This window comes from Xanthomarina sp. GH4-25 (genome assembly GCF_045363175.1).
GTDB lineage: Bacteria > Bacteroidota > Bacteroidia > Flavobacteriales > Flavobacteriaceae > Xanthomarina.
In genome coordinates this window covers 216,807-274,477 of record NZ_JBJFLO010000006.1, presented here as the reverse complement: position 1 = coordinate 274,477, position 57,671 = coordinate 216,807, and the positions used below count along the sequence as shown (strand labels likewise).

At 33.4% G+C, this 57,671-nt stretch carries 60 protein-coding genes (1 of these 60 only partly in view); 21 read left to right on the top strand and 39 right to left on the bottom strand.

Annotation, left to right across the window (positions count from 1 at the left end; genetic code table 11):
• The 23 genes from rpmD to rpsL form a co-directional block, all read right to left on the bottom strand.
• Positions 1-40, bottom strand: partial view of a 50S ribosomal protein L30 gene (rpmD, locus tag ACI5KZ_RS10970; RefSeq protein WP_109308679.1) — the 5' portion only. It extends 140 nt beyond the left edge of the window; the window shows 40 of its 180 coding nt (coding positions 1-40); its start codon is at positions 38-40; the stop codon falls past the left edge of the window.
• A gap of 12 nt (positions 41-52) precedes the next feature.
• Positions 53-577 (bottom strand): 30S ribosomal protein S5, encoded by a 525-nt coding sequence (gene rpsE / locus ACI5KZ_RS10965; RefSeq protein ID WP_109308678.1) that lies wholly within the window; start codon positions 575-577, stop codon positions 53-55.
• A gap of 6 nt (positions 578-583) precedes the next feature.
• On the bottom strand, positions 584-940 hold the full coding sequence (gene rplR / locus ACI5KZ_RS10960; RefSeq protein WP_109308677.1) for a 50S ribosomal protein L18: 357 nt from the start codon (positions 938-940) through the stop codon (positions 584-586).
• Between the two features lie 10 nt (positions 941-950).
• Positions 951-1,493: a 50S ribosomal protein L6 gene (rplF, locus tag ACI5KZ_RS10955; protein ID WP_109308676.1), complete on the bottom strand. Its 543-nt coding sequence runs from the start codon at positions 1,491-1,493 to the stop codon at positions 951-953.
• Between the two features lie 17 nt (positions 1,494-1,510).
• Positions 1,511-1,909 carry a 30S ribosomal protein S8 gene (gene rpsH / locus ACI5KZ_RS10950; RefSeq protein WP_109308675.1) on the bottom strand — a complete coding sequence of 133 codons (399 nt, stop codon included), beginning with the start codon at positions 1,907-1,909 and terminating at the stop codon, positions 1,511-1,513.
• Positions 1,910-1,979: 70 nt separating this feature from the next.
• Complete coding sequence (gene rpsN, locus ACI5KZ_RS10945; protein WP_034043320.1) at positions 1,980-2,249, bottom strand: 30S ribosomal protein S14; 270 nt, start codon at positions 2,247-2,249, stop codon at positions 1,980-1,982.
• Positions 2,250-2,252: 3 nt separating this feature from the next.
• Positions 2,253-2,804 (bottom strand): 50S ribosomal protein L5, encoded by a 552-nt coding sequence (gene rplE / locus ACI5KZ_RS10940; protein WP_109308674.1) that lies wholly within the window; start codon positions 2,802-2,804, stop codon positions 2,253-2,255.
• A gap of 2 nt (positions 2,805-2,806) precedes the next feature.
• Complete coding sequence (gene rplX, locus ACI5KZ_RS10935) at positions 2,807-3,118, bottom strand: 50S ribosomal protein L24 (protein ID WP_109308673.1); 312 nt, start codon at positions 3,116-3,118, stop codon at positions 2,807-2,809.
• Positions 3,119-3,129: 11 nt separating this feature from the next.
• Entirely contained in the window at positions 3,130-3,498 is a 369-nt protein-coding gene (gene rplN / locus ACI5KZ_RS10930; RefSeq protein ID WP_007650464.1) for a 50S ribosomal protein L14, read from the bottom strand.
• Between the two features lie 2 nt (positions 3,499-3,500).
• Positions 3,501-3,758, bottom strand: coding sequence for a 30S ribosomal protein S17 (gene rpsQ, locus ACI5KZ_RS10925; protein ID WP_040288031.1), 258 nt, complete (start codon positions 3,756-3,758; stop codon positions 3,501-3,503).
• Positions 3,759-3,771: 13 nt separating this feature from the next.
• Positions 3,772-3,963, bottom strand: coding sequence for a 50S ribosomal protein L29 (gene rpmC / locus ACI5KZ_RS10920; RefSeq protein WP_109308672.1), 192 nt, complete (start codon positions 3,961-3,963; stop codon positions 3,772-3,774).
• 13 nt (positions 3,964-3,976) lie between these two features.
• On the bottom strand, positions 3,977-4,396 hold the full coding sequence (rplP, locus tag ACI5KZ_RS10915; RefSeq protein WP_109308671.1) for a 50S ribosomal protein L16: 420 nt from the start codon (positions 4,394-4,396) through the stop codon (positions 3,977-3,979).
• Positions 4,397-4,416: 20 nt separating this feature from the next.
• Positions 4,417-5,139, bottom strand: a complete 723-nt coding sequence (gene rpsC, locus ACI5KZ_RS10910) for a 30S ribosomal protein S3 (protein WP_109308670.1) — start codon at positions 5,137-5,139, stop codon at positions 4,417-4,419.
• 9 nt (positions 5,140-5,148) lie between these two features.
• The gene (gene rplV, locus ACI5KZ_RS10905) at positions 5,149-5,556 is read right to left on the bottom strand and encodes a 50S ribosomal protein L22 (protein ID WP_109308669.1); all 408 of its coding nucleotides are present in this window, start codon (positions 5,554-5,556) and stop codon (positions 5,149-5,151) included.
• 6 nt (positions 5,557-5,562) lie between these two features.
• On the bottom strand, positions 5,563-5,841 hold the full coding sequence (rpsS, locus tag ACI5KZ_RS10900; protein ID WP_109308668.1) for a 30S ribosomal protein S19: 279 nt from the start codon (positions 5,839-5,841) through the stop codon (positions 5,563-5,565).
• 6 nt (positions 5,842-5,847) lie between these two features.
• Positions 5,848-6,672: a 50S ribosomal protein L2 gene (gene rplB / locus ACI5KZ_RS10895; RefSeq protein ID WP_109308667.1), complete on the bottom strand. Its 825-nt coding sequence runs from the start codon at positions 6,670-6,672 to the stop codon at positions 5,848-5,850.
• A gap of 10 nt (positions 6,673-6,682) precedes the next feature.
• Positions 6,683-6,973: a 50S ribosomal protein L23 gene (gene rplW / locus ACI5KZ_RS10890; RefSeq protein WP_040492195.1), complete on the bottom strand. Its 291-nt coding sequence runs from the start codon at positions 6,971-6,973 to the stop codon at positions 6,683-6,685.
• 7 nt (positions 6,974-6,980) lie between these two features.
• The gene (gene rplD, locus ACI5KZ_RS10885; RefSeq protein WP_109308666.1) at positions 6,981-7,610 is read right to left on the bottom strand and encodes a 50S ribosomal protein L4; all 630 of its coding nucleotides are present in this window, start codon (positions 7,608-7,610) and stop codon (positions 6,981-6,983) included.
• Entirely contained in the window at positions 7,610-8,227 is a 618-nt protein-coding gene (gene rplC / locus ACI5KZ_RS10880; protein WP_109308665.1) for a 50S ribosomal protein L3, read from the bottom strand. The genes rplD and rplC overlap by 1 nt, the downstream gene beginning before the upstream one ends.
• Before the next feature lie 124 nt (positions 8,228-8,351).
• Complete coding sequence (gene rpsJ, locus ACI5KZ_RS10875; RefSeq protein WP_010181931.1) at positions 8,352-8,657, bottom strand: 30S ribosomal protein S10; 306 nt, start codon at positions 8,655-8,657, stop codon at positions 8,352-8,354.
• 12 nt (positions 8,658-8,669) lie between these two features.
• Positions 8,670-10,796, bottom strand: coding sequence for an elongation factor G (gene fusA, locus ACI5KZ_RS10870; RefSeq protein WP_109308664.1), 2,127 nt, complete (start codon positions 10,794-10,796; stop codon positions 8,670-8,672).
• A gap of 6 nt (positions 10,797-10,802) precedes the next feature.
• Entirely contained in the window at positions 10,803-11,279 is a 477-nt protein-coding gene (gene rpsG, locus ACI5KZ_RS10865) for a 30S ribosomal protein S7 (protein WP_109308663.1), read from the bottom strand.
• A gap of 24 nt (positions 11,280-11,303) precedes the next feature.
• Positions 11,304-11,678 (bottom strand): 30S ribosomal protein S12, encoded by a 375-nt coding sequence (rpsL, locus tag ACI5KZ_RS10860; RefSeq protein WP_109308662.1) that lies wholly within the window; start codon positions 11,676-11,678, stop codon positions 11,304-11,306.
• A gap of 383 nt (positions 11,679-12,061) precedes the next feature.
• Here rpsL and ACI5KZ_RS10855 point away from each other — a divergent pair, with 383 nt between their 5' ends.
• The 6 genes from ACI5KZ_RS10855 to rlmB all read left to right on the top strand — a co-directional run bounded on the left by ACI5KZ_RS10855 (position 12,062) and on the right by rlmB (position 20,992).
• Positions 12,062-13,690: a POTRA domain-containing protein gene (locus ACI5KZ_RS10855; RefSeq protein ID WP_406847646.1), complete on the top strand. Its 1,629-nt coding sequence runs from the start codon at positions 12,062-12,064 to the stop codon at positions 13,688-13,690.
• Positions 13,691-13,810: 120 nt separating this feature from the next.
• The gene (locus tag ACI5KZ_RS10850; protein WP_406847645.1) at positions 13,811-16,993 is read left to right on the top strand and encodes a SusC/RagA family TonB-linked outer membrane protein; all 3,183 of its coding nucleotides are present in this window, start codon (positions 13,811-13,813) and stop codon (positions 16,991-16,993) included.
• A 12-nt stretch (positions 16,994-17,005) separates the two neighbouring features.
• Positions 17,006-18,421: a SusD/RagB family nutrient-binding outer membrane lipoprotein gene (locus ACI5KZ_RS10845; protein ID WP_109308660.1), complete on the top strand. Its 1,416-nt coding sequence runs from the start codon at positions 17,006-17,008 to the stop codon at positions 18,419-18,421.
• Between the two features lie 19 nt (positions 18,422-18,440).
• Positions 18,441-19,328 carry a hypothetical protein gene (locus tag ACI5KZ_RS10840; protein ID WP_406847644.1) on the top strand — a complete coding sequence of 296 codons (888 nt, stop codon included), beginning with the start codon at positions 18,441-18,443 and terminating at the stop codon, positions 19,326-19,328.
• A 28-nt stretch (positions 19,329-19,356) separates the two neighbouring features.
• Positions 19,357-20,190, top strand: coding sequence for a hypothetical protein (locus ACI5KZ_RS10835; RefSeq protein ID WP_406847643.1), 834 nt, complete (start codon positions 19,357-19,359; stop codon positions 20,188-20,190).
• Positions 20,191-20,257: 67 nt separating this feature from the next.
• Positions 20,258-20,992, top strand: coding sequence for a 23S rRNA (guanosine(2251)-2'-O)-methyltransferase RlmB (gene rlmB, locus ACI5KZ_RS10830; RefSeq protein WP_406847642.1), 735 nt, complete (start codon positions 20,258-20,260; stop codon positions 20,990-20,992).
• Between the two features lie 7 nt (positions 20,993-20,999).
• Here the strand turns inward: rlmB and ACI5KZ_RS10825 are convergent, their stop codons facing one another.
• The gene (locus ACI5KZ_RS10825) at positions 21,000-21,761 is read right to left on the bottom strand and encodes a rhomboid family intramembrane serine protease (RefSeq protein WP_406847641.1); all 762 of its coding nucleotides are present in this window, start codon (positions 21,759-21,761) and stop codon (positions 21,000-21,002) included.
• A gap of 136 nt (positions 21,762-21,897) precedes the next feature.
• Here ACI5KZ_RS10825 and ACI5KZ_RS10820 point away from each other — a divergent pair, with 136 nt between their 5' ends.
• Positions 21,898-23,175, top strand: coding sequence for a replication-associated recombination protein A (locus ACI5KZ_RS10820; protein WP_406847640.1), 1,278 nt, complete (start codon positions 21,898-21,900; stop codon positions 23,173-23,175).
• Here the strand turns inward: ACI5KZ_RS10820 and ACI5KZ_RS10815 are convergent.
• The 4 genes from ACI5KZ_RS10815 to radC are packed head-to-tail and all read right to left on the bottom strand — an operon-like array spanning position 23,172 to position 26,732.
• Positions 23,172-24,014, bottom strand: a complete 843-nt coding sequence (locus tag ACI5KZ_RS10815; protein ID WP_109308654.1) for a hypothetical protein — start codon at positions 24,012-24,014, stop codon at positions 23,172-23,174. The two genes, ACI5KZ_RS10820 and ACI5KZ_RS10815, sit on opposite strands and share 4 nt — an antisense overlap.
• A 38-nt stretch (positions 24,015-24,052) precedes the next feature.
• On the bottom strand, positions 24,053-24,742 hold the full coding sequence (locus ACI5KZ_RS10810) for a YjjG family noncanonical pyrimidine nucleotidase (protein WP_109308653.1): 690 nt from the start codon (positions 24,740-24,742) through the stop codon (positions 24,053-24,055).
• A complete protein-coding gene (locus ACI5KZ_RS10805; RefSeq protein WP_109308652.1) occupies positions 24,732-26,033 on the bottom strand; it encodes a polysaccharide deacetylase family protein in 1,302 nt (433 codons plus the stop codon). Before ACI5KZ_RS10805 ends, ACI5KZ_RS10810 begins: the two co-directional genes overlap by 11 nt.
• On the bottom strand, positions 26,034-26,732 hold the full coding sequence (gene radC, locus ACI5KZ_RS10800; protein ID WP_109308651.1) for a DNA repair protein RadC: 699 nt from the start codon (positions 26,730-26,732) through the stop codon (positions 26,034-26,036).
• A 49-nt stretch (positions 26,733-26,781) separates the two neighbouring features.
• On the opposite strand from radC, the gene ACI5KZ_RS10795 reads away from it, so the two are divergent.
• The 3 genes from ACI5KZ_RS10795 (at position 26,782) to ACI5KZ_RS10785 (ending at position 28,930) form a co-directional block, all read left to right on the top strand.
• Positions 26,782-27,234 carry a DUF1569 domain-containing protein gene (locus tag ACI5KZ_RS10795; protein ID WP_109308650.1) on the top strand — a complete coding sequence of 151 codons (453 nt, stop codon included), beginning with the start codon at positions 26,782-26,784 and terminating at the stop codon, positions 27,232-27,234.
• A complete protein-coding gene (locus ACI5KZ_RS10790) occupies positions 27,177-27,830 on the top strand; it encodes an FMN-binding negative transcriptional regulator (protein ID WP_406847639.1) in 654 nt (217 codons plus the stop codon). Before ACI5KZ_RS10795 ends, ACI5KZ_RS10790 begins: the two co-directional genes overlap by 58 nt.
• A 362-nt stretch (positions 27,831-28,192) precedes the next feature.
• Entirely contained in the window at positions 28,193-28,930 is a 738-nt protein-coding gene (locus ACI5KZ_RS10785) for a hypothetical protein (protein ID WP_406847638.1), read from the top strand.
• Positions 28,931-29,006: 76 nt separating this feature from the next.
• On the opposite strand, the gene murC is transcribed toward ACI5KZ_RS10785, so the two are convergent.
• Both murC and ACI5KZ_RS10775 read right to left on the bottom strand, forming a co-directional pair.
• A complete protein-coding gene (gene murC / locus ACI5KZ_RS10780; RefSeq protein ID WP_109308647.1) occupies positions 29,007-30,362 on the bottom strand; it encodes a UDP-N-acetylmuramate--L-alanine ligase in 1,356 nt (451 codons plus the stop codon).
• A gap of 105 nt (positions 30,363-30,467) precedes the next feature.
• A complete protein-coding gene (locus ACI5KZ_RS10775; RefSeq protein WP_406847637.1) occupies positions 30,468-31,421 on the bottom strand; it encodes a tetratricopeptide repeat protein in 954 nt (317 codons plus the stop codon).
• Between the two features lie 140 nt (positions 31,422-31,561).
• Between ACI5KZ_RS10775 and ACI5KZ_RS10770 the strand changes: the two genes are divergently transcribed.
• The 4 genes from ACI5KZ_RS10770 to ACI5KZ_RS10755 all read left to right on the top strand — a co-directional run bounded on the left by ACI5KZ_RS10770 (position 31,562) and on the right by ACI5KZ_RS10755 (position 40,303).
• Positions 31,562-37,864, top strand: coding sequence for an alpha-2-macroglobulin family protein (locus ACI5KZ_RS10770; protein ID WP_406847636.1), 6,303 nt, complete (start codon positions 31,562-31,564; stop codon positions 37,862-37,864).
• A gap of 92 nt (positions 37,865-37,956) precedes the next feature.
• The gene (locus ACI5KZ_RS10765) at positions 37,957-38,328 is read left to right on the top strand and encodes a DoxX family membrane protein (protein WP_109308645.1); all 372 of its coding nucleotides are present in this window, start codon (positions 37,957-37,959) and stop codon (positions 38,326-38,328) included.
• Between the two features lie 123 nt (positions 38,329-38,451).
• The gene (locus ACI5KZ_RS10760) at positions 38,452-38,907 is read left to right on the top strand and encodes a hypothetical protein (RefSeq protein ID WP_406847635.1); all 456 of its coding nucleotides are present in this window, start codon (positions 38,452-38,454) and stop codon (positions 38,905-38,907) included.
• Positions 38,908-38,911: 4 nt separating this feature from the next.
• Positions 38,912-40,303, top strand: coding sequence for a M64 family metallopeptidase (locus ACI5KZ_RS10755; protein WP_406847634.1), 1,392 nt, complete (start codon positions 38,912-38,914; stop codon positions 40,301-40,303).
• Between the two features lie 30 nt (positions 40,304-40,333).
• On the opposite strand, the gene ACI5KZ_RS10750 is transcribed toward ACI5KZ_RS10755, so the two are convergent.
• The 7 genes from ACI5KZ_RS10750 to ACI5KZ_RS10720 all read right to left on the bottom strand — a co-directional run bounded on the left by ACI5KZ_RS10750 (position 40,334) and on the right by ACI5KZ_RS10720 (position 47,036).
• A complete protein-coding gene (locus ACI5KZ_RS10750; protein ID WP_406847633.1) occupies positions 40,334-40,894 on the bottom strand; it encodes a DUF664 domain-containing protein in 561 nt (186 codons plus the stop codon).
• A 92-nt stretch (positions 40,895-40,986) separates the two neighbouring features.
• Positions 40,987-41,712 carry an SDR family oxidoreductase gene (locus ACI5KZ_RS10745; RefSeq protein WP_406847632.1) on the bottom strand — a complete coding sequence of 242 codons (726 nt, stop codon included), beginning with the start codon at positions 41,710-41,712 and terminating at the stop codon, positions 40,987-40,989.
• An 86-nt stretch (positions 41,713-41,798) separates the two neighbouring features.
• Positions 41,799-42,320 carry a DUF4136 domain-containing protein gene (locus ACI5KZ_RS10740; RefSeq protein WP_406847631.1) on the bottom strand — a complete coding sequence of 174 codons (522 nt, stop codon included), beginning with the start codon at positions 42,318-42,320 and terminating at the stop codon, positions 41,799-41,801.
• 43 nt (positions 42,321-42,363) lie between these two features.
• Positions 42,364-43,077, bottom strand: coding sequence for an ion transporter (locus tag ACI5KZ_RS10735; RefSeq protein ID WP_406847630.1), 714 nt, complete (start codon positions 43,075-43,077; stop codon positions 42,364-42,366).
• Positions 43,078-43,083: 6 nt separating this feature from the next.
• Positions 43,084-44,082: a GTPase ObgE gene (obgE, locus tag ACI5KZ_RS10730; protein WP_109308638.1), complete on the bottom strand. Its 999-nt coding sequence runs from the start codon at positions 44,080-44,082 to the stop codon at positions 43,084-43,086.
• A gap of 103 nt (positions 44,083-44,185) precedes the next feature.
• Positions 44,186-45,295, bottom strand: a complete 1,110-nt coding sequence (locus ACI5KZ_RS10725; RefSeq protein ID WP_109308637.1) for an adenylate kinase — start codon at positions 45,293-45,295, stop codon at positions 44,186-44,188.
• Positions 45,296-45,482: 187 nt separating this feature from the next.
• Positions 45,483-47,036 (bottom strand): choice-of-anchor J domain-containing protein, encoded by a 1,554-nt coding sequence (locus ACI5KZ_RS10720; RefSeq protein ID WP_406847629.1) that lies wholly within the window; start codon positions 47,034-47,036, stop codon positions 45,483-45,485.
• A 147-nt stretch (positions 47,037-47,183) separates the two neighbouring features.
• On the opposite strand from ACI5KZ_RS10720, the gene ACI5KZ_RS10715 reads away from it, so the two are divergent.
• The 5 genes from ACI5KZ_RS10715 (at position 47,184) to ACI5KZ_RS10695 (ending at position 51,919) form a co-directional block, all read left to right on the top strand.
• Positions 47,184-48,338 carry a 5-(carboxyamino)imidazole ribonucleotide synthase gene (locus ACI5KZ_RS10715; protein ID WP_406847628.1) on the top strand — a complete coding sequence of 385 codons (1,155 nt, stop codon included), beginning with the start codon at positions 47,184-47,186 and terminating at the stop codon, positions 48,336-48,338.
• Positions 48,339-48,340: 2 nt separating this feature from the next.
• On the top strand, positions 48,341-48,823 hold the full coding sequence (gene purE, locus ACI5KZ_RS10710; RefSeq protein WP_109308634.1) for a 5-(carboxyamino)imidazole ribonucleotide mutase: 483 nt from the start codon (positions 48,341-48,343) through the stop codon (positions 48,821-48,823).
• Positions 48,824-49,020: 197 nt separating this feature from the next.
• Entirely contained in the window at positions 49,021-51,057 is a 2,037-nt protein-coding gene (locus ACI5KZ_RS10705; protein WP_406847627.1) for a M3 family metallopeptidase, read from the top strand.
• 38 nt (positions 51,058-51,095) lie between these two features.
• Complete coding sequence (locus tag ACI5KZ_RS10700; protein WP_109308632.1) at positions 51,096-51,653, top strand: sigma-70 family RNA polymerase sigma factor; 558 nt, start codon at positions 51,096-51,098, stop codon at positions 51,651-51,653.
• A gap of 2 nt (positions 51,654-51,655) precedes the next feature.
• On the top strand, positions 51,656-51,919 hold the full coding sequence (locus tag ACI5KZ_RS10695; protein ID WP_109308631.1) for a hypothetical protein: 264 nt from the start codon (positions 51,656-51,658) through the stop codon (positions 51,917-51,919).
• On the opposite strand, the gene ACI5KZ_RS10690 is transcribed toward ACI5KZ_RS10695, so the two are convergent.
• Positions 51,899-52,732: a hypothetical protein gene (locus ACI5KZ_RS10690; RefSeq protein WP_406847626.1), complete on the bottom strand. Its 834-nt coding sequence runs from the start codon at positions 52,730-52,732 to the stop codon at positions 51,899-51,901. The genes ACI5KZ_RS10695 and ACI5KZ_RS10690 overlap by 21 nt on opposite strands.
• 185 nt (positions 52,733-52,917) lie before the next feature.
• Here ACI5KZ_RS10690 and gcvP point away from each other — a divergent pair, with 185 nt between their 5' ends.
• Both gcvP and ACI5KZ_RS10680 read left to right on the top strand, forming a co-directional pair.
• The gene (gcvP, locus tag ACI5KZ_RS10685) at positions 52,918-55,767 is read left to right on the top strand and encodes an aminomethyl-transferring glycine dehydrogenase (RefSeq protein ID WP_406847625.1); all 2,850 of its coding nucleotides are present in this window, start codon (positions 52,918-52,920) and stop codon (positions 55,765-55,767) included.
• 177 nt (positions 55,768-55,944) lie between these two features.
• The gene (locus ACI5KZ_RS10680; RefSeq protein ID WP_406847624.1) at positions 55,945-57,003 is read left to right on the top strand and encodes a 3-oxoacyl-ACP synthase III family protein; all 1,059 of its coding nucleotides are present in this window, start codon (positions 55,945-55,947) and stop codon (positions 57,001-57,003) included.
• A 1-nt stretch (position 57,004) separates the two neighbouring features.
• Here ACI5KZ_RS10680 and ACI5KZ_RS10675 read toward each other — a convergent pair.
• Positions 57,005-57,671: T9SS type B sorting domain-containing protein (locus ACI5KZ_RS10675; protein ID WP_406847623.1), on the bottom strand; the 667-nt coding region annotated here is incomplete at its 5' end.

Genomic DNA, 57,671 nt, shown 5'->3' with positions numbered 1-57,671 from the left:
TGATCGCACTCTTAACTTTTTTTACTTTTATCTTTGCCATCGTTTTCTGTTATTAACCTTTAAAAACTTTTTCTAGTGATATACCTCTATCACGAGCTATCGTTTTAGCATTTCTTAATTGTAATAATGCATCGAATGTAGCTTTAACAACATTATGAGGGTTTGAAGAACCTTGAGATTTAGATAATACATCGTGTACTCCAACTGCTTCAAGTACTGTTCTCACAGCACCTCCAGCAATAACTCCTGTTCCAGGTGCTGCAGGTATAATATTTACTCTTGCTCCACCATATTTACCTTTTTGTTCGTGTGGTAAAGTTCCTTTTACTAAAGGAATACGTACTAAATTTTTCTTAGCATCTTCTACTGCTTTTGCAATAGCACTAGCTACGTCTTTAGATTTCCCTAAACCGGAACCAACGACACCTGCTTCATCTCCAACAACAACAATTGCTGAAAATCCGAATGCTCTACCACCTTTAGTTACTTTTGTAACTCTTTGAACACCAACTAAACGATCTTTAAGATCTAATCCACTTGGTTTTACTAACTCTGCGCTTTTGTATTTCTGATACATAATTTCTTAGAATTTAAGTCCTGCTTCTCTAGCTCCTTCTGCTAATGATTTTACTCTACCATGGTATTGGTATCCACCTCTATCAAAAGAGATTGAATCTACACCAGCCTTAAGGGCTTTTTCAGCTACTGCTTTACCTACTAAACCAGCAATTTCTGATTTGGTACCTTTTGCAGAACTAATGTCTTTATCTCTAGATGATGCTGCACTGATAGTTTTACCAGATACGTCATCAATTACTTGAGCATAAATTTCTTTATTACTTCTAAAAACAGATAATCTTGGTCTAGCTTCAGTTCCTGAAACTATTTTACGAATTCTGCTTTTAATTCTTAATCGTTTTTCGTTCTTTGTTAATGCCATAACTTAATTATTAAGCTGATTTACCTGCTTTTCTTCTTAGTACTTCTCCTACAAACTTAACCCCTTTACCTTTGTAAGGCTCTGGTGGTCTAAATCCACGTATTTTTGCAGCTACTTGACCAACTAATTGTTTGTCTGAAGATGTTAATTTTACTATTGGATTTTTTCCTTTTTCAGAAATTGTTTCCACTTTAACTTCAGATGCAATATCTAAAACAATGTTATGTGAAAACCCTAAGGCTAAATCTAATTTTTGTCCTTGATTTGATGCTCTATAACCAACACCAACCAATTCTAATTCTTTTGTCCATCCTTTAGATACTCCATTAATCATATTATTAATTAGAGATCTGTAAAGTCCGTGTTTTCCTTTGTGTACTTTAGAATCTGAAGGGCGTTCTACTAACACATTTCCATCTTCAACTTTAATTGTAACATCAGAATATTCTTGAGATAATTCTCCTAAATTTCCTTTTACTGTTACAACATTATCGTTAATATCAACTGTAATTCCTGCTGGAATTGCTACTGGGTTATTACCTATTCTTGACATGTCTTATTCGCTTTTAATTAGTAAACGTAACAAAGTACTTCTCCACCTACGTTATTTCTTTGAGCTTGTTTGCCAGTCATTACGCCATGAGACGTTGAAACTATAGCAATACCAAGACCATTTAAAATTCTAGGTAATTCTTTAGAACTTGCATACTTACGTAAACCTGGTTTACTTATTCTTTGAATCTTTCTAATTACAGATTCTTTTGTTTCTTTGTTGTACTTAAGAGCAATTTTAATTGTTCCCTGTACAGCATTGTCTTCGAATTTGTAACTTAAAATATATCCTTGTTCGAATAATATTTTAGTAATTTCCTTTTTTAAATTAGAAGCAGGTATTTCTACTACTCTGTGGTTAGCACGCACAGCATTTCTAATTCTTGTTAAATAATCCGCTATTGGATCTGTATTCATAGTTATTAAATTTCGGAATCGGTTTTTAACTTTATTGTTAAACCTAAAACCAGTTTATAATTCTTTTATATTACCAGCTAGCTTTTCTAACTCCTGGTATTAAACCTTGATTGGCCATTTCTCTGAATGTAACACGAGAAATACCAAATGTTCTCATATAACCTTTAGGTCTTCCTGTTAGTTTGCAACGGTTGTGCATTCTTACAGGGGAAGCATTTTTAGGTAACTTTTGTAATGCTTCATAATCTCCAGCTTCTTTTAAAGCTTTACGTTTTTCAGCATATTTAGCTACTGTTTTTGCTCTTTTTACCTCACGGGCTTTCATTGATTCTTTAGCCATATCTTAATTCTTTTGAAAAGGTAATCCTAATTCTGTTAATAATGATTTTGCTTCTTTGTCTGTTGCAGCAGTAGTTACAAATGTAATATCCATTCCTGATATTTTATTCACCTTATCGATATCGATTTCTGGGAAAATAATTTGTTCAGTAATACCCAAGTTGTAATTTCCTCTACCATCAAATCCAGTCGCTTTTATTCCATTAAAATCTCTTACACGAGGTAAGGCTGAAGTAATTAAACGGTCTAAAAATTCGTACATTCTTTCACCACGTAAAGTTACTTTTGCACCAATTGGCATCCCTTTACGTAATTTGAATGATGCAACATCTTTTTTAGAGATAGTCGCAACGGTCTTTTGTCCAGTTATAGTTGTTAATTCATCAATAGCATGATCAATTAATTTTTTATCAGCAACAGCTGCTCCAACTCCTTTAGATAAGACTATCTTTTGAAGTTTTGGCACTTGCATGATGTTTTTATAACCAAATTCGTCTGTAAGAGCTGCAGTTATTCTGCTTTTGTACTCTTCTTTAAGTCTAGGTGTATATGCCATAACTATATTACTTCGTTTGATTTTTTTGAAAATCTTACTTTATTATCGCCTTCCATTCTATATCCAACTCTTGTTGTTTCTCCTTTTGAAGTTAACAATGATAAGTTAGAAATTTGAATAGCTGCTTCTTTTTCTACGATTCCACCTTGAGGATTTTGTGCACTTGGTTTTGTGTGTTTCTTAACCATGTTTACTCCCTCAACGATCGCTTTGTTTTTATCTAGTAATACTTTAAGTACTTTACCTTCAGACCCTTTATGATCTCCAGCTATTACTTTTATAGTATCTCCCGATTTAATTTTAAGCTTTGTCATTTTATTTTGTATTAAAGCACTTCAGGTGCTAATGATACAATCTTCATGAATTGTTTATCACGAAGTTCTCTTGCAACAGGACCAAATACACGAGTTCCTCTCATTTCACCCGTTGGGTTTAATAAAACACATGCATTATCATCAAATCTAATATAAGATCCATCTGGTCTTCTTACTTCTTTTCTAGTACGTACTACTACTGCAGTAGAAACAGCACCTTTTTTAATGTTTCCATTAGGTGTTGCATCTTTTACTGTAACAACTATTTTGTCACCTACAGAAGCGTATCTTCTTTTAGTTCCACCTAGAACACGTATGGTTAATACTTCTTTTGCTCCAGTGTTATCAGCTACCTTTAATCTTGATTCTGTTTGTATCATAATTATTTAGCTCTTTCAATTATTTCAACTAATCTCCAACATTTAGATTTACTCATAGGTCTTGTTTCCATGATCTTTACAGTATCTCCAATATTACAATCGTTTGTTTCGTCGTGCGCCACATATTTCTTTGTTTTTAACACGAACTTTCCATACATAGGGTGTTTTACTTTTTTAACCTCTGCAACAACTATTGATTTTTGCATTTTGTTACTAGTAACGATTCCTATACGTTCTTTTCTTAAATTTCTTGTTTCCATCATTTCGGCAGAATTATTGTAAATCTCTTTTAGTTAATTCAGTCGCAATTCTAGCTACGTCTCTTCTAACGTTACGTAATTGAATTGGGTTCTCTAAAGGAGAAATTGTGTGAGTCATTTTTAAATCTAAATAACTCTTTTTAGTTTCACTAAGCTTCTCTTGCAACTCAGCTACAGATAATTCTTTAATTTCTGATTGTTTCATAATATCAAATAAATTATGCTTCGTAATCTCGAGCAATTATAAACTTAGTTTTAACTGGTAGTTTTTGTGCTGCTAGACGTAATGCTTCTTTTGCAACGTCTAAAGGCACTCCACCTACTTCAAATAATATTCTTCCTGGAAGCACAGATGCTACCCAGTATTCTACAGCACCTTTACCTTTACCCATACGTACTTCAAGAGGTTTCTTTGTAATAGGCTTGTCTGGAAATATTTTAATCCATAACGACCCTTCTCTTTTCATATAACGAGTAGCAGCAATACGTGCAGCTTCTATTTGACGTGCAGTAACAAAGCTAGTGTCTAATGATTTTATACCAAAAGTACCACTTGATAAAAGGTGCCCTCTTCCGGCATTTCCTTTCATACGTCCTTTTTGTTGCTTACGAAATTTTGTTTTTTTAGGCTGTAACATTTTTCTTGTTCTTTAAAAAATTACTTTCTACGACGAGGTTTATTATTTCCACCACGTCCTCCGGCTCCACCTTTTCCTTGCTTCTTAGATAATCCAACAAGCGGAGAAAGTTCTCTTTTACCATATACTTCACCTTTCATGATCCATACTTTAATCCCTAATCTACCGTAAGTAGTATGGGCCTCAACTAAAGCATAGTCAATATCGGCTCTGAATGTAGATAATGGAATACGACCATCTTTATAATGTTCGCTACGTGCCATTTCAGCACCATTTAAACGACCACTAATTTGGATCTTAATTCCTTCTGCATTCATTCGCATAGTTGCAGCGATTGCCATTTTGATTGCACGTCTATATGAAATACGATTTTCAATTTGACGAGCAACACTTGCTGCTACTAATTGCGCATCAAGTTCCGGTCTTTTAATTTCAAATATGTTTATTTGAACTTCTTTACCTGTAATTTTCTTAAGTTCTTCTTTTAACTTGTCTACCTCTTGGCCACCTTTTCCGATAATAATACCAGGTCTAGCGGTAGTGATAGTAACGGTTACAAGTTTAAGAGTTCTTTCGATAATTACTCTTGAAACACTAGCTTTGGATAAACGTGCATGTACGTATTTTCTGATCTTATCGTCTTCGGCAAGTTTGTCGCCATAATCGTTTCCTCCGTACCAGTTAGATTCCCATCCTCTGATAATTCCTAAGCGATTTCCGATTGGATTTGTTTTTTGTCCCATACTTCTATCTTAACTTTGTGTGTTATTGTTAGCTCCTACCACTAATGTTACGTGGTTTGAACGTTTTCTAATTCTGTGTGCACGACCTTGTGGTGCTGGACGCAATCTTTTTAACATTGATCCACCATCTACACGAATCTCCTTAACAAATAATTCAGCTTCTTCAATACTTGCATCTTCGTTCTTTGCTTGCCAGTTTGCAATTGCAGACAGTAACAAAGTTTCTAAACGGTTAGATGCTTCTTTTTGGCTAAATTTTAAAATATTAAGCGCTTTCTCTACGCGTTCGCCTCTTACTAAATCGGCTACTAAACGCATTTTTCTCGGTGATGTAGGACAGTTATTAAGTTTAGCAAAAGCGATTTCTTTTTTTGCTTCCTTAATAGCGTCTGCCATTTGTTTTTTACGACTTCCCATAGCTTACTACTTTTTACCTTTGTTTTTAGCACCTGCATGACCTCTAAAAGATCTTGTTGGTGAAAATTCTCCTAACTTATGACCTACCATGTTTTCAGTTACGTAAACTGGAACAAATTGGCGACCGTTATGTACTGCAATTGTTTGTCCAACAAAATCTGGAGTAATCATCGAGGCTCTAGACCACGTTTTGATTACTGTTTTCTTGTTAGTTTCTACATTTGTAGCAACTTTCTTCTCTAGTTTATAATGAACGTAAGGTCCTTTTTTTAATGATCTTGACATGACTTATTATTTCTTTCTACGTTCTACAATATATTTATTACTCGCTTTTGTTTTAGAACGGGTTCTATAACCTTTAGCAGGTATACCATTTCTAGAACGTGGATGTCCACCAGAAGATTTTCCTTCTCCACCACCCATTGGATGATCTACAGGATTCATTACTACTGGTCTTGTACGAGGTCTTCTACCTAACCATCTTGTTCTACCAGCTTTACCTGATACTAACAATTGATGATCTGAGTTAGAGACAACGCCTATTGTAGCCATACATGTTACTAACACTAAACGGATTTCACCAGACGGAAGTTTAATAGTTGCAAACTTACCATCTCTTGCCATTAATTGTGCAAAAGTACCAGCACTACGAGCCATAATAGCTCCTTGCCCTGGACGCAACTCTATACAAGAAATAATAGTTCCTAAAGGAATATTACTTAATGGCATAGCGTTACCAATCTCGGTAGGAGCAGTATCGCCTGATACTACTGTTTGACCTACTTGTAATCCATTTTGTGCAATAATGTATGCTTTTTCACCATCTTGATAATTCAATAATGCGATAAAAGCGGTTCTGTTTGGATCGTACTCGATAGACTTAACTTCAGCAGGAATACCAGCTTTGTTACGCTTAAAATCGATAATACGATACTTTCTTTTATGACCTCCACCTATATAGCGCATGGTCATTTTTCCTTGACTGTTTCTACCACCAGACCTTTTGTTCGGAACGAGTAAACTCTTTTCCGGCTTATCAGTAGTTATGGCGTCATACCCATTTACTACTCTAAATCGCTGTCCTGGTGTGATTGGTTTTAATTTTCTTACTGACATTTGTCTTTAATTACATGTTACTGTATAAATCAATCATTTCACCTTCCGCCAGTTGTACAATTGCCTTTTTAACAGCATTTGTTTTACCATGTTGAATACCAGTTTTTGTAAACTTAGTTTTTCTATCTGGACGGACATTTATAGTACGAACTTTTTCAACAGAAACTCCATAAGCAGCTTCCACCGCTTTTTTGATTTCTACCTTGTTCGCCTTGGTATTCACTGCGAAAGTATAGCAGTTTCTTAACTCGCTATCTGCAGTCGCTTTTTCTGTGATTATAGGTTTAATTAAGATGTTCATCTGTTTCTTATTTACTTAAATTCGATTCAATTCCTTCTAAAGAACTCTCTAACAATACTACTTGATTAGCATTTAATATTTTATAAGTGCTTAATTCTGTGTTTGTTACAACTTCAAGTCCTTTTAAATTGCGTGACGACAAATATACATTATTATTTGAAGCACCCAACACAAAGAGAGATTTTTTGTTTTCTAGGTCTAAAGCTTTTAAAACAGCTGTAAAGTTTTTAGTCTTTGGAGCATCAAAATTAAAGTCTTCTAATACGACTATAGATTTCTCATTTGCTTTAATACTAAAGGCCGATTTACGTGCTAAACGCTTTAGGTTTTTGTTTAGTTTGATGCCGTAGTTTCTTGGTCTAGGACCAAACATACGTCCACCACCTCTAAAAACACCAGACTTAATAGATCCAGCTCTTGCTGTACCTGTTCCTTTTTGTTTTTTAATCTTACGTGTACTACCAGAAATCTCAGCTCTTTCTTTCGACTTGTGAGTTCCTTGTCTTTGGTTTGCTAAATATTGTTTAACATCCAAGTATACAGCATGATTGTTAGGCTCAATAGCGAAAACTGCGTCAGAAAGGTCTGCCTTTCTTCCAGTTTCTTTTCCGTTTATATCTAAAACTGCTACTTTCATTATTTTTGAATAATTACATAAGCGTTTTTATGACCAGGAACACATCCTTTAACCACAAGTAGATTCTTTTCAGCAACTACTTTTAAAACTCTTAAATTTTCAACTTTCACTTTATCGGTTCCCATTCTTCCTGCCATCTTCATTCCCTTGAATACTCTTGCAGGATAAGATGCAGCTCCAATAGAACCTGGTGCTCTTAAACGGTTATGTTGTCCGTGAGTAGCTTGACCTACACCCGCAAAACCGTGACGTTTAACAACCCCTTGAAATCCTTTACCTTTAGAAATTCCAGAAACATCTACGAATTCTCCTTCTGTAAAGTGTTCTACAGTGATTGCATCACCTAATTTGTACTCCTCATCAAAACCCTTAAACTCAGCGATTTTGCGTTTTACAGAAGTCCCTGCTTTTTTAGCGTGACCTAAGTCAGCTTTAGTAGCACTTTTTTCTGTCGCGTCATCGAAACCAAGTTGGATAGCACTATAGCCATCAACATCTTCAGTTCTGACTTGGGTAACGATACATGGTCCAGCTTCGATTACTGTACATGGAATGTTTTTTCCATTTTCATCGAAAATGCTGGTCATACCGATTTTTTTTCCTATTAACCCAGACATATTTATTAATTATTAATTATTACTATTCTATTTATTAAAATTCAAGGCTGAAAAATACGTTTCAGCCTTGAATTGTATTTTTCCGTTTTTCCTTAACCATCGTTAAGGACATGTTTACTTACACTTACACTTTAATCTCTACTTCAACTCCACTTGGTAATTCAAGTTTCATTAAAGCGTCAATTGTTTTAGAAGATGAAGAGTAAATATCTAATAATCTCTTATAAGAGCTTAATTGAAATTGTTCTCTAGACTTCTTATTTACGTGTGGTGAACGCAATACAGTGAAAATTTTCTTGTGAGTTGGTAATGGAATTGGTCCCGTTACAACAGCTCCTGTGCTTTTTACTGTTTTTACAATCTTTTCAGCAGACTTATCAACTAAATTGTGATCGTAAGACTTTAATTTTATTCTAATTTTCTGACTCATTTTCTTTTAGTTTTAAGCTTCTACGCCTTTAGCTGCTTTGATTACTTCTTCTGAAATATTTGAAGGAGTTTCCGCATAATGTGAAAATTCCATTGTTGATGTCGCACGACCTGATGATAATGTTCTTAAGGTTGTTACATAACCAAACATTTCAGATAATGGTACAGTAGCTTTTACAGTTTTTGCACCAGCTCTATCTCCCATACTACTCATTTGACCTCTTCTTCTATTCAAATCTCCTACAATATCACCCATGTTTTCTTCTGGAGTGATAACTTCAAGCTTCATAATAGGCTCCATGATTACAGCTTTAGCTGCTTTTGCACAGTTTTTAAATCCTAACTTAGCTGCTAATTCGAACGATAATTGATCTGAATCGACATCGTGATAAGATCCATCTTTCAATGTTACTTTCATTGAGTCTATTTCGTATCCTGCTAATGGTCCATTAACCATTGCCATTTTAAATCCTTTTTCAATAGAAGGGATAAATTCTTTAGGAACGTTACCACCTTTAATGATTGATTCAAATTGTAGACCTACTACTCCTTCATCTGCTGGCTCTACCGTAAATACAATATCTGCGAATTTACCACGACCACCAGATTGTTTTTTGTAAACTTCTCTATGATCTGCAGAAGCTGTAATAGCTTCTTTATACTCTACTTGAGGTTGTCCTTGGTTTACTTCAACTTTAAATTCGCGACGTAAACGATCAACAATAATATCTAAGTGAAGCTCACCCATTCCAGAAATAATAGTCTGTCCTGAAGCTTCGTCTGTTCTTGCTGTAAAAGTAGGATCTTCTTCAGCTAATTTAGCTAAAGCCATTCCTAATTTATCGACATCTGCCTTTGTTTTAGGTTCCACTGCAATACCAATTACTGGATCAGGGAAGTCCATAGATTCTAAGACAATAGGATGTTTTTCGTCAGACATAGTATCACCAGTCTTAATATCTTTAAATCCTACTGCTGCTCCAATATCTCCAGCTTCAATAAAATCGATAGCATTTTGTTTATTAGAGTGCATTTGATAGATACGAGAAATACGTTCTTTTTTACCTGAACGGTTATTCAAGATATAAGAACCTGCATCTAGACGACCAGAATAAGCTCTAAAGAATGCTAAACGTCCTACGAAAGGATCTGTTGCAATTTTAAATGCTAATGCTGAAAAAGGCTCATTAACACTAGGCTTACGTCTTTCTTCATTGCCTGTTTCAGGATTAGTACCTATAACGCTTTCTCTATCCATTGGAGAAGGCAAGTAACGACATACAGCATCTAATAAGAACTGCACACCTTTGTTTTTAAATGAAGAACCACAAACCATAGGAATAATAGCCATATCCATTACAGCAGCTCTAAGCGCAGCGTGCACTTCTACTTCTGTAATAGAATCTTCATCTTCCATGAATTTTTCTAATAAGTCCTCATCATAACTTGCTACCTCTTCGATTAATAAAGCACGATATTTACGTACTTCATCTTTCATGTTTTCAGGAATATCAACAACATCGAAAGTAGATCCGTAGTTATCATCATGCCATACAATAGCTCTGTTTTTAACTAAATCTACAATACCTTTAAAGTCTTCTTCATCACCAATGTTCAAAACAATTGGCACTGCATTAGACTTCAACATGTCTTTTACTTGTTGACAAACACCTAAAAAATCAGATCCTTGACGGTCCATTTTATTAACGAAACCAATTCTAGGCACTTTATAGTTATCTGCTAGTCTCCAGTTAGTTTCAGATTGTGGTTCTACACCATCTACTGCACTAAACAAAAACACTAGACCATCTAATACACGTAAAGAACGATTTACTTCAACCGTAAAATCTACGTGACCAGGAGTATCAATAATGTTAAAATGGTAATCTTGAGCATCTTCTGTTGGCTCTCCATTTTCTTTAGGAAACGTCCAATCACAAGTTGTTGCTGCAGAAGTTATTGTAATACCTCTTTCTGCTTCTTGCTCCATCCAGTCCATTGTAGAAGCTCCATCATGAACTTCTCCAATTTTATGAGACACACCTGTATAAAACAAGATACGTTCTGTTGTAGTGGTTTTTCCAGCATCAATATGAGCTGCAATACCAATATTTCTAGTAAGTTTTAAATCTCTTGCCATTTTATATTAAAATCTAAAGTGTGAAAATGCTTTATTTGCTTCAGCCATTTTGTGTGTATCAACACGCTTTTTAACTGCAGCTCCTTCTTCTTTAGCTGCTGCTAAAATCTCTGATGCTAATCTTTGCGCCATAGACTTTTCGTTTCTTTTACGAGAATAGCTAATAAGCCATTTCATTGCAGTAGAAACTTTTCTATCTGGACGAATTTGCATAGGAATTTGGAATGTTGCACCACCAACTCTACGACTACGTACTTCTACGTGAGGCATAACGTTAGATAAAGCGTCTTTCCACAACTCTAAAGCTGTTTTTTCTTCTTCTGTTTTCTTTTGATCTACAATGTCAATAGCATCGTAAAACACTTTAAAAGCTACTGACTTTTTACCATCCCACATCATCATGTTAACGAAACGTGTCACTAACTGATCATTAAAACGCGGATCTGGTAAAAGCGGTCTCTTTTTTGCTGCTCTTTTTCTCATGTCTTCTTCTTAAGTTTTCTTTAATTAACTTTTAGGGCGTTTCGCTCCGTATTTAGATCTACGCTGTGTTCTTCCTGCAACACCTGCTGTGTCTAAGGCTCCACGAACGATATGATATCTAACTCCTGGCAAATCTTTTACCCTTCCACCTCTAACCAATACTATCGAGTGCTCTTGCAAATTGTGTCCTTCTCCTGGGATGTAAGCATTTACTTCTTTACCATTTGTCAACCTTACCCTTGCTACTTTACGCATTGCTGAGTTAGGTTTTTTTGGTGTTGTAGTATAAACACGAGTACATACTCCACGTCTTTGTGGACACGAATCTAAAGCAACCGATTTACTCTTCTTGGTTATTTTGGTTCTTCCTTTTCGTACTAATTGTGAAATTGTTGGCATATATTTTCTATAATATTTTACTAATACCTCTTATTAGAGGGCTGCAAAGGTAGAAATATATTTTAATTTTTCAAACGTTAATTGATTAATTTTCACTTGATAGACGATTTTTTTTTTGAAGTGTTTAAAAAATACTGAATTCACTTACAGGACACTCCCTTCTAACTTCTATATTTTAAAGCCTTCTAAATAAAAATATACACCTTGATTCTTTCGAAGATTTTATTTGAATTAAAAAAATTAAAGTTGTCAATATATAATAAGTCTGCTTTTTGCGTTAGTTTTACAATTCAAATAGCTATTTACAAATATACGTGTCTAGAATACCCATTTTACTACTTATTATATATAGCCTATTTTCAATAGAAGCTACTTGCCAGACTTTGAATTTAAAAATTACAGGTAAAGACAGTTTAGAGAACAAAGTTATTGACTCTATTAAATATGTCAAGCAGCATAAAGATTATGAATCTGTATCAAAAGAGGTCTCTGAATTTAAATCTAAATTAAATACTATTGGTTATATAGAGAGTGTCATGTCGGCAATACAAAGAGAAAATGACTCTTCTTTAGTTGTTAACATGAATCTGAATAGAAAATTTGAATACATCAACATCTATTTTAATGATAGTTTGCTACCTAGAAAAATCATACAATTAGTGTCTAATAAAATTACAGATAGGTATTTTACAATCGCAATTCAAAATACAGAAAAAACCCTAAACACTATTAATTTAAAACTTTCAGAATTAGGTGACCCTTTTAGCACATTAAAACTTTCGAACATCAAAATTAAAAACAACTCTGAAATTGATGCCACTCTAATATTGTCTGACAAAATAATGATTCGCCATATCGATAAGATTGTTGTGAAAGGTTATGAGAAATTTCCAAAATCGTATTTAAAATATTATTTAAAAATAAAAGAAGGCGACATTTTCAATCTATCTGAAATTAAGAATCAATCCAAATCTTTAAGCGAATTACCTTTTGCTAACCAAATAAAAGATCCCGAAATATTATTCAGTAAAGATTCGACAACGGTATATTTATATATTGACAAAAGCAGGAGTAACAATTTTGATGGTTTCATAGGGTTTGGCACCAATGAAGAAACCAACAACATTGAATTTAGTGGCTACCTAAATTTAGAGCTTATTAATAATTTAAATTATGGAGAGTCTTTTAGGTTAATATATAAAAGTGATGAAAATGAGCAAAAAACATTTAATGTTAAATTAAACCTCCCATATATATTTGGCACACCATTAGGCACAGAATTAGAGTTAGGGTTATTAAAAAGAGATTCATCGTATTCAACCTCTAACCAAAATGCTAAATTATTTTATCAATTAAACCCAAGAAACAAAGTATTTGCAGGAGTAAGATCTATTCAATCAAACAACTTATTAGATTCCATTTATAGAGACCCACTTATAAAGGATTTTAAAACTTTGTTTTATAATGTAAGGTATCAATATAAAAAACGACAAAAAGAAAGTGTATTATTTAGCACGACTTCGTTATTAGATTTTCAAGTTGAAACAGGGTCTCGCGACTACGAGAACACTTCAACAAAACAGTATCAATATTATTTTGATGCTTTTCATATATTCCATCTAAACCTTAAAAACAGCATTTACTTTAGAGTTAATAGCTATGGGTTATTTTCCGACACCTATCTCGAAAATGAATTAATTCGTTTTGGAGGTATCAATTCCATAAGAGGTTTTGAGGAAAATAGTTTATCTGCAACTCTATATGGGCTATTTAATACAGAATACAGATATATGTTTAACAATAGTATCTATGTTCATACAATTATAGACGCCGCTTATTTTGAAAATAAAATAACGGAGCAGAAAGAAAAGTTATATGGTTTTGGGTTTGGATTTGGCTTAATTACAAAAGCTGGACTCTTAAAATTTAATTTTGCGAATGGGAAAACAGAAAATCAATCCTTTAAGTTCTCTAATTCTCAAGTACATTTAAGTTTAACAGCATTTTTTTAAGGGTATATTAACTAAAAATGAGGCTATTTTTAAAAAAAAATGAAATTTTAACCCTTAAATATTGTTTAATTAACTTTTTATTATGATTTTTGGCGTAGACTAATTCAAATAAAATATAAAATGAAAACAAAGTTTAGTGGAATTTTAACGCTATTCCTAGCGTTTGTTGTGCAATTTACGTTTGCACAGGAAAAAACAATTTCAGGAACTGTGTCCGATGAAAACGGGTTACCCCTTCCTGGAGTTAATATTATTGTAAAAGGTACGACAAATGGTACACAAACAGATTTTGATGGAAATTACTCCATATCTGCAAGTGCTGGTGATGTCTTATCTTACTCTTTCGTAGGTTATACTAAAAAAGAAATGACTGTTGGAGCTTCCAACAACATGAGTTTTAGTATGGCACCAGATGTTACTGCAATTGATGAAGTTGTTGTAACGGCTCTTGGTATTAAAAAAGAAGAGAGAAGTATTGGGTATTCTGCCCAAAACCTTAAATCTGATGAATTAACCACAGTTCCTGTTACAAACGTCGTTGACGCATTATCAGGTAAAGTAGCTGGGGTTAACATTACTAAATCTTCTGGAGATATAGGTGCTTCTACGCGTATTACGATTAGAGGTATTTCTACTATTTACGGAAACTCTCAGCCTTTAATTGTTGTTGATGGTGTAATAATGAACAACTCTACATTTGCAGAAACAAATTCAGGTACAGATTTACCTAATGGTCTTGCAGATATCAACCCTGAAGACATTGAAAGTTTAAATGTTCTTAAAGGTGGTGCTGCAACATCTCTGTATGGTATGAGAGGTCAAAATGGTGTAATTGTAATTACAACTAAAACAGGATCTAAAAAAGAAGCTTTAGGTATTTCATTATCTAGTAATGTAAGTTTCTCTAATCCTTATATCTTCCCAGATTATCAAAACTCTTATGGTCAAGGTCACTCACCAAGTTACTTTGAATTTAAAGATGGTTTTGGTTATGATGGTGGAGCTATTTCTAGAGACGGTGGTACTGACGAAAGTTGGGGACCTGCTTTAGATGCTGGTTTTGATTTTATTCAATTCCAATCATTAATTGACAATCCAGACAATCCACAAGCACAACCATGGGTTTCTAACCCTGACAGTGTGAAAGATGATTTCTATAACACTGGATTATCTACAACAAACACGTTATCTTTAAATGGTTCTTCTGATAATGCTTCTTATAGATTATCTATGGGATTAACAGATGCTGAAGGTATTATTTACAATACAGATTTGAAAAAATACAATATTTCTGCAAATGTGAACTTTGATTTAAGTGACAGATGGAGTGCTGGAGTTACAGCAATGTATGTTAAAAGTCAATCTGATAACAGAAATGCAGTTGGATATGGTGATGTAGACAACCAAATTGGTCAATTAGTATGGGGAGCAAGACAAGTTGATTGGTCTTTATTAAGAGACTGGCAAAACCTTCCATTAATTGAAACCAACAATCCTGGTATCTATACTCCACTAAACTGGAATTTAAATTTCAACAATAACCCTTTCTGGGCACTTGATAACAACTTACACCCTTGGGAAAGAAACAGATGGTTAGGTTCTGTGAATCTTGCTTACGAGATTACAGATAACTTAAACATTTCTGCTTCTACTGGTATCGATTATTTTGATGATACAAGAGAGGTACAACGTTCTTTTGGTACTGTAGATTACCGTAATGGGTATTACAGCTTAACTAATAGAAATAGTTATGAAGTAAATACACAAGCCATTTTATCTTACGATACTAAAATTGGAGCTAGTGAAGACTTTGGTTTAAACTTAAGTGTTGGTGGAAATATCATGAAAACTAAATACAGAGCTTTTCAAGGTATTGCTGAACAATTAGTTTTAGATAAATTATTTAATTTATCAAACTCTAGTTCATCTCCATTAATTACTGATACTAGTTCTGAAAGTGCTATTAACAGTTTATTTGGTACAGGTCAAATTAGCTATAAAAACTATATCTATTTAGATTTTAGTGGTAGAAATGACTGGGCTTCAGTGCTTCCAGCATCTAACAATAGCTTCTTCTATCCTGCTGCATCTTTAAGTGTTGTTGCTAGTGATATGTTAAGCATTGATAAGAACATAGTTTCTTTCTTAAAAGTAAGAGGTTCTTGGGCAAAAACTGGTAGTGCAGGTCCTTTAAGTGCTTACAATGTTGCACCATCTTATAGCTTAAGTGGTTTCCCTTTAAACGGAACTGACCCAACAGCTTTTATTGGAACAACTTTATGGAATGAAAACATTAAGCCTCAAGAAGAAACAGAATTTGAAGTTGGATTTGATGGAAGATTTTTCTCTAACAGATTAAGAGTAGATTTCTCTTATTACAACAAAGAAGCTGTTGATGTAATTTTACCTGTTGATGTATCTGCTGCATCTGGCTTTGCTAGTGTATGGGATAATGCTGCTACTATTACAAATAAAGGTATTGAGTTAGTTCTTGGTGCTGATATTATTAGAAGCAAAGAAGCTGGTGGATTCAATTTTGGAATTGATGTAAACTTTGGTAAAAACGATAACGAAGTTAGCGATATAGCTGGTGATGCTGTAAATTTAACATCAGGTGGTTTATGGAACGTAAATACACAAGCTAGAAATGGTTACCCAATTGGTGTAATCTACGGTCCTGCTTTTGCTCGTACTGATAGCGGTGAAATTATTTACGATAATGGTTTACCTGTTTACGATAGTGAATACAAAGTATTAGGAAACTCTCAAGCAGATTGGACTGGTGGTTTAGCACTTAATGCTTCTTATAAAGGATTTAGTTTTAGAACTTTATTCGATGTGAAAAGTGGTGGTGATGTATATTCTCAAACTAATACTTGGGGTATGTTATCTGGAGTACTTGCTGAAACACTTCCTGGTAGAGAAACTGGAGTTATTGGAAATGGTGTAATGTCTGACGGAAACGGTGGATATGTACCTAACAATGTAGTTCAAACAGCTCAAGGTTACTACTCTACTGCATTTAGTCAAGGGGTTGCAGAATCTTCTGTATTCGATGCATCTTTTGTAAAATGGAGAGAACTTTCATTAGGATATTCAATTCCTTCGAAATTATTCAATAACATTCCAATCCAATCTATCGATTTAGGTTTGAATGTAAGAAATCTTGCTATACTTTATAAAAAGGCTCCACATATTGATCCTGAAACTGCATTTGGTACAGGTACTGGTCAACAAGGTTTAGAGTATGCTCAAACTCCATCGGCTAGAACAATAGGCTTTAGCGTAAATGTTAAATTTTAATTAAAAAAAAAGATGAAAAAATATAATAAAATATCTTTATTGTTGTCTTTATTCCTTGCATTAGGACTTACTAGTTGTGATAAAGATTTCGATGAAGTTAATACAGATCCTAATAATCCTACAGAAATTATTGTAGATTTAGAATTAGGTTTTATTGAAAGAACTTTTGTTAATAGAGTAAATGATTACTTTTTAACAGGAGAAGCTGCAAATGCTTGGACGCAACATTTATCTAAGCCAGTATATAACGATGCTGATAGATATTTCCCTAGAATAGGTTCTATAGATAATTTATTTGTAAACATATATACTAGTGTCATTAATGAGGCTCAAGATATGCAAGCCTTAGCTGCTGCTGAAGGTAATAGAGCTGTTCAAGGTGTTGCTTTAACTATACAAGCAATGGCATTTCAAACTTTAGCTGATGCTTTTGGAGATATTCCAGTAAGCGAAGCTAATCAAGGAGGTGCAAACCCATTTCCAGCTTACGACACTCAAGCTGCTGCTTATGGACAGATCTTTAATATGTTAGATTCTGCTATGGCAATGTTAGATGGAACTGGAGCTATTACTCCTGCTCAAGATTTAATGTATGGTGGAGATATTTCTAAATGGAAAAAATTAGCTGCTTCAGTTAAATTTAGAGCCATGATGAGAATTTCTGATACTGGTCAATTTGATGCAAGTGTTTTACAAGCTTTAGCAAATAGTGGTAATTTAATTGTAAATGCTTCTGATGATGCCTTTATTACATATGCAACAGAAAATGCACCAAATACAAATCCATATTACGGAATTGTACAAGGTGGTAGATCTGGAGAATGGTGTATGGGTAAAGCTCTTGTAGATCATATGCTTTCAACTGGAGATCCTAGACTTCCAGTATACGCAAATGAAGTAGATGCTGGTGGATATGTTGGGAAACCAGCAGGATACCTTAATCCAGGTTTAGCAGGTTATGCTCCTGGTTTAGTTTCTGAAATTGGTGATGCTTATATGGCTGCTGATGCTCCTGTATATTTATTGTCTGCTGCTCAAATAAACTTATTATTAGCAGAAGCTGCTGATGCAGGTTATATTGGTGGTAACGCAGCAAATTATTTCCAAGCTGGTATCAATGCTTCTTTAGTTAGAAACGGTTTAGCTTCAGGTTCTTTCTCTCCTGCATTCTCAACACAAGCTATTGCTGAGCAATTATGGGTTTCGACTTATATGCAAGGTTTAGAGCCATGGAACGAGTGGAGAAGAACAGATATCCCTGCTAATTTACCATTAGCTGTAGATAATGCTCCTGGTGTTAATTCAATACCAACTAGATATACTTACCCTACTAGTGAACAATCTTTAAATGCTGCAAATCTTGCTGCTGCAATTGCAAATCAAGGTCCAGATTTATTGACTACGAAAGTAGATTGGGATAGAAATTAATTAAAAAAAAATAAAAAAGATGAAAACTAAATATTTTACAAAAATCATGATTTTGGCTTTATTAGTATCCGTATTTTCTTGCGATACTGATGATGAGTCTGAAGTCTTAAATGATAAAGATACTGCTGGAGTTTTAATTAGCGTATCTACCTCTTCTGGAGCTTTATTAGGATCACCTGAATCAGGGGTACCTATTGAAGATGCAACAGTAACTTTCACAGAAGTAGGGATGACTTTCAATTTATTACAAACTTCAGGTAGTATGGATGGTGTGTCTAAATTAGAAGTTGTTAAAATTTACAATGGAGATTTAAACCAAGGTAAAACTGAAGTAACAGTTGCTGAAACAACAACACTTCCTTATACTTTCAGTCTTACTACTATAGATGAATTCTTAGCTGGTTCTGGAGTAACAGAAGACCAATTAAGAATTGGTGATAACTTTGTATTTAGAGTTAAAATTCACCAAACAGATGGGGATGTATATTACTACCATAATCCAATGGGAAGATATGCACTAACTGTTAATTGCGCTAGTGATTTAAATGGAATCTATACAGTAACAAATTCTGTATGTGGACCTGGAACTACTAATGGTGGAATTCCTCCAGTTGCAATTACACAAAACTCTGATGGTACTTGGTATGCTGAAACTGCTGATGGTGGTTTATTACAATTCTGTACTAGCAACAATATTCCTAACCCAGGTAGCTTTGCTATTGGTTGTGGTGGTGTTGTTGATGCATCTGGTACTTCAGGTGGTCCAGATTATTGTACTTACTCAGGTGGTGCAATTGGTTGTATTACTGGTGGTTCTTGGAATCAAGATACTGGGGTATTACAATTACAACATCAAGATGATTTCTTTGGTATAGGAGCTTATACTTCGACATACGTAAGAAACTAGTTAGTAACACTTAATAAATTTAAACAAAATGAAAAAAATAAATAAATTATTATTCTTATTTGCATTATGTACAGGTGTAATAACTACTTCTTGTAGTGAAGACGATTATACTGGAGATAGTATGATAAACTTTACAGCTCCTACAGTAGCTTTAGCTAGTAGTAGTGCTGTAGATGTTCCTGAAAGCATGATTGACCCGGGAGATGGATATGATGTTAGTGTAACAGTATCTATTCCAGAGGCTGTTAAAGCTGATATATATATTCCTTTAGTTAAAACTGGTGGAACTCTTGGTTCAGATTATTATGAGCTTGGAACTATTGCTTTAGCTGCTGGATCAACAAGTGGTACTGGAGTAGTTACTGTTTGGGATAGTGGTATGGCTGGTGCTAAAACTTTACAAGTTGGAGCTAGCGATAACGTAGCTAATGCTAATGTAAACGACTTTACAGTTTCTATTAATTTAGTAGATGACACACTTAATTCTGTATTAGATTGGTCTGGTGAAGTAGTTAGTGGTGGGAATACTTACAGCTTATGTGATGTTGATTTCGACTTATTAGTTATGGATTCAATGGGTAATGATACTGGAATTTATGATGCAGCTACTGGTGATTGTCCAGAATATCTTAATTTTGATTCAACACTTGCTGATGGTGTTTACACTTTAGTTGTTAGTTTATATGATAATCCTCTTTCTAGTTTAGGCTTAGGTGCTGAAATGCCAGTTACTCTAAACTATAACGGTTCTGCTAATGGAACTATTATTTTGGATGATTATACAACCAATTCAACAAGTGGTGACATTGAAGTTGCAACCGTAACTAAAAATGGATTTAGTTTTACTGTTACTCCTTTATAGTAAGTAATCAAATTATAATTCTAAAAACCATCTCGAAAGAGGTGGTTTTTTTTATACATTTGTTTTTATGGAAAATAGCACACAAATATTTGGTTTAAGAGCCATTATAGAAGCCATAAATTCTGGAAAAACTATCGAAAAAGTGTTTCTTCAAAAGGGTTTACATGGAGATCTATTTAACGATTTAGAAACGTTGATAAGAAAAGAAAATGTTAATAGTTCTTATGTTCCTGTAGAGAAATTAAACAGGTTGACAACTAAAAACCATCAAGGAGCTGTAGCTCAAATTTCTCCTATAGAATTTTATAATATAGAAGACCTTGTGTTACGTGTAGTGGAATCTGGAAAAGTACCATTGTTCTTACTTCTTGATCAAATAAGTGATGTTAGAAATTTTGGCGCAATTATTAGAACTGCTGAATGTACCGGAGTTGATGCTATAATAATACAGAAAAAAGGTGGTGCTCCCGTAAATGGTGATACTATAAAAACAAGTGCAGGTGCTGTATTTAAAGTACCTATTTGTAAAGTAGACCATATTAAAGATGCGATGTTTTATTTACAAGCTTCTGGCATTAAAGTGATTGCTGCTACAGAAAAAACAGATCAAACGATTTATGATGTCTCATTTATAGAACCATGTGCCATAATTATGGGCTCGGAAGGTAGAGGTATTAATCCATCGGTTTTAAAACTAGTAGATGCTAAAGCGAAATTACCATTATTAGGTGAGATAGAATCTTTAAATGTATCTGTGGCGTGTGGTGCTATACTTTATGAAACCATAAGGCAAAGACGTTAATTGTTTTTTAAGTTTCATCGCTATCTACATGTTTCTCTTTAGGAATAAACGTATAGTGGATTGTTGGACTTGCCTCCTTTTCTATTTCAAGTTCTGTTTCAGTCTCTAAGTGTTCAATAAAGTTACCATTATCATCGAAATGTTTTAAAAAAGGATCTTCGTCTTCTTTAAAATCCTCTTCTTCCCAAACATATTTTTTAGGTCTAGCAATTTCCTTTTTAAATATTAAAGCAAAAAGCATCCCAGTTACTAAACCAGCCGTATGGCCTTCCCAAGAAACCCCTTCTTTAATAGGTAAGACATACCATATCATACTCCCATAAAGAAAGACAACAAGTAAGGATAAAGCAATTAACCGATAATGTTTTGCTAAAATGCCTTTAAAAAAAGTAAAACTTACCAACACATAAATAAGTCCACTGGCTCCAATATGATAAGATGGTCGCCCTATACTCCAAGTTATTAAACCCGATAACAATATGCCATAAATTAAGATTTTCCAAGCAATAGGTTTATAGAAATAAAATATAGCTGCTGTTAAAACAAATAGAGGAATGGTATTATGATATAAGTGAGACAAGCCAGAATGAATAAACGGACTAAACAAAACACCACGTAATCCTTTAAGGGTTTGCGGATAAATCCCAAATTTTGTAAAATCTAAACCAAATCGAATTTCAATCCAAAATATCGTCCATATAAGTAACACAAAAAAAATGGGTACCAATACAACAGCATTTGAAAATTGAAATTCTTCTTTTGTTTTCATATTTAAATTTAAACTATTTATTACAAATACACGACCATAGTTAATATTCGTGTTAAATTGTCAGAACAATTAAAAAGTACCACATTTCTTTTTAAGAAAATTCAGTCTTCGTCTTATTTTGTGTTATTTTTACATTATGAATGAGCCATTAGCTGAAAGATTACGTCCAAAAACTTTAGATGACTATATCAGTCAAACACATCTAATTGGTGAACATGGTGCATTAACCAAACAAATCAAGCAGGGCTTAATACCTTCCATGATTTTATGGGGACCTCCTGGAATTGGAAAAACTACTTTAGCTAATATAATTGCAACTGAATCTGGCAGACCTTTTTACACATTAAGTGCCATTAGTTCAGGTGTTAAAGATGTTAGGGATGTAATTGAAAAAGCAAAAACAAGTGGAGGCTTATTTACAACTAAAAATCCAATTCTTTTTATTGATGAAATTCATAGGTTTAGCAAATCGCAACAAGATTCTTTATTACAAGCTGTTGAAAAAGGTTGGGTGACTTTAATTGGAGCCACTACCGAAAATCCTAGCTTCGAAGTTATTCCTGCACTTTTGTCAAGGTGTCAAGTTTATATTTTAAATTCTTTTAGCAAAAACGATTTAGAAGCGCTTTTAAAGCGTGCAATTGAAAAAGATGAGATAATATCTAAAAAAAACATCAAACTTAAAGAAACAGACGCCCTATTACGTCTTTCTGGAGGAGATGCTAGAAAATTATTAAACATCTTCGAACTGATAGTGAATTCTGAAGCGACAGAACATATTACAATTACAAACGAAGCTGTTTTACAAAAAGTTCAAAACAACACCGTTCGATATGATAAAACAGGTGAACAGCATTACGACATTATTTCAGCATTTATAAAATCGATTCGTGGAAGCGACCCAAATGGAGCTGTATATTGGTTAGCTAGAATGATTGAAGGTGGAGAAGATATGAAATTTATTGCTAGAAGATTACTTATTCTTGCAAGTGAAGATATTGGGAATGCCAATCCTACAGCTTTAATTATGGCCAATAATACTTTCCAAGCAGTATCTACCATTGGGCATCCAGAATCGCGCATTATTTTAAGTCAATGTGCTACGTATTTAGCTTGTTCGCCAAAAAGTAATGCTGCATATCAAGCTATTAGTAAAGCACAACAATTGGTTAAAAACACTGGTGACTTATCGGTGCCATTAGAAATTAGAAATGCACCAACCAAATTGATGAAAGAACTGGGTTATGGCGACAATTATAAATATGCCCATAATTATCAAAACAATTTTGCTGAGCAAGAATTTTTACCCGAGGAAATTAAAAATTCGAAGTTATACGATCCAGGTAACAATGCTCGAGAAAATGCCCATCGTGAATTTCTAAAACTTCGTTGGAAAGATAAATACTCCTATTAGAATTTAATATTTAATCTGGTATCTTTTACCTGACCATCGTTTTCAGACACATACCAAAAAGTGCCTTCCTTTATTACAATGGCATTTTTATCTTGAACAATAAACACTTCAGGGTTTCTGGTTTGCAATAAAACCATAACGACTTTTGAAGCATTATTTACCAATTGATAACCACTGTTTGTTTTCTGTGCAAATAAAACAGTTTCTTTTGTTTCAACACTTTCAGAAGCCAGCTCTGGTGTTTCATTTACAACAGAATCGACAGTTGATACAGCAACTGCAGTTTCTGAAACTATTTGAGTTTCTTTTTCTTGTTTTAAGATAGCAATTTCTTCTTTTAGTTGTTCTATTTCTTGGTCTGCTGCTTTATTTTTTGAACTTCCCTTTGCTAAAATAGTTTCATTAGGCTTGTAGTTATAATTTAAAGCATTTACATATAAAAAAGCATCTCTTAATGCTTTATTATAAGCTATTGAATAAGTTTTTTCAGTACTCTCCCCTTCTTGTGATAGAAAAATGACTTCGTTATTGCAGTTTTTTAATTCTATAATTAGTTTTCTTTTAAAAGTTCCGGACACATCAATAACATCCGATTTTAAACCTAAGCATGGATTAAATATTAAATCTTCTGGAAATTGTTCGTCTTCTTTTAGAGCAATAAAACCATATTTATTAAATAAAAAATGAGAAATTGAATTTAGCTGAAATTCATCTGGTTCGTCCAAAAATCTGAATTCACTTGGAACAATAACGTATTTATAGTCATTAACACTGTTCTGTGAAAAGGCTGAAAGCGAAGAAAAGATTACTATAGCAATACAAAGAAATTTCTTAAACATTTTGAGTACAATTTAATTCGTGTAAAGATAACTAAGATTTATAAAAATAATTTTAATTCATTTAGATTATTTACTTGCTTCAATTGGAGTTTATCTAATTTCTTTTGATAATTAAAATAAATAGCTTCCATACCAATATGTAAGGCTCCTAAAATATCTGCTTCTATATTATCTCCAATCATGACGCTTGTTTCTGGTTTTGCATTTCCTTTATTTAGAGCATAATTAAAAATCTTCGGATTTGGCTTCTTAACACCTATTTGTTCAGAGTCTGTAACCGTTTTAAAAAAATGTTGAATGTTCGAGTTCTTTAATTTACTTGCTTGGGCTTCTTGAAAACCATTGGTTATTATGTGTAAATGGTATTTGGGTTTCAGATAGTTTAAAATATCAATGGTATGTTCGAATAAATGATTAAATGTGGATAGATGTGCAATATAATCTATAGAAAGTTTATTGATTAAGGTGCTGTCTGCCTGGAAGGCTACTTTATTAAAAGTATCATTTAATCGGTTATACCTTAAAGATTCTTTGTCAATTTTTTCTTCTCGATACAGTTTCCAATAATCTAAATTGATGGGCTCGTAGTGACTTAAAAACGCGTCTAAATCTACAGGAACCTTATGCATTTTAAAAATTTTATCAAATGTCAGAGCTGAGTTTTTATCAAAATCCCAAAGGGTATGATCTAAATCGAAATAAACATCCTTAATACCGTTAATCTTCATGTGTTGATTCTAAAATAATATTGAATAATTCTTTATATCCTTTCCATCTATCGACTTCGCTAAAGGTATAATTATGAAATACCGGAACAAACTCTCCACGTACTTTTTTAATCTGATAAACAACTTCATTTAAAGCCTTCTTTTTATCCAAAAGAGAATGGTATTTTAGTAAAGAATAATCTAATACATGGTAGGAATAGATCTTTAATGGCGTCTGAATTTCATAATCTAAATCGTAAAAGAAAAAAGGGGTACAGGTACCTGCTCTAAATCCAGGGTGGTTGACATAACCCATGGTATAGTCTTCTAAAATCTCTAATTCCACTAAGTTTCTATAGGATTCTGGTAAATTTAATTTAGAAAACGAATGCCTTGAAGCTGTTAGAGAGGTGTTTAAAATAGACTCCATTCTTAACTTTTCTTTCTTTAAAACAGCAATATCCTCTAAGGCAAAATAAGATGCTTTTAAACCAACTTGGCAATAATCTGCCACTTGTTTTATAAGCGAAATAAACTTCTTCTTTTGTGCATCAATTCCCTTGTCGTAAGTTGAATAATCACCAATTAAGAAAAAGAACAGGAACTTAAATTGGCTGTGTTTTTGTTTGTTAATAATGTACTTAAACGTATCGTAAGTATCGCGTTTAAAACCAAAAAGCACCATATATCTGTAATACAGTTTCTTGAAACTAAAACTAAAGATATCTTTTACGGTTCCACCTAAGGTTCTTAAGATGCCTTTTAATTTGAAGTTATAAGCCGATGGCACATCGATAATAGGTTTTATGGCATAGTGTCTTTCAGGGAAAACGAAATCTGGAAAATTTTCTTCTAATACCTTTCTAAATTTATAAGCCCAAATATCTACCACTGGTTGATGCAAAAAATGATGCTTAAACGCTAAACTCTCCTGAGCTGTAAATCGGCCATACTCATCTTTTACATGTGGCAAATACTCTTCGTATCTACTTAGCAAATAGAAGGAAGCTGAAAAAATATCGAAAGGAATGGCACTTTTTTCTCCACTGGAAAAAAAACACTTGGTTTCCTCCCAGTCTTGCACATGAATCTCAACATCTTCAAGGCCTTGTTCGTATAAAATATCGTGACTTTTTACAAAAATCTCGTTACTTAATGGTTGTCTGGTATAAGACATTTTTAAGCTGTCGTGAGCAATAAAATCTTCGATAGTTGTTGTAAAATTAACTGGAATGCCTAATATTCTTGTAAAGATATGCTTAAAGGCATATTTTAATCGAGGTGATATTTTATGGGTATAAACTAAAAGCACTTAAAAGATATTTTCGTCAGCAAAGCTAAAGTAGGCATTTTCGGTTACGATTACGTGATCCAAGACTTTTATATCTAAACTTTCTCCAGCGTGTTTCAGCTTTTGTGTAATTTGCTTGTCGGCTTCACTAGGCTTTAAAGTACCCGATGGATGATTATGTACCAAAATAAGTCCAGTTGCACCAACTTCTAAAGCATTTTTAAGAACCAAGCGTACATCTACCAATGTACCTGTAATGCCACCTTTACTCAATTGGTTTTTTTGAATGATTTTATTGGAATTATTTAAATAGAGAATCCAGAATTCTTCATGAGGCAGCTCTCCAAGAATGGGTTGCATGATTTGAAAAACCGACTGACTGGAGGTTATTTTCTTTTTTTGGACAACTTCCTCTCCTCCTCTTCTTCTACCTAACTCTAAAGCAGCAGCAATGGTTATAGCTTTTGCTTCTCCAATGCCTTTGAATGTCATTAACTGTTTTAATGACAATTTCCCTAAAGCATTTAAGTTGTTATCTGCACTCGCTAAAATGCGTTTACTTAGGTCTACAGCACTTTCATTTCTGCTTCCAGAACCAATAAGAATTGCCACCAATTCTGCATCGCTAAGATTGACTTTACCTTTATCGCGTAGTTTTTCACGAGGCTGGTCGTCTTGATTCCAGTTTTTTATAGAAAAGGATGTTGGTTTTTCCTGCATCTAGTAAAGATAAATATTGTAAATTTCAACTGCAATAAAAACTTTTAATATGAACTCTTTATTTAACACTGATACACAAGCAGATATTATAAAACGTATAAATAATCTTCATGAAAAATCGCAACCAAAATGGGGAACGATGGATGTTGGTCAAATGCTAACTCATTGCCAAAAACCATTAGAAGTTGCCAATGGAAATTTAGAATTAAACACCCAAATAGGCTTTGCTAAAAAACTCATGTTTAAACTTTTTAAACCTGTGATGTATAACGATAAACCTTGGCAAAAAAACCTAGGGACTGTAAAAGAATTTAGAATTACAGACACCCATGAGTTCCATGCTGAAAAGGATAAATTAGTACATATTATCAATGAGTTTTCTACAAAAAAAAATAAACAAGACTGGCCAGCACATCCTATGTTTGGGACTTTTAACACGGAACAATGGGGGAAAATGCAGTACAAACATTTAGATCATCATTTAACGCAATTTGGGGTTTAATTATGAGTGCCTATCCACCAAAACATCACCAAGAGACCGACTTGACGCACCTGCTTGAAGTGGTTAAAGCCTATCCGTTAGCAACCGTAATTTCTGTAAAAGAGAATAACCCCATAGTTACACATTTGCCATTAATTTACGAGGCTGGGAAATTAATTGGGCATATAGATAGAAACAATCCTCAAGCTGAATTATTAAAAAAGGGGCATCCTGTAACTCTTATTTTTTCTGGTCCACAGTGTTATATTTCGCCTAGTATTTATACCACCAATCAATTACCTACCTGGAATTATATTAAAGTCCACGTTACTGGAACTGCGTTTGAAATAACCAATTTAGAAACCGTAAAGCAGTCTATGATTGCTATGACAGAATTTTTGGAGGCTCCTGAATACAAATACGTTTTAGACATGGACAATGACAAAATGAATCAGTTTATAAACTATGTGTTAGGTTTTGAAATTAACATAACTTCATGGGAAGGTAAGTTTAAGCTCTCTCAAGATAAAAAACCACAAGATATGGCTAATGCTAGGGCTGAATTGTTACGTGCCAATCAAGAAAGTATTAAAACGTTTTTGGACAGCGTGTTTTAATTTAATAAGCTGTTTTTTTTAAGCTCTAAAGCAGAATTCTATAAACACTGGAAGCTTTAGTTGAACTAAAATAGAAAGAAACTTGAAGTTAACCCGAACTAGACCTAGGTGAAAAACGGGCAAACTATAAGTTTCTTCTTAGTAAACAGATGATTTAAAGCAAATTACGGGCACTATTTATTGCTTTTTAAAAAATATCCCGAACTTAGTTCCAATCTGTCAAAAGGTGAACGCACCATATATAATTTACATGTGCTGTACTTGTTTCAGTATTAAAACAGATTCATATATATCCGTTGTGCTTCATTATTAAAAACTACAAACCAATGATAAAATACTTTAGAAAAATACGTTACAACCTTATGGACAAAAAAAAAACTGGAAAGTATTTAAAGTATGCCATAGGTGAAATCATACTAGTTGTCATCGGAATTTTAATTGCACTTCAGGTTAATAACTGGAATACAAAACGAAAAAGCGATAATGATGCATTAAAGTTAATGTCGAGAATATTAGTAGAAAGTGAACAAAATCAAGAAGAATTAAAAATTAGAATCCAAGTAGTAAACTCCTTATTAAATAGCGCTGAAAATTTAATAATATTATTTAATGATGAATATACGAACAATAATATTAGAACTGTCGATTCATTGATTTATGATTTACTTTATACACCACGTTTTAATTATAAATCTTCTACATTAGATGAAGCGTTAAGTTCAGGAATTGTCTCACTAATTCAATCAGACAGTTTGCGTGATCAATTATATCAAGTACCTAATGCTTTTAATAATGTTTTATTTTTTGAAAAACTGATTTTAGATGATTATAAAAATAATTTAATGCCCTATCTCTATGATAATATTTCTTTACGACAAATAGACGGAACCTTTGCGGCTATAAAAAACAGATTAGGTAAGAGTAATTTAAGTAAGGTTGACAATAGAATAGTTTTAATTGATGTAAAGTTTGAGGGTATGGTCGACAACAAAATGTATGACTTTAATTCTGTATTGGAAAGTTATGATGCTTTTTCAAAATTAAACACTAGTAATATTTCACTATTAGAAAATGAGATAAAGGAATTGAATAAAAACTAAATAACGAAAGTTCAATTACGTACATAATCCAGAAGAGAAAACTCAAATAAGATTAGTATTCTATGATGGAGAGTTATTATTTAATCAACCCTTTAACTTCTTCAAAATCCAATCCACCATAATTTCCGGAACTCATTAACAACAAGGCTTTATTTTCAAAGTTTTGTTTAAACAAGAAGCCTTTAAATTCTTCGGGATTTGTATAAACAATTAAATCGTCTCGCTGAAAAGCATTGGCAATTTGCTCGTGGGTGACTTCTTCTAACTTTTTAATTTCTACAGCATGTGGTGAGTAAAAAACAACAGCAACATCTGCTTTATCTAAAGCGCCTTTATATTCTTTTAAAAATTCAGCATTTAAACTACTATAGGTGTGTAGTTCTAGGCAAGCTACCAAGGTTCTATTTTCGTATTGTTCTTTTACTGCATTTGTAGTGGCTTCCACTTTGGAAGGTGAATGTGCAAAATCTTTATAAGCTACAGCGTTTTTGCTTTCAGCAATTTTTTCCAGACGTTTACTAGCTCCTTTAAAGGTGGCAATGGCTTCGTAGAAATCGTCTTCATCGATGCCCATATGTTGGCAAATCCACTTAGCTCCTGCTAGATTGTTAAGGTTGTGTTTTCCAAATACTTCAATTGGCAAAGGCCCTTCAGGCGTTTCCAAAAGGGTTTGTCCGTTATCAACAGTATAATTAGGTGTTTGATAAGGTAACTTTCTAATGGTGTTTAAGCTTGCCTCTACCACTTTTACAACTTCGGCATCTTCTTCATTATACGTGATGCTTCCTCCTCTTACAATGCTATCTACAAAGATGCTAAACTGCTCTAAGTAATTCTCGTAAGTTGGAAAAACATTAATATGATCCCAAGCAATACCACTTAACAAGGCAATGTTAGGTTTGTAGAGATGAAACTTTGGACGTCTGTCTATAGGTGAGCTTAAATACTCGTCGCCTTCCAGAACGATAAAGTCGTTGTCTTCGGTTAGTTTTACCATGACATCGAACCCTTCCAGTTGTGCACCAACCATATAATCGACATCGCGATTATGATAATGCATCACATGTAAAATCATGGATGTAATGGTTGTCTTTCCATGACTTCCACCAATAACCACACGTGTTTTGTTTTTAGATTGTTCGTACAAAAACTCTGGATAACTATAAATCTTTAAGCCTAATTCTTGCGCTTTTAAAAGTTCCGGATTATCAGCTTTGGCGTGCATTCCTAAAACAATGGCATCTAGGTTCGCAGCAATTTTTTCTGGAAACCAACCATAGGCTTCAGGCAATAATCCTTTAGCTGCTAATCTGGATTTTGAAGGTTCGAAAATGGTGTCGTCACTTCCTGTAACTTGAGATCCTTTATTGTGCAAGGCCAGAGCTAGATTATGCATGGCAGAGCCTCCAATGGCTATAAAATGTACGTTCATTGTTGTAATTTGTAATGGTTTCAAAGATACTTTTTTTGAAACTAACTTGCGAATAAAAATGGCAGTTGTTTAGCTGTTAATTGAGTCTTTGATTTAAAAAAAAAATTAAAATGCCAAGATAATTTCACGTTCTTCCTTAAAAACCTTAATCTCTGGAAGTTCTTTAATAGCAAGGTTGATGTACTCTAAGGCTTGTGCCTTATGGTTTTTATTTTTGTAAATCTGTGCCAATCTGTAATTAGCCCAAGCTATGGGAACACCATCTTCAGGAGAATAATTTTTAATATAGTTTTTTAAGCAAGCTTCACCTTTAGAAAGCTGTACGTTATATTCGGCAGACACCTTTCCTAACTGATAGTGCAAAGCATTACGTTGCAATTTATCTTGAGCTTCCTCAATATTAATAATAGCTTTTTCTGGCTGATCTTGTTTTTCGTAAAACTCACTCAATTTAGTATAGCAAGTTAAAGACCCTCCTACATGAATGGCTTTCTTATAATATAATTCGGCAAGTTCTGGCTCGTTGTCGTACTCATAAATATAGCCTTTGGCTAAATAGCCATCCACCTTGGACAGTTGTTCTAATTCCTCGGCATACTTTAGAGAAGTCGTCATACTCCCTCCAACAATAGCAGGTAATTGCATGTACAATTCTACCAAAGCCCAACGGGTTTCTATATGGTTTTTATCTAAAGCTGCAGCCGTTAAAAAAGCTCCTTTTAAATCGCTTAAATAGGTTAAGGCCGAGAGCTTATTTACCGAAAGAGCCTTCATGCCTAAAGCACCTCCATATTTATAATGATAATTAGCTACTTTGGGTTTTAAGATGGTCAGCTTTTTATACTGCTCCATGGCTTCATCCCATTTTTCTTGATAGGCATAGGCGTCCCCTAAGAGCTCAATAGCTTTTAAATCGGTTGGATTATTAGTTACAATTGGTGTAGCTAAAGCTTCGGCTTTTACATAGTTTTTCTGCTCCAATAATAACTCGAGGTCTTGGTGAGATGTTTGCGAAAAACACCAAATAGGAAACAAGAAAAGTAAAACTAGGTTTTTCATCTATTAATCGTCGGAATAACAAAAGTAACCTTTCTTAATCACTTAAAAAATGTCTATTTTCACACTAGCAAGTACAAATATTATAGCTGTGTTTTTTTTTGGAACACATTTTGATTTGCTACTGACACAAAATCTTACAAATGAAATACTACGTTACAATATTAATGGTTTTACTATTCTCAAATTTTTCTGAAGCTCAAAACAATGATTATGAAAAGCTATGGAAACAAGTAGAAGCTTTTGAAAGAGACGATTTACCAAAATCTGCTTTAAAGATTGTTGAACAAATTTCCGTTCAAGCCATCAAAGACAAAAACAAACCTCAACAAATAAAGACCTTGCTTTTTAAAAGTAAGTTTGCCTTAATTCTTGAAGAAGAGGCGCAACTAAAGGTTGTAACAGATTTTAAAACTGCTATTTCTAAGAACGAAGCTCCCATAAAGAATGTGTTAGAAAATATGCTGGCTACTATCTATTGGCAATATTTTCAGCAGAACAGATACAAATTTTACAATAGAACCAAAGTAGCTGATAAAACTGTTGCTACTGATTTTAGAACCTGGGATTTGGAAACCCTTTTTACTGAGATTCAACTGCATTATACCAATTCTTTAAAAAATGATGAACTTCTTCAGCAAGAAAATTTAAAGACCTACTCCAGCATTCTGCTTGAACAAAAAGATTCTAAAATATTCAGACCAACGTTATTTGATTTGCTAGCACATAATGCACTTGGTTTTTATCAAACCTCTGAAAATAGCATTACCAAACCGGCTTATAAATTTGAAATTAATGATGACGCTTATTTAAGCGATTCCAAAACTTTTTCAAATTTAAACATCACTTCAAAAGATTCCACGTCGTTAGAATTACAAGCTTTAAAAGTATATCAAGATTTAATTCGGTTTCATCTAAAAGACAACAAACCTGATGCGTTGGCAGACGTTAATATTTTACGATACAACTTTGTAAAAGAACATGCCACCTTTAAAAATAAAGACAACTTATTAATTCAAGCATATACCACAGAAGCAGAACGTATAAAAACACATGAAGCTTCTGGTTTATATACTTTTGAGATTGCCAATATTTACTATAAACAAGGGCAAGATTATCAGCCAATAACCAATGAAACCAATCGCTGGAAAATAAAAGATGCAGAACAACTATGTCAGAGTATTATCATCAAATTTCCTAAGAGTCATGCAGCTGTGAAGGCACAGATTCTTTTAAAAAAAATACATCAAGAGTCCTTAAATATACAGGCTGAAAACTATTTACCAATTCAGCAAGATGCTAAAATATTGGTGAGGTATAAAAATTTAGAGCAGCTAGATTTTAGTGCTTATAAGATATCTGAAAAACAGTTTGAAGCCATCGACAAAATCCATAATCTAGTTGATAAGCTTGATTATATTAACAAGCTAAAAGCAGAGACCTCTTGGAAAAGCACTCTAAAAAACGAATTAGATTTTCAACAACACAGTACCGAGCTCTTATTGCCAAAGCTTGATAATGGCAGATATTTAATTGTTGCAAAAACCCATAACAAAGAAAACATCTTTGCATACAACACCTTTCAGGTGACCAACATTGCTGTTGTTGAAAAAACAGAACAAGACAAACAAATCTATCAGTTTATTGATAGAAACAACGGAAAACCATTAAGCAATCTTCAAGTTAACATCACGTATCGTAAAAATTATAAAGATAATCAAAGTAGTAAAACGTATTCAACAAATGCTTCTGGAGAAATTGCTTTGATTAAAGGATCTAACACATGGTCCAATGTTCGCATAGAAGCAACTTGTTCAGACGAAAAAGCCTTTTTTGGAGATTATTATCTCAATAGAAAATACGACTGGGAAGACGATACAGAGGATTATAACGCCTTTTTATTTACAGACCGAAGCATATACAGACCTGGACAAGTTGTCTATTTTAAAGGGGTAGCTGTAAAAACTAAAAATGGTAAATCAGAAATAATTGCAAACGAATTATTTCATATTGAAGTTTATGACACAAACTACAATGAAGTTACAGAACTAGAATTAACAACAAATGAATTTGGTTCTGTTTCTGGAGAATTTATGCTACCCAATTCAGGATTAAACGGAGAGTATAGTATTAATTTTTATGGTGCTGCTAATGATGTTGATATTGAGTATTATTTTTCAGTTGAAGAATACAAACGCCCCAAGTTTGAAGCCCAATTCAAACCTGTAACAGAGAGCTACAAAGTAAACGATTCTGTGACCATCAAAGGACATGCTTTGGCTTATGCCGGAAGTAATATTACCAATGCTAAAGTAGTTTATCGCGTACATAGACAAGTGCAATATCCACGTTGGTATTATTGGTACAGACCTTCCTATTCCAGCGAGTCGCAAGAAATAACTCATGGTGAAGCTACCACTAACGAGAAAGGCGAGTTTGAAATCACGTTTAAAGCCCTTCCAGATACAAGTGTTAATAAAGATAATCTTCCTATTTTTAATTATGAGGTGACAGCAGATGTAACCGATTTAAATGGGGAAACACGTTCTGCTACAACCACTGTTCATGTTGGCTATCATACTTTGCTTGCAACGGTTTCAGTAGATGTAACTTTAGATAAGACAAATAAAGAACACCTCCTTAACATTGAAACAAAAAACCTGAATGGCGAATTTGTTCCTGCTCAAGGAACCGTAAAAATCTACAAGCTTCAAGCACCCGATTTTGTATTGCGACCAAGACCTTGGAAGGCTCCAGATTATCAAGTACTTTCTGAGAAAGAGTTTAAAACCAAGTTCCCTTTTGAAGCCTATAAAGGTGAAGACAATCCTAATAACTGGAAAAAAGGAGACCTTGTTTTTGAAAAGTCTTTCAATACCGAAAAGTCTAAAACATTAGAGTTAGGAAACATAAAGAAATGGCTCTCGGGACAGTATGTTGTTATCTTGGAAAGCAAAGACAAATTTGGACAAGAGGTGAAAGACGAAGTCAGAACCACGTTGTTTAGTGATACCGATAATATGCTTGCTGACAAGCAACTTTTTAGTCTATCAACCGATAAAGAAACTTACAAAACAAACGAAACTGTTCTACTAACGCTGGCTTCAGCTGCCGAAAACCTGACAGTTACCATTGAAATTGAAAAGAACAAACAAACTGTAAATACCTATATCATTCAACTAAATAATAGCAAGAAAACATTAAGCATCCCTGTTAATAAAGCAGATTTAGGTGGTTTTGCCGTGCATTATAGTTTGGCTTATGCCAATAGTTTTGAATCTGGCACCAGATCTATTTCTGTGCCTTATCCTAAAACCGATTTAGAGATTGAAACTACCACGTTTAGAGATAAGCTTCAGCCAGGACAAGATGAGACTTGGAGTTTTAAAATTAAAGGCCCAAAAGGCGAACAGGTATCTGCCGAAATATTAGCTAGTATGTACGACATGTCTTTAGACCAATTTAAACCTCACAACTGGAGTTTTAATCCAATAAATCTTCCTACTTATTATTCTAATAGCTATAGAAATGCCAGAATTAGTTTTTCTACATCTAGTTTTAGTGTTCAAAATTCACAAAGGTATTTTGCGTATTATCCACAAAACAGTTATGATCAATTAGACTGGTTTGGGTTTAGTTTAACAAATTCTTGGACAAGACATCAATATCTTAGAAACTTAAGAAGTAAAGCATCTTACAATAGTGCTGTTGAAGAAGGAATGGTTAGAGGAACCATATATGATGAAAATGGATTGCCTTTACCAGGAGTCAATATTATCATAAAAGGTTATAATGAAGGTACTCAATCTGATTTTGATGGACTATTTTCTATAAAAGCAAAAACTGGTGATATACTGGTACTTAGCTTTGTTGGATATTCTAAAAAAGAGTATGTAATAGATGCAAATAACACTTTTAGTCTCTCAATGAGACCTGATGTAAATTCCATTGATGAAGTTGTTGTGACTGCTCTTGGAGTAAAAAAAGAGAAAAGCGCTATGGGTTATGCATCTGATAGTTTAGAAACTGAAAGCATGGAGAATTCTGAAGAACTCAATGAGGAAGTTGTAACTGAAACAGCTTCTCCAAAAGAAGACTTCACACAAGTAAAAATTCGTAAAAACCTTCAGGAAACGGCTTTTTTCTTTCCACAATTACAAACAGACAACAAAGGCAACGTGAGTTTTAGCTTCACAACACCTGAAGCTTTAACCAAATGGAAACTGCAATTAGTAGCACATACCAAAACCTTAGAGTCTGCAACAACCAGTTTAGAAACAGTGACTCAAAAAGAGCTGATGGTGCTTCCAAATGCACCACGTTTTTTACGTCAAGGAGACCAGATAACCATCAGCACTAAAATTGCAAACCTCACTAAAAAGGAATTGTCAGGACAAGCCATTCTGCAACTTTTTAATGCAACCAATGGCAAAGCCATTGATGCTGATTTAAACAATACTCAAAACACAAAGGCTTTTACTGTAGATGAAAAAGGGAATACAGAAGTATCTTGGAGCTTGTCTATTGCAGATGATGTAGATGCTGTTCAATATAAAATAATTGCCAAAGCTGGAAACTATAGCGATGGCGAGCAAAATGCCCTTCCTGTACTTTCTAATAGAATGTTGGTTACTGAAACGCTTCCTATGTGGATCCGTTCGAACGAATCTAGAACCTTCACTTTAGATAAACTAAAGACAAATACCTCAACCACCTTAAAACATCATAAGCTGACGTTAGAGATGACCTCGAATCCTGCTTGGTATGCTGTGCAAGCATTACCTTATTTAATGGAATATCCTTATGAGTGTAATGAACAAATATTTAGTAGATATTATGCAAATTCCTTGGCAAGCCATATTGTCAATTCGAATCCTAGAATTCAAGAAGTCTTTAATCAATGGAAAAACACAGATGCCTTACTTTCTAATTTAGAAAAGAACCAAGAACTAAAATCGATATTGATTGAAGAAACGCCTTGGTTACGAGATGCTGAGAGTGAAAGCGAACAAAAGAAACGGATTGCTTTGCTGTTCGATTTAAATAAAATGACCAGCGAATTGGAAGCTAATATTCGCAAGTTGGAACAAAACCAAATGGGTAATGGAGCTTGGGCCTGGTTTCAAGGTGGCAGATCAAATAGGTATATCACACAACATATCATTACTGGTTTTGGTCATTTAGATAAGCTAGATGTCAATCAGAGTGATAGCGAAGAAACTATGATTAAAAGAGCTATGTCTTATCTAGACAAAGAATTTATTGAAGAATACAAAGACATCACCAAATACAACGCCAAGGCAGATTTAAGCTTAGATCATTTAAGTTATACCCAATTGCATTATTTATACATGCGAAGCTTTTTTCCTGAGATTAAGAAATCGAATGAAGTTGAAAAAATCATCGCCTATTACCAAACACAAATTCAGAAATATTGGGCAAGCCGTTCGTTATATTCTAAAGGCTTAATGGCCTTAGTATCGCATAGATTAGAGGATGATGTTACAGCAGTAAAAATCCTAAAGTCTTTAAAAGAAAACAGTATTACAAGTGATGAGTTAGGCATGTACTGGAAAGCAAACACAAGCTCGTGGTATTGGTATCAGGCTCCAATTGAAACACAAGCCTTGCTGATTGAAACCTTTTCAGAAATTGAAAACGACATAGAAACTATTGACAACCTTAAAATCTGGCTTCTAAAAAATAAGCAAACCAACCGTTGGAAAACCACAAAAGCAACCACCGAAGCTGTCTATGCCTTATTGCTTCAAGGAAGTGATTGGTTATCTGTAACAGATATGGTTGATGTGGTTATAGGTGGCAATAGCATAGAACCTTCTAAACTGGAAGACGTGAAAATAGAGGCTGGAACCGGTTATTATAAAACGGCTTGGACTGGTTCTGAAATTAAACCAGACATGGCAGAAGTGACCTTAACCAAAAAAGGCGAAGGCATAGCTTGGGGTAGTTTATACTGGCAATATTTTGAAGATTTAGATAAAATTACTTCGGCTGAAACCCCTTTAACTCTTAAGAAAAAACTCTTCTTAAAAACCAACACAGATTTGGGTGAAGAACTTTCTGAAATATCAACTTACACCCAATTAAAAATTGGTGATTTGGTTCGCATTCGTATAGAGCTAACAAGCGATAGAGACATGGAATTCCTTCATATGAAAGACATGAGAGCAAGTGGTTTAGAACCCGTTAATGTGTTGTCTCAATACAAATGGCAAGATGGCTTGGGTTATTATGAAAGCACTAAAGATGCTGCTACCAATTTCTTTTTCGATTATCTACCAAAAGGTGTTTACGTATTCGAATACGATTTACGCGTAAGCAATGCTGGAAACATGAGCAATGGCATTACCACCATTCAAAGCATGTATGCACCAGAATTTAGTAGTCATAGCGAAGGTGTTAGAATTCAAGTAAATAACGATTAATTGTTAGTAACCAATTTATAATACGACAAAAGTTTCATATTAGCGAAATAATTATTTCCTAAATTGTATTACTAACTAATAATCAAAATATTATGAATTCAAAAGTCATTATGGTTTTAAGAATACTCTTGGGTGTTTTTATCTTAGTCTTCGGATTAAATAAGTTTTTTAATTTTATTCCAATGGATCCACCAACAGGAGATGCAGGAGCCTATTTTGGTGCTTTAGCAAGCTCTAAAACACTAATGTTAGTCGGCATTGTAGAGATTACTGCTGGAATAGCTCTCTTACTTAATAAATTTGGCGCCTTGATGGCATTAATACTTATGAGTATTTCCATTAACGCAGTCCTTTTTCATGCTACTTTAGATCCAGATAACATTGCAGGAGCTGTAGTTTTATTAATCCTGAATATCATTGCTATCTATGGTTATAGAGATCGATATAAAGATTTGCTTCATTAATTACATACATATTTTAAAAAAGAGGCTTCTTAAAAGCCTCTTTTTTTATTTATACATCTCATTCGCACTTTAATTATTAACTTTACGGCATTAATCTATATTAGGTTTTGAGTGAAAAATCCATTGAAATTATTAACTGTTTTATTTCTAATACATTCGTGCGCTAGTAGTAACGATTTAGCTAATAAAAAAAAAGAAACACCAAAAATCGTGTTCTTAACTTATAATATTAAAAAAAACACAGAAAAGGAAACAGAAATTATATTCGAAAAACTAAAAATTGTAAATGGAAAAATTAAAGGTTTTTCGAATAATAATCAGAACCAAACAATGGGTGATTTAGAATGCTCTTTTTTAGATAAAAACAAGAACATATTACAAATTGTACATATAAAAAACCCTCTCAAAAAATTAGTGGAGTTTGTAAATAATTCTGGTAATTTAGAGAAAAAAATATTTGAGATGGATAGTACCCAATTTGTTATTAGAGCTCCTTATTTTGCTAACACCAGGTTTATAGAAATTAGTGAGAAAACATCAGGCAAAACATTAAAAAAAATAATCACAACCAAATTGTAATTATATGAAACGCACATTACTTTTTATTATTACTGTAATTACTTTTCAAATTTCATTTTCACAAGTATTTGAAGTTGAAAACATAAAATTTACTGGAGATATTGATAAAAGAATTAATATCGTGATTATGAGTGATGGTTATCAAACTAGTGAATTTCCACAATTTGTAATCGATGCGAATGCCATTGTAACGGACATGTTTAGCCAATCGCCATTTTCTGAATACACCAATTTTTTTAATGTATATATAATAAAAGTACCTTCAAACGAAAGTGGAGCTAGTCATCCTGGCACTGCAACCGATGAAGCAAGTTATAACGTTCCTGTAGCAACCGTTGACAACTATTTTGGAACTAGTTTCGACAGTTATGGGTATCATAGATCCTTATATACAGAGAATTCTGCGACCATTATGAGTGTTTTACAAGATAATTTCCCTCTCTACGATCAAGGTCTTATTCTTGTTAATTCTCCTTATTATGGTGGAAGTGGTGGTGAATTTCCAATAGCTTCAACACATACAAGTTCCAGCGAAATTGCCATTCATGAAATGGGACATTCTTTAGTAGATTTAAAAGATGAATATTATCCTGGAGACTTTTGGGTAGAGGAAGGCATCAACATGACTCAAGAAACAGATCCTAATTTGGTAAAATGGACCAACTGGATAAATGCTAACGGAATTGGCATATATGCTTATGGAACATCTGGAGTTGCTAAAGATTGGTATAGACCACATCAAAGTTGCAAAATGCGTATTTTAGGAAATGATTTTTGTTCAGTTTGCACACAAGGCATCATTGAAAAAATTCACGATCTTGTTTCGCCAATCGATTCTTATCTTCCAGAAAACAGTTCTATTCAAGATCCTAGTTTTCCTATTGAATTTAGTTTATCTCTAGTTCAACCCTTTCCAAACACTTTAGAAAGTTCATGGTCTCTAAACTCTAATAACGTCGCTTCAAATGTTGATGTTGTTAATATTCTGGAATCTGATTTGATTGAAGGTGATAATAATTTAACCGTTGTAGTTACAGACAATACAAGCCTACAAAGAATCGATAATCATGAAACCATACATGCTTATATGGTAAATTGGACTATAAATTCATCAACAATAGGTATTGCTGAAATTACTAGCGAACAAAACAATATTAGCATTAACATGTTTCCAAACCCTACGCAAGACCTTGTGAATTTCACTTCTAAAAGCTCTTTAGGGTCTCACTTATCTGTAGAAATTTTCAGCTTAGATGGTAAAAAGCTAATGACAACTAATTTTTTTAATAATGAAACATCAGTCATTGATATCAGTCAGTTTAATTCAGGAGTTTACCTAATTAAGTTTTATTCAGACAAAGTGCTAATAGCCAATAAGAAGCTAGTTAAAAAGTAAAATAAGTAAAATTATAAAGCTTCGTTTTATTTATTGTTTTGGGAGTCGTTTTTTAAGTAATAAGATTTGTCCTAAATGACTTGATTGATGTTCCATTACGTGAAACCAAGCCCAATGATTATTCATATTATAACCTTCTGGCACACTAGCAAACCAAGCATCGTCCTTCTCTTTCATCAAGTTTATAGTTTTCTGTCTAACGGATTTATAGATATCTAAATAATAATTGACATCATGTCCTTGGTATGTTTCCCGAGCTTCATCACCAAGACTCATGGCTACTTGCCATTGTTTCGCTTCTGATTTGTTAAATTCTCTGTTTTCAAATGTATAAACTTGATAAAAAGCTTCGGTTGCAGCCAAATGCATGATTAAAGAGCCAATTCTATTGGCATTGTCGTCCATTAAGAAATCTAATTCTTCAGTGTTCAAATCTTTAACTGTGTATTCTACGCGGTTACTTAAATCGTTAAGCATGGACACCATGGTTCCTATTTCAGGTGTAAATCCTTCTTGAGGGCCAATTATGTTTTGTGCCTGAGTTGTGATTGAAATTACAAATAATGCAAGTAGTCTCCCTAGTGTTCTCATGTTTTTAGTTGGTTTTAGTTTTTCAAATTAACGCAATGCAAACTAAAACATGTTTCTATTTAACAGAGACTTAACTCTAAACGACTTGCAACTTACTTATTAGATGTTTTGCTAGGTCTTACTTCAATTTTACTTGGTAGGGTTCTTGGATTCATTTTTAATAAATCGACTACCAGTTCTCCAATATCTTCAATTTGAATTTTCCAAGCATCGCTTTCATCGGGTTCATTGCCATTAAAATATGTAGAAACCGAACCAGGCATAATGGTACTAACTTTGACTCCATATTGTCTTAAATCTAACATAACTGCTTGAGTAAATCCAGTAACACCAAATTTACTGGCGTTATAAGCTGAACCACCAGCAAAGAAGTTAGTGCCTGCTAAACTTGAAATAGTGATATAGTAACCTTTGGTTTCTTTTAACGCATCTATACTAGCTTTTATAGAATTAAATACACCAGTTAAATTGGTGTCAATTGTTTCATCCCATTGCTCTTTAGTTAAGTCTTCAATACTTCCAAAATGACCTAAACCTGCATTAGCAATTACTATGTCTAATTTCCCAAACTGATATTTAACCTGTTTTACAGCTTGTTTCTGACTCTCTAAACTACGAACATCGGCTTTCAAACCCACTGCTTTAGCAGATGTTTTAGAATATAGATTTAATTGTTTAGCAGCCTCTTCTGCAGCATCCAAGCTTCTACTAGTTATTGCAACATTAACTCTCTGATTAATTAGTGATTGAGCAATTCCATAACCTATTCCTTTAGTGCCTCCAGTGATTAAAGCCACTTTATTTTGTAATGTTTCCATGAAGTAAATTTTTAAATGAACCCAAAGTTACAAAACGAAATAGCGCTTTGGCATTTTGAAATGTTATGAAAATGATAAAGTTGTTGTCATTTTTTTGGAGGAAATCCTTCTAGAACTTTAGTAACTATTTGTTTAAACTTGGCTTCACGTTCTTCAGGATAGTCTCTTGGAATATCTGTTTCACTACTGATGGCTTGCCAAAATAATTGATTGGTATTCGCATCGACAAATTCGAATGTTATTTGTCGAGACATGTTGGCCTGACCAATAGGAATCCCTACCGAGACACCTCCTCCAACATTGCCTCCACCTCCTCCAACGCCAACACCTACGGACGATCGACTTTGTACTTCTTGGAAGGTTGCGCTTTTAATATTTATGATAAAATCAGAATCTTCTAAGAGTGTCATTCCTTTTAACGCCATAGCATCATCTAAGGCTTTAAACAAGCGCTTGGCATCAAATTCACTCAAACCTGTATCCATGTTCGTGAAATAACTGTATGATTTGTATTTGGAAAAGTCAGTGGTTTTTTCGTAATCGTAATTAACGGTAACACCACAGGATAAGCAAATAAACAGAAAAAATATTGAGGCTAACTTTTTCATTTTTCTTTTAAAGATAAGAAATCCTCTTTAAACGTTTTAAGAATTATTTCTCTGTTTCATTATGATCTACAGATTTTGTTAATGCAGAAGAAATAATTCCTGTAGGAATAGCCACAATTCCTAGCCCAATTAATAGTATAAAAAAAGTAAACACTTTCCCTCCTACTGTAATTGGATAAACATCACCATACCCAACAGTTGTTAGCGTTACAATAGCCCACCACAGACTGTCGAATATTGATGAAAAATGTTCTGGTTGCGCTTCATTTTCGAAATAATAAATACCCACAGCAGCAAAATAAATTAAGATTAAAGTAATAAAAAGAAATAGGAGTATTTCTTCTTTAGCAGATTTTATAGCCGTTGTAAAATGGTTCATTGCACGATTGTAACGCACTAATTTTAAGATCCTGAAAAGTCTTAAAAAACGCAAAGCTCTTAACGAACGTAAATCGACACCAAAACTTAAATAAAATGGTAAGATGGCAAGTAAATCTATAATGCCAAAAAAACTAAAAATAAATTTTAGTTTTTTGTCACTAACATAAATACGCATGAGGTATTCAAGAGTAAAAACAATAACACTAAAAACCTCGATAACATACAAAATGGATCGGGTTCTAGGTTTTAAGTTGGGTAAGGTTTCTATAGTAAAAGTGACTATAGAAATTAAAATTAGTACTTGAATAAAAATAGCAAAGACTTTACTAGCCTTATTATCATTTATTTCAACAATGCTTTTTATTCGTTGTTTCATAAGGATCTACACATTCAGCATCTTCCAGAGTTTATCTTTTAATTCGGTAAGGCCTTGTTGTGCTACTGAAGAGATAAACATATATTCAACTGGTAGAGTTTTATCAAGTTCTACTTTAAGTTCTGCTTTTAATTCGTCGTCTAACATATCGCTTTTAGAAATAGCAATAAAACGTTCTTTATCAAGAATTTCTGGATTATATCGTTTTAATTCATCAAGCAGAATATCGTATTGTTTTCTAATATCGTCTGCATCTGCAGGAATTAAAAATAACAAAACAGAATTACGCTCAATATGTCTCAAAAAGTAATGGCCTAACCCTTTACCTTCGGCAGCACCTTCAATAATTCCTGGGATATCTGCCATAACAAAACTTTTAAACTCACGATATTCTACGATACCTAAATTTGGTTTTAAGGTCGTAAACTCGTAGTCAGCAATTTTAGGCTTTGCAGCACTTACTACAGAAAGCAGCGTTGATTTTCCTGCATTAGGGAATCCTACCAGACCAACATCAGCTAATACTTTAAGTTCTAAAATAATATCTAATTCTTCACCAGGGGTTCCTGGCTGTGCATATCTTGGAGTTTGATTTGTAGGTGTTTTAAAATGCCAGTTACCACGTCCACCCATGCCACCTTTGGCGATTATTTTTTCTTCTCCAACTTCAGTAATTTCAAAAATAATCTCGTTGGATTCTCTGTCTCTAACAATAGTTCCTAAAGGGACATCCATATAGACATCCTGACCATCTGCTCCAGTACTTCTACTTTTACTTCCATGTTCTCCATGTCCAGCTCTAAAATGTCGTTTAAATTTATAGGTGTAAAGTGTCCATAAATTAGGATTACCTCTCATAATTACATGACCTCCACGTCCACCATCTCCACCATCTGGACCACCTTTTTCAATAAATTTTTCACGATGTAAGTGCATAGAACCCTTACCTCCTTTTCCAGAAGATACATGAAGTTTAACGTAGTCTACAAAATTTCCCTCAGTCATAGCATTTTCCCAGTCAAATAGGGATTGTATTTAATGAAACTTTTACTTTTATTTTTCTTCCTTTATACTTTTCAAGTTCAGTTTAAACATCAAGAAAAAGTTATTATAATTTATCTATTACAGAACTTAATCGATTAGTAATATCTTCTATACTTCCTACACCATCTACTCCATAATATTTATTTTGAGCAGAATAATAGTCTTTTAGAATTGCTGTTTTATTGTAGTATTCTTTAATTCTATTTCTAATAATACCTTCATCAGCATCATCACGACGCCCACTTGTTTTTCCTCGTTCTAACAAACGTTCCACTAAAACTTCGTCTGGAACTTCTAGAGCAACCATGGCATCAATTTGAGAATCTTTGCTGTCCATTAATTTATCTAATGCATCCGCTTGTGCATTTGTTCTAGGAAAACCATCAAAAATAAAACCATTGGCATCGGCATTTTTCTCAACTTCAGCATTCAACATATCTATAGTAACTTGATCTGGTACTAGCTCGCCTTTATCCATATAAGATTTAGCAATCATTCCAAGAGCCGTTTCATTTTTAATATTAAAACGAAACACATCACCAGTTGAAATATGGATTAATTGATATTTTTCTTTTAAAAAGTTTGCTTGTGTTCCTTTTCCAGCACCTGGAGGGCCAAATAGTACTATGTTAGTCATATGTTGTGTTGTTTTTAATTGATATACAGATGGTAAATCTCTACCTAACCCATTGTAGTCTAATCCATAGCCTACTATAAATTTATTTGGAATTTCAATACCTATATAATGTAATTTATAATCTTTTTTATAAGCTGCTGGTTTATAAAATAAAGTGGCAATAATTAATTGTTTAACGTTTTCATTTTTAAAAATTCTATGAACTTCTTCTAGGGTATTTCCAGAATCTATAATATCTTCTAAAATAACGACTGTTCTACCACTTAAATCTTGTGTTAACCCAATTAATCGTTGAATATCCTCTGTAGATTTCACACCTTCATAAGAAGCTAATTTAATAAAAGTAACTTCGCAAGGTTTTGGATATTTTTTAACAAAATCGCTAACAAACATAAAAGACCCATTCAAGATGCCTATAAACACAGGCACTTCGTCTTTTAATTCACTAGCTATCTCATTTGCCAAACGTTGTACTGTCGATTGAATTTCTTCTTCAGAAATAAAAGGCTTAAATTGTAAATCGTGAAGCTTAACCACTTGTTATATTTTTTTTTTAGAAATGCAAAGATAATCATTTGATTAAGGTTATACGAATTCTTGAATATTTTGTTGGGTATTAAGTTTTAAAAAAACCACTGGTCTAAGGATTTATGTAATATTTTTATACAAAAAAAGGACATCTTATTAAGGTGCCCTTTTTTTGTATAAAAATATTACAATTAAATTACTGTTTCTGGATTTTAATTGTTTGAAAATTATTACCACTGTATATTTTAGCAATATAACTTCCAGTTGCAACTCCACTCATATCTATTTGAATTGAAGTGCCTTGATGGTTATTACTTTCCAGAACCTTCTTTCCTAATAAATCATAAACTTCAACAGACGTTATTTGAGAAGAATGAGAAATATAAAATGTGTTTTTAACCGGGTTTGGATAATAAGATAATTCCGTTATACTAAAATCTTCAACCGATAGTGGTGCTAGTCTAATAGTAACATCATCCACATTCAATCCTCTTGCCCAATTTGAAGTACCTTCAAAAGCAACATAATAAGTCGCAGATGGATTTGGCAATGTTAAAGTAACATTTGTCCATTGAGTTTGTTCAGCAAGATAATCTGTCCCTATTTGCACCCATGGTTGAGAAGCATCAGTTTTATAAAAAACACGTAACTCATCAATATCACCTACCCAATTTACATTGGCATAATAAAATTCCAATTCTGGATTTGTAGCACTAGATAAATCTAAAGGCTGTGACACTAATTTCGTTTTTGCTCCTGTAGTACTTGTTCTAAACTCTGCCATAGTGTTACCCGTTCTTGGTGTAATTGTACCATTTCCATTTTGAGAAACGAATGTCCATACTGTAGAACCTACAACTGTTTCGTTACTCCAACACACAGGAAGTACACCACTTTCAAATCCTTCTTCAACAGGAAATGCTGTGTTTGCTTCGCAAGGTGTATTGAAAGCAATTGGTCCTACCCAAACACTATAATCAGAATTGCCACAATCTTTTCTAACATAATACTCATAAGGTGTATTAGGTGTTAAACCTGTTAGAGTTGTTGAAACTGCACCTATTATAGCAGGAGCAGATGTACCAGAGCCAATACTAAATCCTGGAGCACCATATTCAACTTCAAAATCTCCAACATCAGAAGTCCATGACAAATCTGCTGTAGTTGTAGTCACTGCATCGACAACAGGATTAGCTGGCTCCAAACAAGATGGAATAAAAGTAACCTGGACATCATCTAAATCAAAAGCAAACATATCGTTTGTAGTTGAGTGAAAACCGATATAGATTGTTTCTCCCACATAATCAGTTAAATCGTACTGATATTTATAAAAATCAGGGCCACTAGCTGGAGCAACATTAGCATCCAACGTAACTGTAAAATCGGAAGCAGAATTACCTGAAGTCGATAGTTTTACACTAATAGATTCAGGATATAATGGGTCTCTACTCCTTGCCCAAAAAATTAGAAAATCTGAAACGCCTGCAGTCACAGTTACCTGTGGCGAAATTAAATAATCATCGTGAGGAGTACTACCATAAATTATATAAGCAATATTTGTTCCACTATGAGCAGTAAGCTCGGAAGCTGACAAATCAATAACATCCCAGGTATTACTAGCATCTCCACCGTCTATTACAGACCAACCTGCGGGTATGGTTTCACCACCTTCAAAATCTTCAAGAAATTGAGCTTGACTTAACATGGGCAACACCATAAAACTCATCAAAAAAAGTATTTTTTTCATCATAATAAATATTTTAAGTTATTATTTTAAATATAAATAAAATAAGTTTTATAAAAAAATAAGTTTATATTTTAATAGGTCTATTTATCTTTGCTTTCAATCGAACAATCAACTTTCCTACACCTGGAATTAGTTTAAACTAAAAAACATATGAATTACTTTTCTTCAAAATTTAAATTAGGCATACTAGGTGGTGGACAGTTAGGTAAAATGTTACTTTATGATACTAGAAAATTCGACATTTACACAACTGTTTTAGAAGCAAACAATGAAGCACCTTGCAAAATAGCTTGTAATGAGTTTCATTTAGGAGATTTAATGGATTTTGATGCTGTTTACAATTTTGGTAAGAATGTAGATGTGCTAACATTTGAAATTGAAAACGTAAATACCAATGCTCTAGAAGCTCTAGAAAAAGAAGGAGTGAAAGTGTTCCCTTCATCTAAAACATTGAAAACCATTCAAAATAAAGCAACCCAAAAACTATTTTATAGAGATCACGACATTCCAACGGCAGAATTCTCCCGATTTGCTTATCCTTCCGAAATAAAAGATGCAATACACAATGGTGGATTAAAATTTCCTTTTGTTTGGAAAAGCGCACAGTTTGGATATGACGGCAATGGGGTAAAAATTGTTAGAACAGAAGCCGATTTAAAAGAGCTACCAAATGTTGAATGTATTACCGAAAACCTAATTCCTTTTAAAAACGAATTGGCAGTAATTGTTGCAAGAAATCCTGATGGTGAGGTTGCGGTTTACCCTGTAGTTGAAATGGAATTTCATCCAGAAGCTAACCAAGTAGAGTATGTTATTTGTCCAGCAAGAATAGACCATAAAGTAGCTGAAAAAGCTAAAGAAACAGCCTTAAAGGTTTCTCAGGCATTTAATCATGTTGGTCTTTTAGCCGTTGAAATGTTTCAAACAGAAAATGATGATATTTTAGTTAACGAAGTAGCTCCAAGACCTCATAATTCTGGGCATCACACCATTGAATCAAGTTATACCTCGCAATTTGAGCAACACTTAAGAGCCATTTTAAATTTACCGTTAGGAAAAACCGACAGCCAAGTTGGAGGGATAATGGTAAATTTGGTTGGTGCTGAAGGCTACACTGGACCTGTGGTTTACCAAAATATTGATGACATTATGAAAATGCCAGGAGTAACACCACATATCTACGGTAAAAAACAAACCAGACCTTTCAGAAAAATGGGTCATGTTACCATCGTTAATAAGGATTTAAATGAAGCACGAAATATTGCCGAAAAAGTTAAAAACACCATTAAAGTTATAAGCAAATAATTATGAGCAAAGTAGGAATTATTATGGGAAGCAAAAGCGACCTTCCAGTTATGCAAGAAGCCATAGATATTTTAAAAGATTTTAAAATTGATGTGGAAGTAGATATTGTTTCGGCACATAGAACACCAGAAAAATTGTTCGATTATGGAAAACATGCACATACACGTGGATTTTCAGTCATTATTGCTGGAGCTGGTGGAGCAGCACATTTACCAGGAATGATAGCATCTTTATCTCCACTTCCTGTTATTGGAGTTCCTGTAAAAAGCAGTAATTCTATAGATGGTTGGGATTCTGTTTTATCCATTTTACAAATGCCAGGAGGTGTCCCTGTGGCTACAGTAGCTCTTAACGGTGCAAAAAATGCAGGTATTTTAGCAGCTCAGATTATTGGAAGCTCAGACTGTTCTGTTTTAGACAAAATTATACATTATAAAGAAGGATTAAAAGCAAAAGTGATTGAGTCTGCAAAAGACTTAAAATAAAAAACCCCAACTACAGTCAGGGTTTTAAACGCTATTAATCAATTATTTAAAAGAGTCACTTAAAACTCTCATGAAAAATCTGATGCAAAAGTAGAATTTAAATTCAAATAAACTCTTAAAATAACGTTAATTATCAGAAAATCAAACTCTTAGTAAGAAAAGTAGGACATAGATTTTTTGACAGATGCCATTAATAAATGAATATCCTTAACAAACCATTTGATACACAGTTTCATACTGCTCCTTTTTCAAAAATAAAAAATGAGCACTTTTTACCTGCTTTTATAAAAGCGATAGAAAAAGCAAAAAATGAAATAGATGCTATTACAAATAATTCTGAAAAAGCAACTTTTAAAAACACAGTTGAAGCTCTAGATTTTTCTGGGGAAGAACTTGACAGAATTTCAAGTATCTTTTTTAATTTAAATTCAGCAGAAACCAACGAAGATATCCAAAAAATCGCTCAGGAAGTGTCACCGCTTTTATCTGAATTCAGCAATGATATTACTTTAAATGAAGAACTATTTGCACGTATTAAAACTGTTTATCAAGAAAGAAACACCTTAAACTTAACGACAGAACAACACACATTATTAGACAAAAAATATAAAGGGTTCTCTAGAAATGGTGCTAATCTACCTGAAGCTAAAAAACTTCAACTTAGAAAAATTGATAAGGAATTAAGCAAACTCAAATTAAAATTTGGCGAAAACATTCTCGCTGAAACCAATAAATTTGAAATGCTAATCACAAACGAAAAAGACTTATCTGGTTTACCTGAAGGCGCTAAAGAAGCTGCTCAACAATTAGCAGAATCTAAAGACAAAAAAGGTTGGTTAATTACCTTGGATTACCCTAGTTATATTCCATTTATGACCTATGCTAATAATCGAAAATTGCGCAAAACATTAGCCATCGCATCTGGGACTAAAGCATTTAAAAATGACGCATTAGATAATCAAGAAAATGTGTTGCAAATTGTAAAACTTCGCCATCAAAGAGCTAATTTATTAGGTTATAAAACACATGCCCATTTTGTTTTAGAAGAACGGATGGCAAAAACTCCAGCAAAAGTAGAAGCTTTTTTAAATGAACTTCTAGAAAAAGCTAAACCTGCTGCTTTAAAAGAATTTAACGAGCTAGAAGCTTTTGCTAAAGAATTAGACCAAATCGATCGATTAGAAAAATGGGATGGTTCTTATTATGCAGAAAAATTAAAACAAGAACGTTTCAATTTAGACGACGAGAAACTTAAACCCTATTTTAAACTTGAAAACGTGATTCAAGGTGTTTTTAAAGTTTCTGAAAAGCTATATGACCTTCATTTTGAGGAAATTTCTACCATCGACAAATATCACGAAGATGTGTTGACCTATAAAGTAACCAATAAAAAAGGCGAATTGATTTCCGTTTTTTATGCCGATTTTTTTCCAAGACCTGGAAAAAGAAATGGTGCTTGGATGACCTCTTACAAACCTCAATACATTAAAAACAATGAAAACTCACGTCCTCACATTTCAATAGTTTGCAACTTTACAAAACCCACAAAAAGCAAACCTTCACTTTTAACCTTTAATGAGGTTATTACGCTATTTCATGAATTTGGACATGCACTACATGGCATGCTGGCAAACACAACTTATCCAAGTATTTCTGGAACTAGTGTCTTTTGGGACTTTGTAGAATTACCAAGTCAGGTGTTGGAAAACTGGTGTTACGAAAAAGAAGCTTTGGAGTTATTTGCAACTCATTACGAAACAGGAGATCTAATTCCAATGGATTTAATCGAAAAAATTAAAGCATCATCAACGTTTCATGAAGGCATGCAAACTTTACGTCAATTAAGTTTTAGTTTATTAGATATGAGTTGGCATGCTAGCGATTCTCCAGAAACTATAACAAATGTAAAGTTACACGAAAAGAAAGCATTTGAGAACACAAAATTATTTCCAGATGTGGAAGAAAATTGTATGAGTACAGCATTTTCGCATATTTTTCAAGGAGGATACAGTTCTGGTTATTACAGTTACAAATGGGCTGAAGTTCTAGATGCAGATGCTTTCGAGTATTTTAAAGAAAAAGGTATATTCAATAAAGACGTAGCTACAAAATTTAAAAATTACGTCTTATCTCAAGGAGGAACAGAAGACCCAATGATTCTTTACAAACGCTTTAGAGGACAAGAACCTCAACCAGATGCATTATTAAAACGAGCTGGATTAATAGAAAAATAAATATTTTACCTATTTTTGATAAAAAAGCTAGCTAAAGAATGCCAAAACACCAATTAGATCCAAATACTTGGATTGACCGTTATTCAGATTACTTATACAATTTCACCATAACTCGTGTAAACGATAGGGAAATTGCTAAGGATTTGGTTCAGGATACCTTTTTTGCTAGTTTAAAATCGATGAAAAACTTTAAAGGTGAAGCAAGCGAACGCACATGGTTGGTTTCAATTTTAAAACGAAAAATAATTGATTATTACAGGAAAATTAATTCAAAAAAAGGGAAAGCTGAAGTCCGAATGGATTTCAAGTCTGATGATGATGATGAAGGTAATTGGTTAGAAGAAAGAGTTGCAGATTCTCAATATAAAACAGCTGAAGAAACTCTAATAAACGAGGAACTTGGTGAGGCTATATTCGATTGTTTAAATAAATTGCCCGAAAAACAGGCTACCGTTTTTAGAATGAAAACCATTGAAGGTTTAGAAACTGAAACAATTTGTAATGAATTAAATATCACTGCGTCTAACCTTTGGGTCATTGTCCACAGAGCTAGAATTGCAATGGCAGAATGTATGGAAAAAAACTGGTTTAAATAGTCATGAAAAATAAATCCTTTTTATTTATATCATGTGATGAAGCAAAGCATATTTGCGATAAAGCACAATATAATGAAGCCACTCCTTGGGAAAAATTAAAACTAAACCTACGATATCTTTGGTGTCAGATCACCAGAGCTTATGTTAAAAGGAATAAAAAGCTTTCAAAAGCCGTAGAATCTTCAAAAATTACTTGTTTAAAAAACTCTGAGAAAGAGCAATTAAAAAACCTTTTTCGAGAAGAATTAGAAAATCAGCATCATTAATAACAACCAATAAATAGGGATTCCTTCTACAAAAAAAGAGCTATAATAGCTTCCTTGTTTTTTTGTTGAAAACACCAAAAACAATAGACTTATAAAAATAATTATTAACAAGATTATTACGCTATAAGCATTCATTACATCTTTAAGGTACTCTAAGAAAAAGAAAATCATCAGTAATATAACGCCAATTATTTTTGTGTTTTTGATTCCTATTTGTTGTGGAATGGTTGCTAATTTCAAACTATCGTAATTTAAGTCCCTAATCTCAAATGGCAACATTAAAACTACAACAAACACAAACCTCTGTATAATTGTAATAATCACATCTGCATTGATAGGTATGTTATTATTTATCAATGGCAAAACAACTGTTACTCCAGACCAAACCAATGCAATAATATAGACTTTTAAACCACTAATATTCCTTAAGTTTTTATGTTTGTCATAAATCACTTTACTAGGCAAAAAAGGAATCGCGTATAAAAAAGTAACCAAACCAAAGACCAAAATAACCATTTGGGTTTTAAACTTTAGTTGCAAAGCATAATAACACATCAGTAAAAAACAAAGCAACGAAAACAATTGAATCCATTTAAGCCAATTAGCCAAACTTCTATGGTGAAAACGTGCTAACCCAAAATACTTCACAAAATTATAACCAGAAATTGAAGCAAAAAAAATAAAGTAAAGGACAACACCATCAAAAGGAATACGAAACTCTAAGAGTGTTACCCATGACATAGCAAAAACCGCTAAAGCCACGTGAATACTACTGTCTAGATAGAAATTAAATATTTGTTTCCAAAAACGCATAAAACAAAAGTACGCAAAGTGTTAATAATCTTTATAACTGGTTAAAAACTTTAGTTTTCATTAACAAAATAACATGAATTATTGCGTAATTTTGCGCTTGAAAAAAGGGCTATTACTATTTAATTTATAGCCACATTAAAACGGTCATTTTCGAGACATCGAAAACTTAACACAACTCATTTTTAATGAACACAACTAATTTTGCACTTCGTCACATTGGTCCTAGAGAAGAAGACCAAAACCTCATGTTAAAAGCCATAGGTGTAGACTCTTTAAATCAGCTTATTTTTGAAACATTACCAGATGGTATTAAATTAAAAAAAGCACTGGAACTTAGTGAGCCAATGAGCGAACAAGAATATTTAACACATATTCACGAACTCTCAAAACTAAATAAGACCTATAAAACATATATTGGTCTTGGATATCATCCAACCATATTACCACCTGTTATTCAACGTAACATCCTTGAAAATCCAGGTTGGTACACTGCATACACACCTTATCAAGCTGAAATAGCTCAAGGTCGTTTAGAAGCTTTATTAAACTTCCAAACCATGGTTACAGACCTTACAGGAATGGAACTAGCTAACGCTTCGCTTTTAGACGAAAGCACAGCTGCAGCTGAAGCTATGAGTTTATTGTTTGCTGTTAGAGAAAGAGATCAAAAGAAAGCTAATGTCACTAAATTTTTTGTTTCAGAAAATATTTTACCTCAAACGATTTCATTACTTGAAACTAGAGCAAAGCCTATTGGTATTGAATTGGTTGTAGGTAATGAAGATACTTTCGATTTTTCAACTGAATATTTTGGAGCCATTCTCCAATATCCAGGGAAAAACGGTCAGGTAACAGACATTAAATCATTTATAGAAAAAGCCAATAAAGCCCAAATTAAAGTGGCTGTTGCAGCAGATATTTTAAGTTTAGTAATGCTTGAAGCTCCAGGTAAATTTGGAGCAGATGTTGTAGTAGGTACTACTCAACGCTTTGGTGTACCAATGGGTTATGGTGGACCACATGCAGCATATTTTGCAACTAAAGAAGCCTATAAAAGGGATATTCCTGGACGTATTATTGGTGTTACCAAAGATGTCAATGGAAATAGAGCTTTACGTATGGCTTTACAAACAAGAGAACAACATATTAAACGAGACAGAGCAACTTCAAACATTTGCACAGCTCAAGTATTGTTAGCTGTTATGGCTGGTATGTACGCCGTATATCATGGCCCAAAAGGTTTACAGTTTATAGCAAATAAAGTACACAATACAGCATCTACGATCTCTAATAGTATAGAAAAATTAGGGTTTACACAAACAAACACCTCGTATTTTGATACCTTAAGCATTCAAGCTGAGGCTTCAAAAATTAAAACTATTGCAGAGAAACATCATGTTAACTTTTATTATCCAGAAAAAAACACAGTAACTATTTCAATTAATGAAACGACTAACTTAAAAGATGCTAACGAGATTATTGCCATTTTTGCAGAAGCTGTTGGAAAAGAAACTATAGAAATCACAGCCCTTCAAGAATCTAATCTAATTTCTGCAAATTTGCAAAGAACATCAGATTTCTTAAGTTTAGATATTTTCAATTCTCATCATTCTGAAACAGAATTGATGCGTTATATCAAAAAATTAGAACGCAAAGATTTATCTTTAAATCATTCTATGATTTCATTAGGGTCTTGTACCATGAAATTAAATGCAGCTGCCGAAATGTTGCCATTAAGTTCGCCTAATTGGGGAAGTGTGCACCCATTTGTCCCTGTAGAACAAGCTCAAGGGTATCAAACCATTTTAAAAGAATTGGAAGATCAGTTAACAGAAATCACTGGTTTTGCGGCTACATCTCTTCAACCTAATTCTGGAGCTCAAGGAGAATTTGCCGGATTAATGGTTATTAAAGCCTATCACGAATCCCGTGGAGATCACCATAGAAACATCTGTTTAATTCCATCTTCGGCTCATGGAACCAATCCTGCAAGTGCTGTAATGGCTGGTATGAAAGTAGTTGTAACAAAATCTACTGAAAAAGGAAATATCGATGTTGAAGATTTACGAGAAAAAGCTGAATTGCACAAAGACAATTTATCTTGTATCATGGTAACCTACCCATCAACACATGGTGTTTACGAATCAGCAATTATGGAAATTACGCAAATAATTCATGATAATGGCGGACAAGTTTATATGGATGGAGCCAATATGAATGCTCAAGTAGGATTAACTAATCCTGGAAACATTGGCGCAGATGTATGTCATTTAAACTTACACAAAACATTTGCCATACCACATGGTGGTGGTGGTCCTGGAGTTGGACCAATATGTGTTGCAAAACAATTAGTGCCTTTTTTACCTGGAAATCCTATCATAAAAACAGGAGGAGACCAAGCCATTACAGCAATATCTGCTGCTCCTTATGGCTCATCATTAGTTTGTTTAATTTCATATGCCTACATTAAAATGTTAGGCGCTGAAGGTTTAACACAGTCCACTAAAATTGCTATTTTAAATGCTAATTACATCAAACATCGCTTACAAGGTCAGTTCGATACCTTATATTCTGGAGAATGTGGTCGTGCAGCACACGAAATGATTGTAGACTGCAGGCCTTTTAAAGCCAATGGTATTGAAGTAACAGACATAGCAAAACGTTTAATGGATTACGGATTTCATGCACCAACAGTGTCGTTTCCAGTTGCTGGAACTTTGATGATTGAGCCAACAGAAAGCGAAAGCAAAGCTGAAATGGATCGTTTTTGTGATGCTATGATATCAATAAAAAAAGAAATTGATATGGCATCTAAAGACGATGATAACAATGTTTTAAAAAATGCACCACATACCTTAGAAATGCTAACATCTTCTGAATGGCTCATGCCTTACAGTAGAGAAACTGCAGCTTTTCCTTTAGAATATGTAAAAGAAAATAAGTTCTGGCCAAGCGTTAGACGTGTAGATGACGCTTATGGAGATAGAAACCTTATTTGTACTTGCGCACCTATTGAAGAATACATGGAAGCTTAATTTTTAAAATACTTAAATTAGAAAGTCCTCATTTGGAGGGCTTTTTTTTTATATAAAAACAAAAATAAGCCTCAATTAATGCGAATTTGACAAATATTGACTAATAATTAAAAAATGAATACATTAACAATTTAATAATGATTAATTTAGCAAAGCCTAACACTTAATAGCAACCTAATGGCAATAAAAATTACAGGAACTGGCAGTTACATTCCGAGTACCATTGAAAAAAATGAAGATTTTCATCAGCATGAATTTCTTAATGAAGATGGTTCATCCATAAATCATCACAATGAAGTAATTATTGAAAAATTCAAAGCTATTACTGGAATTGGCGAGAGACGTTACGTAGAAAGCGATTTAAACACTTCAGATATCGCATACTTTGCTGCTCAAAAGGCAATTGAAAACTCAAAAATCAATCAAGAAGAGATTGATTACATTATTGTTGGTCATAATTATGGCGATGTTAAACACAAAGCAGAACAAAGTGATACTGTTCCTAGTATTGCCTCTAGAGTAAAACATCTTCTTGGAATAAAAAATCCAAAATGTGTGGCTTACGACATTTTATTTGGCTGTCCAGGTTGGAATGAAGGGGTTATTCAAGCAAATGCGTTTATTAAAGCTGGAATTGCTAAAAAATGTTTGGTCATTGGAGCAGAAACCTTATCTCGAGTTGTAGATAAACACGATAGGGATTCTATGATATACAGTGATGGAGCTGGAGCAGTTATTGTTGAAGACACTTCTAATGAAGGTGGTATTATTGCTCATGAAAGCGCCACTTATGCTCTTGATGAAGCTCATTTTATTTATTTTGGAGAAACAAACCATCCAGAAATTACAGACAAACGTCGATACATAAAAATGTATGGCAGAAAAATATATGAATTTGCTCTAAACAACGTTCCTGCTGCTATGAAATCTTGTCTAGATAAAAGTGGTTATGAAATTGGAGATTTAAAGAAAATCTTAATTCATCAAGCTAATGAGAAAATGGATGAAGCCATTGTTCAACGATTCTACAAGCTTTACAACATGGATATGCCAAAAGGCATTATGCCAATGACCATCAATAAACTAGGAAACTCAAGTGTTGCAACAGTTCCAACTTTATACGATTTAATATTACAAGGCGAACTTGAAGGACATTCTATTAACGAAGGTGATGTGATTATGTTTGCTAGTGTTGGTGCAGGAATGAATATCAACGCTATAGTCTATAAATGTTAATTTATCTTTTTAAAGCGAAATGAGAACTATAAGTTTGTTTTTTATTGTTGATTTTATATTCAATTAAATACCAATAATCATTTGAAGGCAAATTATATCCTCTATAAGTTCCATCCCATTTATTATTTTCTGGACTTAATGTTTTTATCAATTTCCCATACCTATCAAAAATATATAAGATGTATTCACAAGCATTTGAAGTTATAATCAAATTCCAATAATCATTAAATCCATCACCATTAGGCGTAAAGAAAAGCTTCGTTTTAAAACATGCTAATTCTTGATTAAAGCATTCTAAATCAAATTGCCCTAAATTATCTGTACATCCTGAAACATCTTCCGTTACAACAATAGAATCATAAACCCCAGATTCTAATCCTATAAGGACATAATTACCTGATGCATCTGCTGTTACTAACAATGTTTCTGTAACCGAATTGTGAAGGTATGTAATAGTATAACTGTTTCCCGATGTTAAACCTGAAATGGTAATTGTGCCATCGTCTGATTCACAACTTGTTAAATCTGTGGATATAATGGAGAATCCTAAATCTGGCTCATCTAAAATAATTTGACCTAAATTATCTGTACATCCTGAAATATCTTCCATTACAACAATAGAATCGTAAACCCCAGATTCTAAGCCTGTAATAACATAACTACCTGAT

What these genes read in the sequence shown, in the direction of transcription:
- rplV (WP_109308669.1), bottom strand. Translation starts at nt 5,556, where the DNA reads ATGGGAAGTCGTAAAAAACAAATGGCAGACGCTATTAAGGAAGCAAAA.
- ACI5KZ_RS10775 (WP_406847637.1), bottom strand. Translation starts at nt 31,421, where the DNA reads ATGAAAAACCTAGTTTTACTTTTCTTGTTTCCTATTTGGTGTTTTTCG.
- rplR (WP_109308677.1), bottom strand. Translation starts at nt 940, where the DNA reads ATGGCATTAACAAAGAACGAAAAACGATTAAGAATTAAAAGCAGAATT.
- ACI5KZ_RS10810 (WP_109308653.1), bottom strand. Translation starts at nt 24,742, where the DNA reads ATGAAGATTAACGGTATTAAGGATGTTTATTTCGATTTAGATCATACC.
- gcvP (WP_406847625.1), top strand. Translation starts at nt 52,918, where the DNA reads ATGAACACAACTAATTTTGCACTTCGTCACATTGGTCCTAGAGAAGAA.
- rplB (WP_109308667.1), bottom strand. Translation starts at nt 6,672, where the DNA reads ATGTCAGTAAGAAAATTAAAACCAATCACACCAGGACAGCGATTTAGA.
- rplE (WP_109308674.1), bottom strand. Translation starts at nt 2,804, where the DNA reads ATGGCATATACACCTAGACTTAAAGAAGAGTACAAAAGCAGAATAACT.
- rpsG (WP_109308663.1), bottom strand. Translation starts at nt 11,279, where the DNA reads ATGAGAAAAAGAGCAGCAAAAAAGAGACCGCTTTTACCAGATCCGCGT.
- fusA (WP_109308664.1), bottom strand. Translation starts at nt 10,796, where the DNA reads ATGGCAAGAGATTTAAAACTTACTAGAAATATTGGTATTGCAGCTCAT.
- ACI5KZ_RS10695 (WP_109308631.1), top strand. Translation starts at nt 51,656, where the DNA reads ATGAAAAATAAATCCTTTTTATTTATATCATGTGATGAAGCAAAGCAT.
- rpsE (WP_109308678.1), bottom strand. Translation starts at nt 577, where the DNA reads ATGTATCAGAAATACAAAAGCGCAGAGTTAGTAAAACCAAGTGGATTA.
- rpsL (WP_109308662.1), bottom strand. Translation starts at nt 11,678, where the DNA reads ATGCCAACAATTTCACAATTAGTACGAAAAGGAAGAACCAAAATAACC.
- murC (WP_109308647.1), bottom strand. Translation starts at nt 30,362, where the DNA reads ATGAACGTACATTTTATAGCCATTGGAGGCTCTGCCATGCATAATCTA.
- ACI5KZ_RS10680 (WP_406847624.1), top strand. Translation starts at nt 55,945, where the DNA reads ATGGCAATAAAAATTACAGGAACTGGCAGTTACATTCCGAGTACCATT.
- rpsJ (WP_010181931.1), bottom strand. Translation starts at nt 8,657, where the DNA reads ATGAGTCAGAAAATTAGAATAAAATTAAAGTCTTACGATCACAATTTA.
- ACI5KZ_RS10705 (WP_406847627.1), top strand. Translation starts at nt 49,021, where the DNA reads ATGAATATCCTTAACAAACCATTTGATACACAGTTTCATACTGCTCCT.
- rpsH (WP_109308675.1), bottom strand. Translation starts at nt 1,909, where the DNA reads ATGAATACAGATCCAATAGCGGATTATTTAACAAGAATTAGAAATGCT.
- ACI5KZ_RS10820 (WP_406847640.1), top strand. Translation starts at nt 21,898, where the DNA reads ATGAATGAGCCATTAGCTGAAAGATTACGTCCAAAAACTTTAGATGAC.
- ACI5KZ_RS10840 (WP_406847644.1), top strand. Translation starts at nt 18,441, where the DNA reads ATGAAAACTAAATATTTTACAAAAATCATGATTTTGGCTTTATTAGTA.
- ACI5KZ_RS10815 (WP_109308654.1), bottom strand. Translation starts at nt 24,014, where the DNA reads ATGTTTAAGAAATTTCTTTGTATTGCTATAGTAATCTTTTCTTCGCTT.
- ACI5KZ_RS10745 (WP_406847632.1), bottom strand. Translation starts at nt 41,712, where the DNA reads ATGGAAACATTACAAAATAAAGTGGCTTTAATCACTGGAGGCACTAAA.
- rpsQ (WP_040288031.1), bottom strand. Translation starts at nt 3,758, where the DNA reads ATGGAAACAAGAAATTTAAGAAAAGAACGTATAGGAATCGTTACTAGT.
- obgE (WP_109308638.1), bottom strand. Translation starts at nt 44,082, where the DNA reads ATGACTGAGGGAAATTTTGTAGACTACGTTAAACTTCATGTATCTTCT.
- ACI5KZ_RS10785 (WP_406847638.1), top strand. Translation starts at nt 28,193, where the DNA reads ATGGACAAAAAAAAAACTGGAAAGTATTTAAAGTATGCCATAGGTGAA.
- ACI5KZ_RS10700 (WP_109308632.1), top strand. Translation starts at nt 51,096, where the DNA reads ATGCCAAAACACCAATTAGATCCAAATACTTGGATTGACCGTTATTCA.
- ACI5KZ_RS10795 (WP_109308650.1), top strand. Translation starts at nt 26,782, where the DNA reads ATGAACTCTTTATTTAACACTGATACACAAGCAGATATTATAAAACGT.
- rpsS (WP_109308668.1), bottom strand. Translation starts at nt 5,841, where the DNA reads ATGTCAAGATCATTAAAAAAAGGACCTTACGTTCATTATAAACTAGAG.
- ACI5KZ_RS10715 (WP_406847628.1), top strand. Translation starts at nt 47,184, where the DNA reads ATGAATTACTTTTCTTCAAAATTTAAATTAGGCATACTAGGTGGTGGA.
- ACI5KZ_RS10690 (WP_406847626.1), bottom strand. Translation starts at nt 52,732, where the DNA reads ATGCGTTTTTGGAAACAAATATTTAATTTCTATCTAGACAGTAGTATT.
- rplD (WP_109308666.1), bottom strand. Translation starts at nt 7,610, where the DNA reads ATGAAAGTAGCAGTTTTAGATATAAACGGAAAAGAAACTGGAAGAAAG.
- rplF (WP_109308676.1), bottom strand. Translation starts at nt 1,493, where the DNA reads ATGTCAAGAATAGGTAATAACCCAGTAGCAATTCCAGCAGGAATTACA.
- ACI5KZ_RS10790 (WP_406847639.1), top strand. Translation starts at nt 27,177, where the DNA reads ATGGGGGAAAATGCAGTACAAACATTTAGATCATCATTTAACGCAATT.
- rpsN (WP_034043320.1), bottom strand. Translation starts at nt 2,249, where the DNA reads ATGGCTAAAGAATCAATGAAAGCCCGTGAGGTAAAAAGAGCAAAAACA.
- ACI5KZ_RS10835 (WP_406847643.1), top strand. Translation starts at nt 19,357, where the DNA reads ATGAAAAAAATAAATAAATTATTATTCTTATTTGCATTATGTACAGGT.
- radC (WP_109308651.1), bottom strand. Translation starts at nt 26,732, where the DNA reads ATGCAGGAAAAACCAACATCCTTTTCTATAAAAAACTGGAATCAAGAC.
- rpsC (WP_109308670.1), bottom strand. Translation starts at nt 5,139, where the DNA reads ATGGGACAAAAAACAAATCCAATCGGAAATCGCTTAGGAATTATCAGA.
- ACI5KZ_RS10765 (WP_109308645.1), top strand. Translation starts at nt 37,957, where the DNA reads ATGAATTCAAAAGTCATTATGGTTTTAAGAATACTCTTGGGTGTTTTT.
- ACI5KZ_RS10850 (WP_406847645.1), top strand. Translation starts at nt 13,811, where the DNA reads ATGAAAACAAAGTTTAGTGGAATTTTAACGCTATTCCTAGCGTTTGTT.
- ACI5KZ_RS10845 (WP_109308660.1), top strand. Translation starts at nt 17,006, where the DNA reads ATGAAAAAATATAATAAAATATCTTTATTGTTGTCTTTATTCCTTGCA.
- ACI5KZ_RS10740 (WP_406847631.1), bottom strand. Translation starts at nt 42,320, where the DNA reads ATGAAAAAGTTAGCCTCAATATTTTTTCTGTTTATTTGCTTATCCTGT.
- ACI5KZ_RS10825 (WP_406847641.1), bottom strand. Translation starts at nt 21,761, where the DNA reads ATGAAAACAAAAGAAGAATTTCAATTTTCAAATGCTGTTGTATTGGTA.
- ACI5KZ_RS10770 (WP_406847636.1), top strand. Translation starts at nt 31,562, where the DNA reads ATGAAATACTACGTTACAATATTAATGGTTTTACTATTCTCAAATTTT.
- rplN (WP_007650464.1), bottom strand. Translation starts at nt 3,498, where the DNA reads ATGATACAAACAGAATCAAGATTAAAGGTAGCTGATAACACTGGAGCA.
- rplC (WP_109308665.1), bottom strand. Translation starts at nt 8,227, where the DNA reads ATGTCTGGGTTAATAGGAAAAAAAATCGGTATGACCAGCATTTTCGAT.
- rplP (WP_109308671.1), bottom strand. Translation starts at nt 4,396, where the DNA reads ATGTTACAGCCTAAAAAAACAAAATTTCGTAAGCAACAAAAAGGACGT.
- rlmB (WP_406847642.1), top strand. Translation starts at nt 20,258, where the DNA reads ATGGAAAATAGCACACAAATATTTGGTTTAAGAGCCATTATAGAAGCC.
- ACI5KZ_RS10755 (WP_406847634.1), top strand. Translation starts at nt 38,912, where the DNA reads ATGAAACGCACATTACTTTTTATTATTACTGTAATTACTTTTCAAATT.
- ACI5KZ_RS10720 (WP_406847629.1), bottom strand. Translation starts at nt 47,036, where the DNA reads ATGATGAAAAAAATACTTTTTTTGATGAGTTTTATGGTGTTGCCCATG.
- rplX (WP_109308673.1), bottom strand. Translation starts at nt 3,118, where the DNA reads ATGACAAAGCTTAAAATTAAATCGGGAGATACTATAAAAGTAATAGCT.
- rpmC (WP_109308672.1), bottom strand. Translation starts at nt 3,963, where the DNA reads ATGAAACAATCAGAAATTAAAGAATTATCTGTAGCTGAGTTGCAAGAG.
- ACI5KZ_RS10735 (WP_406847630.1), bottom strand. Translation starts at nt 43,077, where the DNA reads ATGAAACAACGAATAAAAAGCATTGTTGAAATAAATGATAATAAGGCT.
- ACI5KZ_RS10750 (WP_406847633.1), bottom strand. Translation starts at nt 40,894, where the DNA reads ATGAGAACACTAGGGAGACTACTTGCATTATTTGTAATTTCAATCACA.
- rplW (WP_040492195.1), bottom strand. Translation starts at nt 6,973, where the DNA reads ATGAACATCTTAATTAAACCTATAATCACAGAAAAAGCGACTGCAGAT.
- purE (WP_109308634.1), top strand. Translation starts at nt 48,341, where the DNA reads ATGAGCAAAGTAGGAATTATTATGGGAAGCAAAAGCGACCTTCCAGTT.